Below are 46,609 nucleotides of genomic sequence, written 5' to 3'. Positions count from 1 at the left end.
CGCTGCATGCCCGCGGACTGGCGAGTGGGACGGCGGAGTTCATGCCTTCATCCTCGACACGGTGGTTGCTCAGCAGTACCGGGGGAAAGAGGTCGGCGCCGCGCTGATCGCCACGGCGGCCGAAGAGGCCCGCGCGGCCTATTGCAAATGGCTGCACGTCGACTTCGAGGAGGACTTGAGCCCGTTCTACTTCGACGCCTGCGGCTTCAAGAAGACAACGGCGGGGCTGATCGCCCTGTAACTCGGCAGACCGGTCACCCAGTTCAGCGCAGGGCCTCGATCGCCCCCAAGACCAAGGCCTGCGCTGTGCCGACCCAGAGCTTGAAGCTCGATTAGGGCCTGTGTGATGTCGTGATCAATCGCCTGTTTGTAAGAGATCTTCGAGCCAGATCATTGAGGCACGGAGTTCGAGGCCGGCCAGGTAGCTCTCGGGCGTCTTGTCGAAACGTGTGGCGATGCCGCACCAGTCCTTCAACTGCGCGCGTGCCAACGGCGCACTGGTCGGAGAGTCGGAACTCGGTGTCGGCGGTGATGTCTTCGTGGGTCTTCGAAGTTAAGCGGTGCGCGAGAAGCGGTGGCGCCGGTGCGGTGACTCGCGAGAATGTGACACCCGGCGCTGAAGTGTCACATCCTCGCGAGCGAAGACCACAGAGGCAGGCACCGGCACAGAGCCGTACCGCCTAACTTCGAAGACCCGTCTTCGTGGCCAACGTGTCGGGCGAACCGGTCAATACACGGATGGCGAGTGGTGATACACATCTCTCGGGAGGGAACATGAAAAAATCTCGCTGAAGGGGAACTCTCGGTAGGTGGCCAGCTACTCCTGCTGTTCGGCATGGGAGCCTTCTTCCTGGCGGTTGGTGTCTGGTTCCTGGCCAACGCGACGAAACCCCAGGTGCTGAACGCGATGCGCTCGATGTCGGGGGCCTCTCCTCGCGGGGAAAAAAAGACACGGATCCTGTCGCGCCTCTTGGGCGTGGTATTCACCGCCGCCGGCACAGGCGCAGTCATCGGAGGCTGCGTGCTCGCGATCCGCTCATGAGCATCCCCGCCGTCCAGGGGAAGAGCACCATTCGAGCCGCTCTCGGACGGTGACCGCGCAGACATTGAACGGCTATTCTGAGCGATGGGGCCCGCAGCGCCCCCCTCGGCTTCTCAGGACGGGCCCGGCACATCACGGCTCAAGAGTGCCCTCGTCTCCCTGGGCCCGTTCACAGCGGCACTCGTCGCCTACAAGGGCCTTCACGACTATGCGTTGCCCGAGGCCTGGTTCAGCGCATCCATCCGCAGGTACTTGTTCGCCGGTCTCTGCGCACTGGGTGCGGACCATGCGTTCGTCGAAGCCCTGGTCGGCGTGGCCACCGACAAGACGTTCGGCTGGTGGGAGTCGTACCGCGAGGTGCTGCCGTCAGGACTCCTCGACCTCGCTGAACTGGAGCACCACGCCACCGCCGTACGCACCGCGTACACCTCGCACATGCCGGGGCTGCTCCAGACCGCCGACCACGCGCGCGAGATCTTCCAGCACGTCATCCCCGCTTCCACGCCGCCCGAAGTCGAGCATCGCGTCTCGCATCGGATCAAACGGGGTCTTCGAACTTGAGCGGTGCGCCCCTGTTGGTCGGCGTCCGCCCCCAGGGCCCTCGTAAGCCGGGGATGTGACACTCCCGCGGAAACTGTCACGTCCTCGCGGCTTACCAGTCGGCGCCCGGCGTCCGCGCACCGCTCAACTTCGAAGACCCATCAAACGGCAGGGAGTGCTGTACGGGGCCAACCCGACTCCGTACCGAACCGTCGTGCATGAGGCGGCCCTGCACATGCGCGTCGGCGGCCGCAGCGTGGCTCGCGCTCAGTTGCAGCATCTGCTCGACATGAGCGAACCGGAGCACATCACCATCCGCGTACTCCCGTTCGGCGTCGGCGCGTTCCCCGGGTCCGGCCAGTCCATCAACTACCTGCACGGCCCATGCCGCAGCTCGACACCGCGCAACTGGACCAGTTCCCTCTAAGGGAGCCGAGATGTCCCCGCGCTGATGGCAGAAGTCGTCCTACTGCCAGGAAGGCGACGCCTGCGTCCACATATCCGCCGCCTCCACCACCACCATCCACCTCACCGAAAGCGCCGACCCGACCCAAGCCGTCCTCACCACCAGCCCCACCACCTTCGGCGCCCTGCTCGACACGCTGAATTCACCCGAGAGGCCATGACTCGCCACTCTCAAGGTCGTTCAGCCCGGCCTCAGGAGCTCTGGGCGCACTCACCCCCTACGATCACGACGTGCCGATCACATACGAGTGGCGAAGCGACTTCGACAACGCGGCCCTCAACGCCCTACATGCCCAAGGCTTCGGCCATCCGCCTGACCAGACGAACTGGCGAGCACGACTGGAGCGGCACAGTCTCGGCTGGCATGCCTTCATCCTCGACACGGTGGTGGCTCAGCAGTACCGGGGGAAAGGAGTCGGCGCCGCGCTGATCGCCACGGCGGCCGAAGAGGCCCGCGCGGCCTATTGCGAATGGCTGCACGTCGACTTCGAGGAGGACTTGACCCCGTTCTACTTCGACGCCTGTGGGTTCAAGAAGACGACGGCGGGGCTGATCGCTCTGTAAACGTCCCCCGCGTCAGATCGTCCGGTCCGATACCGAAGGGCTGTCCCGCAAAGATCGGCTGGTGTGCCCGGCATCAAGGGCACGGAGCCTCGGCGGCATGATGTGCTCCGTGATGAACAGTGCAGACCTGCATCCTGCCCGGATACCGGGTTACGACGGTGGTCCCCTCACGCACCAGGCCGGGCTCTTGGACGAGCCCCTGTTCTGGCTGGGGCACCTCTACTCGTGCGCCCAGAGCGAGGAGGCCGAAGAACTGCTGTTCGGCGCGGACCACGACGCGGCCGGCGACTTTCAGCGGCGGCTGTGGGAGCGGGCCGAGTGGCCGGCATTCACTGTTCCGCTCGCCGCTGATCACCGTCTTCACGTGATCTACCGGACCGTCGCGGACGACACCGGCACCGACTACCTCCTCCATCACCCCGACTGGGACCAGGCTGAGCTCCTTGCCCGGGACGACGGGCACTTCATGGGACCGGGCCTTTCATGGCCCGAGCTCGTGACGGCCGCGGACAACGCGCTGCCCGGCGGCAGCACCAACGATCCCCACGCCCGCCTGCTGCTCCTGCTGCCTGCGTTTGGCGACGACGAGGTACCCGACGATGCTGTGGGTCGCCTGACGGTTGCGCTACAAGCCCGAACCGGCGTGGAAGAACCCGAGTCCCTCGCCTCTGCGCTCCTGGAGGATCAAGGGGCTCCAGGCCCCACGCGCTGGACGACTTCTGGGCGCGGTTTCTCTGTCAACGACGGCGAGTACTCCTTCCGTAACCCGGCCAACCGATTCGCACTGTCAGCCGATCGCCTGGCCCGGGTGGCCACCGCGCTGGCACCATGACCCGCGCACGCCAATTTCCACCGGCGAAGGTGTCCGTGCCCACGTCCACGCCCAGCCTGCTCGCCGTCTTCGCCCACCCCGACGACGAGTCCCTGTCAGCCGGTGGTCGGGAACGGGAACGGGGTCACCCCGGCCACACGATCGACTGCACCTCGCCGTACGCGTGCAGGGCATACGAACCGCAGTCCCGGCCCACCCCGCTCCTGCGGAACCCACCGAACGGGGCCTCCATGTTCCGTCCCACGGTGTTGATCCCGACCCCGCCGGCCCGCAGCCGCCGCGCCACCCGGAAGGCGCGGGCGACGTCCGCCGACCAGACGTAGTCGATGAGGCCGTAGTCGGTGTCGTTGGCGAGGGTGATGCCCTCGTCCTCGTCGGAGAAGGGGGTGACCGTCACCACCGGCCCGAAGATCTCCTCCCGGGCCACCCGCATGTCGTTGGTGCAGTCGGCAAGGAGGGTGGGCGCCACATAGAAACCCCGGTCGGACGACGGCCGTTCGCCGCCCGCTACGACCACCGCCCCCTCCTTCCGCCCGAGTTCGACGTACGACTCCACCCGGTCCCGGTGCGCCGCCGAGATCACCGGCCCCACCACCGTGTCCTGCTCCCTCGGGTCCCCCACCTTCAACCGGCCCGCGTACGCGGCCAGTTGCTCCACGATCCGGTCGTAGACCCCCCTCTGCGCCAGCACCCGCGTCGGCGCCGTACAGATCTGCCCGCTGTAGAAGGAGAACGTGCTCCCGATCCCGGCGACCGCCGCCCCGAGGTCCGCGTCGTCGAAGACGACCGCCGCGCCCTTCCCGCCCAGCTCCATCAGCTGCCGTTTCATCCCGCGCCCGCACACCTCGGCGATGCGCTGCCCGACCGCGGTGGAGCCGGTGAAGCTCACCATGTCGACGTCGGGGGACGCCACGGCCGCCTCGCCGACCTCGACCGAGGTGCCGGAGACGACGTTCACGACCCCGGCCGGCGCGCCCGCGGCCTCCAAGGCCTCCGCCATCTGGTAGACGGACAGGGGGTCCTGCGGAGCCGGCTTCACGACCACGGTGTTTCCCATGGCCAGCGCGGGCGCGATCTTGCCGGCCGGGTTGGCCCAGGGGTTGTTGTATGAAGTGATGCAGGTGACGACCCCGGCGGGCTGCCGTACGGCAAGGGCGCCCATGACCCCCGCCCTCCCCATCGGCCCGGCCTCGTTGATCTGCGGCGCGATGGGCCACTCAGCGGGCTCCACGCGCGCGTACCGCCGGAAACGTGCGGCGCCCACGCCGACCTGCATCCCGCGCGCGGTCCCGGTGGTCGCCCCGGTCTCGGCCTGGGCGAGTTCGGCGTACGGCACGAGCCGCTCCCGCACGATGTCCGCTGCCCGCGCCAGCACCGCCGCCCGCTCCTCCGGCGTCGTACGCGACCACCGCCCGAAGGCCTCGCGGGCCGCGGCACAGGCCGCGTGCACCTGATCCCGCGAGGCCTCCGGTGCCCACCCGACGGTCTCCTCGGTCGCCGGATCGACGACGGCGTAGTGCCCGCCGTCCGGCTCGACCCAGGCACCGCCGACGAACAGCCGCTGCCCGCCGTCCGTCACCGTGTGCTCACCGTCCTCGTGTCCCGCCCGGACCGCAGCACCTTCCCCGGTACGGCGCCCGTCACCACGTCGTCCCGGATCGCCTCGACCCCGTTGACCCACACGGCCCGCACCCCGATCGCCCTGGAGTCCAGCCGCGGGCTGTCACCCGGCAGGTCGTGCACCAGGGTGGCGGTACCCGCCTCGATCCGCTCCGGGTCGAAGAGCACCAGGTCGGCACGGAAGCCCTCCTGCACACGCCCCCGCTCCCGCAGCCCGAAGAGCTGAGCGGGATCGTCGGTCAGCATCTTCACGGCCTGCTCGAGACCGACGAGCTTCCGCCCCCGCAGACAGTCACCGATGAACCGGGTCGTGTACGGCGCCCCGCACATGCGGTCCAGATGCGCCCCCGCGTCCGACCCGCCGAGCAGGACGTCCTCGTGCTGCCAGGTCTCGGCGCGCAGCGCCCAGGACGCCGGGTCGTTGTCGGTGGGCATGGGCCACAGCACCGTACGCAGCTCGTCAGCGGCGCAGATCTCGACCAGGCACTGGAAGGGCTCCTGCCCGCGCTCCGCGGCGATGTCCTCCACGACCCGCCCGGTCAGCCCCCGGTTCGCCTCGCTGTACGTGTCGCCGATGACGTACCGCCCGAAGTTCGTCAGCCGCCGGAAGACACCGGCCTCCCTGGACCCGGCGCGCCGCAGCATCTCGGCCCGTACGTCCGCGTCCCGCAGCTCGGCGATCCGCTCCGGCACGGGCAGGCCGAGGATCGGACCCCACCCGGGGATGAGGTTGAGCGCGCAGAACGTGCCGAGCGACATGTTCATGGGCGTGAGGATCGGCATGGTGAGGGCGACGACCCGCCCGCCCGCCTTGCGGGCCTGCTCACTGGCGAACAACTGCCGGGGCACCCGCTCGGGAACGGCCGAGTCGATGGTCAGGACGTTCCAGTTGAGCGGCCGTCCGGCCGCCGCGCTCATCTCCACGAACAGCTCGATCTCGTCATCACTGAACTGATCGAGACACCCCGCGACGATCGCCTCGATCTGCGTCCCCTCGTGCTCCCCGACGGCCTTGGAGAGGGCCAGCAACTCGGCGGGCCCGGCATGCCGGGAGGCAACCGGCTGCCCGTCGCCGTCGGAGTGCGTGGACGACTGGGTGGTGGAGAAACCCCAGGCGCCGGCGTCCATGGCGTCGTGGAACAGGCGAAGCATCTCCCACAACTGCGCGTCGCTCGGCTGCCCGCCGATGGCATCCGCCCCCATCACATACCGCCGCAGCGCACAGTGCCCCACCATGAACCCCGCGTTGACGGCGATCCGCCCCTCAAGGGCGTCCAGATACTCCCCGAAGCCGTGCCAGCTCCAGGGCGCCCCCTCCTCCAACGCGACCAGCGACATGCCCTCGACCTTGGACATCATGCGGCGGGTGTAGTCGGCGTCGTCGGGCCGGGCCGGGTTCAGCGGTGCGAGGGTGAACCCACAGTTGCCGGCGGCGACGGTGGTCACGCCGTGGTTGAGGGAGGGGGTGGCGTACGGGTCCCAGAAGAGCTGGGCGTCGTAGTGGGTGTGCGGATCGACGAACCCGGGGGCGAGGACGAGCCCGGTCGCATCCTCGCTGGTCCGGGCTTCTTCAGTGATGATCCCGATAGCGGCGATACGTCCGTCCCGGATTCCGACGTCGGCGACGTACCCGGGCGCGCCCGTCCCGTCAACGACGGTCGCGCCTTTGATGACGTGATCAAGCATGCCGTTGCCTCCTCAAGTCCCGGTTGCGTGGTGTTCTTGGGGGCGCGGGGCTGTGCCGATATGCGGCTCCGCCGCGTGGGCGCGACCAGCCACACACAACCCCCACCCGCCAACACCCCTCAGCCAGCCCTCCGGAACCGCGTAGTCCGATGCACAGGATCCGTATCGATCTTCGGAATCACGTGCTCCCCGATCAACCGAATCGTCTGCAGCGTCTCCTCCTTCGGCACTCCCACCGGCAACCCGAAGCTCAACTGATCCGCCCCGGCCTGCTCCCACCGCTTGCACTGCTGGAACACTTCGTCCGGATCCCCGCAGATCAACAGCTCCTCCTCGATGAGGAGCTCGACGAACTCGGCGGTGTACTCCGGCAGCGTCTCCGGCCACACCGGAAACCCCTCGGGCCGCGGGAACGTGTCGTGGTACCGGAAGACAAGCGAGGGCAGATAGTGCAGCCCCCCGCTGACAGCGATCCGGATCGCCTCGTCGTGTGTCGGCGCACAGATCGCCGTCGTCGTCACCATGACGTTGTCGTTGACGAAGTCCCCGATGGGCTCGGCCTCGACGACAGCGGTCTTGTACTGCTCGAGCACCCACTCCATGTCGGCGACCTTCTGCACACTGAACCCGAGCACGCCCAGTCCCTTGCGCGCGGCCATGGCGTACGACGGCGGCGACCCGGCGGCGTACCACATCGCGGGGTGCGACCTGCCGTACGGCTTGGGCAGGATCTTCCGCGGCGGCAGCGACCAGTGCTTGCCCTGGAAGCCGGCGTACTCGTCCTGGAGCCACATCTTGGGGAACTCGGCGATGGTCTCTTCCCAGATCTCCTTGGTGTGGTTCATGTCGGTGATGCCGGGGAGGAAGCCGAGGATCTCGTGCGAGCCCGCCCCCCGCCCGCTCCCGAACTCGAAGCGGTTCTCGGTGAGATGGTCGAGCATGGCGACCTTCTCGGCGACCTTCACGGGGTGGTTGACCTGGGCGAGCGGGTTGAAGATGCCCGATCCCAGGTGGATCCGCTCCGTCGCGTGTGCCAGGTAGCCGAGGAAGACGTCGTTCGCGGAGAGGTGCGAGTACTCCTCCAGGAAGTGGTGCTCGGACGCCCAGGCGTACTTGAAGCCGGACTTGTCCGCCTGGATGACGTACTCGGTCTCCTCCATCAGCGCCTTGTGTTCGGCCAGCGGGTCGGTCTCGGCGCGTTTGCCCACGTATCCCTGTACAAAGAGCCCGAATTCCAAGGAGGTTCACCGTCCCCAGTCGGTTTCCTGACGTACCGTCAGATTCATCTGCCGCCGACTGTGGCACCGGCCGCAGGCACCGTCAATAGCTGACGGGCAGTCAGACCACGGCGACCCCCGCCAGCCACCCCCCGTCGATCACGAACGGCTGCCCGGTGATGTACGAGGAGTCGTCGGAGGTGAGGAAGAGTGCAAGCTTCGCCACCTCCTCCGGTTTCCCGATCCGTCCGAGCGGCACGAGCTTGCGGTACAGCCCGTCGAGAGCCTGCGACATCGCCTCGGCGTCCGCGGCCGGGTCCAGCTGGGCCGGGTTGGACATGGCGGTGTCGATGGCGCCGGGACACATGGCGTTGACGCGGATGTGCCGCTGGGCGAGTTCCAGGGCGGCGACGCGGGTGAGGCCGAGGATGGCGTGCTTGGTGGCGGCGTACGCCCCGACGGCCGCCATGCCGGTCACCGCGGTGTACGAGGCGGTGTTGACGATCGTGCCGCCGTCCGCCATCCGGGGCGCGACCGTCCTGACGCCGAGGAAGCAGCCGACCTGGTTGACCTGGACGACCTGCATGAACTCGTCGAGGGGCGTGTCGACGAGGGAGTTGAAGCGCAGGATGCCGGCGTTGTTGACCAGCCCGTCGATACGGCCGTACGTGTCCATGGCCGCGGACACGGCGGCCTGCCAGTCACTCTCCCGGCCCACGTCGAGGTGGACGTACCGCGCGCCGATCTCCTTCGCGAGGTCCTCGCCCTGGTCGTCGAGGACGTCGGCGACGACGACCTCGGCACCCTCCGCCCTGAACAGCCGGGCCTCCTGCTCGCCCTGACCGCGCGCGGCGCCTGTGACGAGGATGACACGTCCGTCGAGCTTGCCCATGGGGACTCCCTTCGCGGTGTGTTGACCGAGGTCAGCGTACCTCCGTACCTGACGAAGCGTCAGATAAAGGAAGGATGCTTGCGTCTGCAATCTCAAGTGACCGACGAGTAGGGATATTTGACCCTGTCGACGCCCTGTGCGGGACCCCAATACTCCTCAGTCGGAAGGTAAAGGCAATCTCAAGGAGAGAGCAGGGCATGGGCAAGAGGAGCTTCAGGAACAGGAAGGTCCGATACGTCGCGATCGGGGCATCGCTCGCGACCGGCGCGGCCGTCGTCACCGTGCTGCTGCCGTCGGCCAACGCCGCCGAGGAGAAGACGCCGGAGCAGATCATGAGGTTGTGCGAAAGGGCGAAGGTACTCAACGGTAAAGAGCAGGACATCTTCGATTTCGGTGGCCATCCGATTGCCGGCCCCAGTTTCGAGTCCGACAACTGTGATTTCGTCGAGACGAAGTTCGAGACCTTCGACGGCCCCACGGAGAAGGTCACCATCGACTTCCCGAACTGCGAGCCGAACGCCACCGAACCGTCGAAGGTGACCACCGAGTTCTCGAAGGCGGTGGGCCAGGGCCAGGGCAAGTACACCGCGACCCAGCAGGGCGCCCTCGGCGGTCTCTTCGGAGCCCTGAGCGGCGGCTGGGTGAAGCACAAAGGCACGCTGGACATGACCATCAAGACGGCCACCGCCAGCGAGTCCGAACAGCGGGAAGTCCCCGTCGGCAAGGTCCTGCACGTGACGTTCACGCCGAAGATGCAGCGCATGACCGGCGAATGGCGGGTGCGTATCGACGCCAATCCCGGGAGCTTCGCCGTGAACCCCTCCCCCGAGCAGAACTTCGTGGCGCCGGACGTCGTCGAGGGTCCGGTCATCCGGCCGGGAGCCGCGGGCGCGCCCGGGCTCGTGGACGGCACCACCAAGGCCGTACTCGAGGACTGCTGACCCGCTCGAACCGGATGACCTGGCACTTCGCCCCCACAACCCCTGTACAGGAGACACTCCATGACACGCGCCGGCCGCAGCGGAAGCCACCGGAGCAAGAAGAAGCGCATCACCCTCGCCCTGGCGCCGGTCGCCGCCCTCGGACTGGCCGTCCCGCTGATGTACAGCGCGGGCGCCGCAACCCCCGACGAGGTGGCCACCGACTGCCGTACGGACTCGGACACGTTGGAGAACTGCGAGTTCGTCCCCGTCCAGCACAAGGCCAACAGCCTCGGCCCCAACGAACGGGTCACCACGGTGACCGACAACTGCGGAATCAGCTCCGCGGCGACGAAGACCTTCAGCGGCACGGCGTCCGTGACACGCGTCATTCAGCTGGAGGACGGCTTCAACACGGACGGCAGCACGAAGCTGGGGAACTCGGTCTTCGAGATCGGCGTCAAATTCGCCACGCAGGAATTCAACATCAAGCGTGACGACACCACGTCCTCGTTCTCCTTCAGCAGAAGCGACACGGTGAAGGCGGACCACATCGCCTTCTTCATGTGGTCCCACAAGCGCACCGACGTGAGCGGATTCCTGCGCGCCACCTACAAGGAGGCGCAGGACGGCCAGACCGTGTTCTTCTCCCCCAGCGAGGGAGCCGCCACCGTTCACGTCTTCTATCCGCAGATCCTGACGAACGGCACTCCCGACGGCCGCCTCTGGCTGCGCAATGTGAAGTGCGGAACTCCCCAGGCCGCCGGGCTCCAGAACTCCACACGCGCCCTCAGGACGGAACCTGGATTCGGCGAGGGCGGTGAGAACGTCACCGACGTGGAAATCCCGCTGTCGGAGATTCAGGCGCAGTAGACAGAGCAGTCTGTTCTCAGGTGCGAAGCACGGGCGCGGCTCCCAGCCACCTCAGGACCGCGTCCGTGCTCCCCCGGGCATCGAGCTTGGCGTAGATGTTGCTGAGGTTGTTGCGGACGGTCTTCTCGCTCAGCCGTAAGCGCAGGCCGATCTCCTGTGCGCCGAGACCGGTCGACAGCAGCTCCATGATCTGCCGCTCGCGGGGCGAGAGCAGCGCCCGCAGCCGCTCCATGGCCGCCTCCGCCGTGGACAGTTGCCGGGCCCCCTCCCGCAGGGCCGCGCACGCCGCCGGGGACAGATAGGTGTGCCCGACGGTGGCGCCGACGACGGCCGAGGAGAGCATGCAGGTGCAGTAGTCCCCCTCGACCAGATATCCGGCCCCGCCGCGGAACACCTCGACGATGGTCCTGGTGTCCCGGCCAGGGCTGATCACGATCACCGGAATCCCGCCGGTCGCCCCCAACTCACTTAGCCCCTCCGCCGGTTCCTCGCACCGCAGCACGACGACATCCACGTCCTCGGGCACCCGGAAAGGCGGGTCCAGGCGCACGACCCGGCCCACGTACCGGTCGTCCGGGGCCGGCCAGTCGTCGTGCGGCCACTCGCCCTCCGTACAAGCGAGGGCGACGGAGATTCGCTGGGAGGATCGCACAGCACGTGTCCTTCCGCCGGAGCCATGACGTCCGTACGTCCGTACATACGGGAACCGGCGTGGACATGTTCAAAACTTCAAAGAGGGGCAGGAACCTCAGGGAGGGTCAGTCGCACTCGCTCCCGGCGGACCGGTCCTTCTTCCGGAACGTCATTTTCGGCGTTCCGTCCTTCTTGAGTTCATCGGCAACGCCGTCGATGTAGTTGCCGTACGAGTAAATCCGGTCATAACCGCGGCCTCGCCAGGTATTGACGTCCACCACGTCCGCACGCTTTCCGGTCGGGTTCCAGGTATAGGACTCGACCTTGAAGACCGGATTCACACGCACCACGCGTTTCGTGGGGCTTGCCTCGATCCAGGCGGTCTTCCGGGGGCCGATGTCGATCAAATCAGTGTGGGAGACGCCCACCGAATCCGCGATGGCCCAGGAATAGCTGTAGTTCGCCTCGGCCGATACGCCGAACCAGCTGCCGATGGAGGCCGTGGCGCTGGTGGAACCGCCCACGGTGTGGGTGTACGACGTCGAGGTCGAGTAGTCGCGGGCCAGCATCAGCTGGTAGCCGCTGTCGGTGCAGTTGGTGCGGGTCTCACTGATGCGCCGCCAGTCGTCGCGGTAGGTCCAGCTGGCGGCCACGGGGTACTCGCAGCGGCCCTCGAAGCGCTCCCACCCCGGCTGCAGCGTCCACTTGCCGTCGTCCTTGTGCCACACCGGCGCCTTGCGCCAGGACGCGTGGTCACGGAGTTCGCCGGTCGCGATGTTGACGTACCAGTCCTGGTAGCCGGTGTCGCCGTCGGTGCCGCAGACACGCGACATCATCCGGTCGGTGTCCCAGGACTCCTGACCACGGATGTTGACGGCACCGCCGGGGCCGGCCTGGGCGGGCTGCGCCAGCGCGAGGCTCGCGACCGCGCTCACCAGGGCTGCGCCCACCGCCGTCACCCTGCGGGCACGAATCCGCGACCATAATGTGTTCTGCGTCACTCGATCTTTCCCTTTCGCCGCAGCCGAGGCTGCTCTCAAGCGGTGTACTGCCTCATTACCCGCCAGTAAGAAATATCGAGTTCCGCCCCCGAAGTGTCAAACTCCCAGGTCGAATATCACCAATCGAACGGAAACAGACATACGGCCTCCCCGGTTTTTGCCGCACATTCCTGACCCTGACCGGCGTGAATAACGGCCCGTCATCACGGGATCACATGTCCGGGGCCGGAGACGGCAACGGCGCACGGCGGCCCTTCGTTACCGTTCCGAGAGGTGCGGCCCCACCTCCGCGCCGAACGCGGCCATCTGGTCGGTGAGTTCAGCGCGCTCCCGGCTCCGGAACCGCACCTGGATCTGGTGCACGCCCATCGCCCGGTACACCCGCAGCGACTCGGCGAGCATCTCGGGGGCGCCACTGAGCGTGCGGCGCCCGACGTCCCAGCCCGGCTCACCCACGTACAGCGGCTCGGTGATCGCGCCCACCACGAAGGGCCGGTCCACCCCCGCCTCCTCCCGCAGCCGCCGCAGCCGGGCGATCTGCCCCGGCAGCCGGTCCCGCGGGTCCCCCTGCGGCAGCCACCCGTCGCCCTTGAGCGCGGCCCGCCGTACGGCGGCGGGCGAGGAGCCGCCGACCCAGAGGGGCAGGTGCGGCTGTGCGGGCCGGGGGCACTGCCCGAGGCCCTCGAAGTCATAGAGCTTGCCGTGGTGTTCGGGGAACTCGTCGGGCCCGAGGGCGGCGCGCAGGGCGTCGATGCTCTCGTCGAGCACGGACCCCCGCCGCTCGAAGTCCACCTCCAACGCCTCGAACTCCTCCCGCACATGTCCGGCCCCGACCCCGAGGATCAGGCGACCGCCCGACAGGTGATCGAGGGTGGCGTACTGCTTGGCGGTGAGCAGGGGATGCCGTAGCCCGACGACGGCGACATGGCTGAGCAGCCGGACGCGTTCGGTGGCGGCGGCGAGGAAGGCGAGGGTCGCGACGGGGTCGTACCAGACCGTGCTCATCGCGGCCGCGAGCCGGCGCGGGATGCCGACGTGGTCACAGCAGGCGAGGTAGGCGAAGCCGGCGCGGTCGGCGGTACGGGCGATGTCGAGCAGGTCGTCGGCCCCGGCACCGGCTTCCCAGCCCTCGGCGTAGATCGTGCTCTGGGACTGCACGGGGAGTTGGATGCCGTACTCGATCACCTCGGGCCGTCCCAGAGACCGTCAGGCGTGAGGCCCAGCAGCTCGATCGCGTTCCCCCGTACGATCCGCTCCACCACGTCGGCGTCCAGATGCCCCATCTGCGCCTCGCCGACCTCCCGGGACTTCGGCCAGGTGGAGTCGGAGTGCGGGTAGTCGGTCTCGTACAGCACGTTGCCGACCCCGATGGAATCCAGACTCCGCAGCCCGAAGGCGTCGTCGAAGAAGCAGCCGTAGACATGCTCGGCGAAGACCTCGGACGGCGGCCGGTGGACCTTGTCGGCGACACCGCCCCAGCCGCGGTTCTCCTCCCACACCACGTCGGCGCGTTCGAGGATGTAGGGGATCCAGCCGATCTGCCCCTCCGCGTACATGATTCTGAGGTTCGGGAAGCGCTCCAGCTTCCCGCTCATCAGCCAGTCGACCATCGAGAAGCAGCAGTTGGCGAAGGTGATGGTGGAGCCGACGGCGGGCGGGGCGTCGGCGGAGGTGGAGGGCATACGGCTGCTGGAGCCGATGTGCATGGCGATGACGGTGCCGGTCTCGTCGCAGGCGGCGAGGAAGGGGTCCCAGTCGTCGGTGTGGACGGAGGGCAGCCCGAGGTGCGGGGGTATCTCGGAGAAGGCGACGGCACGGACGCCGCGGGCGGCGTTGCGCCGGACCTCGGCTGCGGCGAGCTCGGCGTCCCAGAGGGGGATGAGGGTGAGCGGTATGAGCCGCCCGCGCGCGTCGGGCCCGCACCACTCCTCCACCATCCAGTCGTTGTAGGCCTGGACGCACAGGAGGCCCAGCTCGTGGTCCTCGGCCTCGGTGAAGGTCTGGCCGCAGAAGCGCGGGAAGGTCGGGAAGCAGAGGGCGGACTGGACGTGGTTGACGTCCATGTCGGCGAGGCGCTGCGGGACGTCGTACGACCCCGGCCGCATCTGCTCGTACGTGATGACCTCGAGCTTGATCTCGTCCCTGCTGTAGCCGACGGCGGTGTCGAGCCGGGTGATCGGCCGGTGCAGATCCTCGTAGACCCACCAGTCACCCACAGGCCCGTCATCCCCTTCCCGGCCCATCACGGGCTTGAAGCGGCCGCCGAGGAAGGTCATCTCCTTCAGTGGGGCGCGGACGATGCGCGGCCCGGTGTCGAGGTACTTCTTCGGAAGCCGGTCCTGCCACACATGAGCGGGCTCCACGGTGTGGTCGTCGACCGAGATGATCAGCGGAAACGTCGCTTGGGTGTCCATGTGGGCCACGGTAGCGCCGATCTGACGGTCCGTCAGCTATGTGGGTCGGGGCTTCTGGATGGGGAGAGGGAGTGAGGGCACTGTGATTTCCCGCGCGTCCACCTGTGAGCGGTGTCTCCCACGGCTGACGCATCTGCCGTGAACAAGGCAAACTGGCAGGGTTGTTCAGGGAACCTAGGGGGACGGCGATGAACGGTGGAGCGCAGGTGCCGGAGGCCTCGGCCGACAGCGGCTCCGCCGCCGGGCGTGTGCCGGCGCAGAGGCGTCCCGGCTCGCAGGAGCCGGCGGCGTTGCGCTTCGGCGTGCTCGGTCCGGTGCGTGCCTGGCGGGGTGCGGAGCCGCTCAGCACCGGCTCCCCCCAGCAGCGCGCCCTGCTCGCGGCCCTGCTGCTGCGCGAGGGCCGGACGGCGACCGCGCACGAGCTGATCGACGCCCTGTGGGGCGACGAACCGCCGTCCCAGGCGCTGGCGGCGGTCCGCACGTACGCGTCCCGGCTGCGCAAGATCCTGGACGCCGGCGTCCTGGTCAGCGAGTCCGGCGGGTACGCGGTGCGCGGACTGGCCGACGGTGCGCTGGACGTGGCGGTGGCGCAGGACCTGGCGGCCGAGGCGGAGAAGGCGCGGAACGCCGGGAAACTGTGCCAGGCGCGCGACGCCCTGGCCCGCGCCCTGTCCCTGTGGGACGGGGAGGTGCTGGCCGGCGTACCGGGCCCGTACGCGGAGGCGCAGCGCGTCCGCCTGGAGGAGTGGCGGCTCCAACTCCTGGAATCCCGCCTCCACATGGACCTGGAGCAGGGCTGCCACGCAGAGGCGGTGTCGGAACTGACGGCGCTGACGGCGGCCCACCCCCTGCGTGAACGCCTGCGCGAGCTGCTGATGCTGGCGCTGTACCGCAGCGGACGGCAGGCGGAGGCCCTGGCGGTCTACGCCGACACCCGCCGCCTCCTGGCAGACGAGCTGGGTGTGGACCCGCGTCCGGGACTCCGCGAGCTCCAGCAGCGCATCCTCCAGGCGGATCCCGGCCTGGCCGAACCGTCGTCCCCCAGGTCCGAACCGGCCCCGGCCCCGGTCCGGCCCGCCCAACTCCCGGCGACGGTCCCGGACTTCACCGGCCGCGCATCCTTCGTGGCGGAACTGAGCGCGGTCCTGGCCTCCGCGGAGGGCCGCGTGATGGCGGTCTCGGCGCTGGCGGGCATCGGAGGCGTCGGCAAGACCACCCTCGCGGTCCACATCGCCCACCAGACCCGGACGGCCTTCCCCGACGGCCAGTTGTACGTCGACCTCCAGGGCGCGGGCCCGCGGGCGGCGGAACCGGAGACGGTGCTCGGCTCCTTCCTCCGCGCCCTGGGCACCGCGGACTCGGCGATCCCGGACTCCCTGGAGGAACGCTCGGCGCTGTACCGCTCGGTCCTGGACGGCCGCCGGGTGCTGGTCCTGCTGGACAACGCGAAGGACGCGGCACAGGTACGCCCGCTGCTGCCGGGCATGGAGGGCTGCGCGGCCCTCGTCACCTCGCGGGTGCGCATGGTGGACCTCGCCGGGGCGCATCTGGTCGACCTGGACGTGATGTCACCGGACGAGGCGCTGTCGCTGTTCACGAAGATCGTGGGCCGGGAACGGGTGGCCTCGGAGCGGGAGGCGGCCCTGGACGTGGTCGCGGCGTGCGGCTTCCTGCCCCTCGCGATCCGTATCGCGGCGTCCCGCCTGGCGGCCCGGCGCACCTGGACGGTCTCGGTCCTGGCGGCGAAGCTCGCCGACGAACGCCGCCGCCTGGACGAACTCCAGGCCGGCGACCTGGCGGTGAAGGCGACCTTCGAACTCGGCTACGGCGCCCTGGAGCCGGCCCAGGCACGGGCGTTCCGGCTGCTGGGCCTGGCGGACGGCCCGGACATCTCCCTGGCCGCGGCCGCGGCCGTGCTGGATCTGCCGGTGGAGGACGCGGAGGACCTGCTGGAGTCCCTCGTCGACACGTCCCTCCTGGAGTCGGCGGCGCCCGGCCGCTACCGCTACCACGATCTGGTCCGGCTCTACGCGCGTGCGTGCGCCGAACGGGACGAGCATCCGCCGGGTGAGCGGGAGGCGGCGATGTCGCGGCTGCTGGACTTCTGTCTGGCGACGGCGGCCGGGGTCTACGCGATCGAGCGGCCGGGGGACCGGCTGGTGGATCATCTGACCGCCACGGAACACCCGGGCCTGGTGTTCGCCCACCGCAGCGCCGCGCGGGACTGGCTCTACACCGAGGCGAACTGCCTGCTGGCGCTGGCCCGCCAGTCCGCCGGCCGGCCGGGCACCCTGCGGCGGGCCATCGACCTGCTGTGGGCCGCGCTCGACATCTCGGAGTCGGGCGCCAACTCCAGGGAGTACGAGGCCACGGCGAGGGCCCTGCTGGAGGCCGCACGACAGGTCGACGTACCGCGGGTCGAAGCCCGCGCCCTGATGACGCTGGCCCATGCGCACGTCGACGGCGGGCGCTTCGACATGGCCGACCAGGAGGCCGAACAGGTCATCCGCCTCGCCGAGGAGGCCGACGACCTGCTGCCCGTCTGCTGGGCCCGTAACGCGCGCGGCATCATCGCGCTGTACCAGAGCCGCAACGCGGACGGTGAGGAGCACCTCTCCCAGGCCATCCAGCACTTCCGCACGCTGGGCGACCGCCCGGGCGAGGCCAGCGCGTTGTGCAACCTGTCCCGTATCCATCTGGCCACCGGACGGACCCAGAGCGCGGTCGCCCTGGCCCGGCAGGGCATAGACATCTACGACGCCATGGGGAACTCCATGCGCGGCGCGAACGGACGCTACGCACTGGGCATGGCGCTCACCCAGAGCAACCAGCGCGATTCCGCCGCGGACCGGCTGCACGAAGCGCTGGAGGTCTTCCGCGACAGCCGCCAGCGACTGTGGGAGGGCATGACCCTGTTCCGCCTGGCCGAGGTCGACCTCGCCGCACGGCGCTCCGCCAACGCGGCCACCAACGCCGAGATGGCCCTCACCGTGCTGCGCGGCATCGGAGGCGAGTGGCGACGCGGCAACGTCCTCACGGTCCTGGGGCACGCCCTCACCGGCATCGGGCAGACCGATCGCGCCCAGGTGTGCTGGCACGAGGCGCTCCGCATCTACGAGGAGCTGGGCTCTCCGGAGGCCACGGCCGTACGCGCGTTGCTGAGTCCGGTACAAGCGGCCTGACGGCGGGCGGGGGGGCGAGGGCTCTGCCGAGCCGTTCATCATTCGTTTATCGCCTCACGCCACTCTTATCTCAGTCGATCCGTCGCGTCGGGGGGCAGACGGGTCACTGGAAAAGGCCCTCGCACTGACGAACTAATGTGAGCGGCCCAGGAGGCCCGCCCGGCCATCCTCGGGGGAATGACCGGGCGGGCCTCGCCGATCCACTGACGGACACCAAGGGGAGCAAGGACATGAGCGACGAGACGGTCATCAAGCCGCAGGACATGCACGCCACCGGCACGACGGACACCGAGGCCGCGGCCGCCGACGGCGAGGCGACCACGGAGGACATGCACGCCACGTCGGAGCCCATCACGACGAAGGACATGCACGCCACGTCGGAGCCCTTCAAGCCGACGAAGTAAGCCTTCTCGCACGGGGATCGGCCGCGGCGGCGCGGAGGGGGAGCCGCCGCGGCCGAAGTACGTCGGGCGAGCCGAGGAACAGCTCGGATGCGCACTCCCCGCCGATCTGCGCGAGCCGCTGCTGTCACCGCTCACTCCGCCTCCGCCAGCTCGCACCACACCGTCTTGCCCACCACCGCCTGCTCCACACCCCATCGCAGCGCCACCGCGTCGAGCAGGGCGATACCCCGCCCGGCCTCGTCGTCACCCGTGGCGTGCCGGAGCACGGGCAGGGCTCGCGCATCCGGATCGCCGACCTCGACACGGACCCTGCCGCCGCCCACGCGAGCCACCCGCACACGGACCGGCGTCCCTTCCCCCACATGCCGGATCACGTTGGCGACGAGCTCGGTGACGCACAGCTGGACGTCGGCGCAGGGTGCCCCCAGATGCAGACGTACCGCACGGCGGAGATCGGGGACCGCCTCGGGGACGGCCAGGAGGCCGAGGTCGAGGCCTCCCCGCAGCACCGCCGTGAGCTTGCGCGCCGTCACGGTGTTGCAGTTGCCGAGCGCGACGAGGCCGACCGGGGGTGCGTACGTGCCCGCGAAGCTCGGCAGATCGGCGCGGAGGGAGGGGAGCGTGATGCCGTGGGCGGCGAGGGCCGTGCGGAGGTCGGTCACGCAGTGGTCCACGTCAGCCGCGTGGGAAACGGCGGTGTGAGGCTGGGGGTCGTGCATGAGGCGGCGCCTTCCTGTGCGCTCTGTGACGAATCACTCACACAGTGGCGTGATGTTGCGTACCGTAAAAGGAGATTCGACTGCGCAAGCGCAACTGGCAAACGGCGGTGATGAGTTGTGCCCCCACGTAAGGACCCCGACGCATCGGCGAACGTCCCCTCCTTCTACGGCGCCGAGTTGCGCTACAAGAGGGAGCTGGCGGGTCTGACGCTGGAGCAACTGGCGGACGGCAGCTTCCGTGGCATCCCCTTTCTGAGCCAGATCGAGCGCGGTGAGCGGCGCATGCCGCTGGACCTGGCTCGGCATGTGGACCAGGTGCTGGGGACGGACGGGTTTTTCGAACGGCGCTGTGAAGACGCGCGGAAGGCACGGCAGTCGGGACACGCGGAGTACTTCGCGGACGCGGCGGAGATGGAACAGCACGCGGAGACGATCGAGGACTGGGCACCGATGATCGTGCCCGGCCTGCTGCAGACGGCGCCCTACACGCGGGCGATCGTACGAGCGGCCATGCCCCGAGCCTCGGACAGGGAGGTCGAGGAGAAGGTGGGCGCCCGGATGGGACGGGCCGAGCTCTTCACCTCGGAGAACCCGCCCAAGTTCTGGGCGATCCTCGACGAGTCCCTGATCCGCCGCGCCGCCCTTCCCCCCGAGGAGATGGCGGAACTGCTGGAGCACATCGCGGGGGTGATCCGGACCACGCACTCCCTTCTGCAGATCGTCCCGGAAACCTCCGCCGCTCACCCGTTCATGATGGGGATGACGAGGATCATGACCTTCGCGGACGCTCCTCCCGTGGTGTACACCGAGAGCCTGCACAGCGGCCAACTCATCGACTATCCGGCGCTCGTGAAGCAGTACCGGGAGTCGTACGATCTGCTCAGGGCCGTCGCAATGCCGCCTGAGGCGTCCCTGTCGATGATCGAGGCTGCGGCAGAGGACTATCGAAATGGCAAGCCACGAGATTGACTTCGGCGCCGCCCAGTGGCGCAAGAGCAGCTACAGCAACGGCACCGGCGGCGAGTGCGTCGAGGTCGCCCCCGACCTCCCCGCCACCGTCCCGGTCCGCGACTCGAAGCAGGCCGGCGCAGGCCCCGTACTCCGCTTCCGGCCCTCCACCTGGGCCGCTTTCCTCGCCTCCGTGAAGGCCTGAACCCGCACTCCCCCACCACGAAACCCGCCGACTGGTTATCCACAGGGGCGAGCAGGAAGACAGCTCCTCCGGGACAGTGGTGGCGTGGAGCGAGCGAAGTTGGGGGAGTTGATCGAGGGGGGCGTGTTGCTCACCTCGCGGGCCCTGGGGGCCGGGTGGGCTCGGGTCCTCCTCTTTCGGAGGCTGCGGTCGGAGGGGTGGACGCAGGTCCGGAGCGGCGCCTGGGCCGAACCGGGGCGGAATGTCGACCTGGCCATGCAGCTCAAGGCCACCCAGCTCGTCAATCCGCAGCTCGTCGTGAGTCACCGTTCGGCGGCCAGACTCTGGCGTATCGAGATCCTGAACACGGATACCAGGGCCCAGCAGCTGCCGGAGCTCGAGTTCATCGACCCCGAGCTCAGCTTCCGACAAGCTGTCGCGGGCGTGCGAGTCCGCCGGATCCCCCTCGCCGAAACCGAGGTCGTTCAGCGATCAGGGCTACGAGTCACAGACGTCCCCCGCACCCTCGCCGACCTCCTGCGTGCCGGGCCCCGGGACGACGCACTCGTGGCCGTCGAGTCCGCGCTCGGCTACCGCAACGTCGGTGGCGTACGTCGCGCCCCGCTCACCGCCCCGGCAGCGCTCTCCGTCGCACTCGAAGCCCCGTTCCGGGGAGCCGCCCGTGCCAGGCGCTGGCTGGGACTCGCCGACCGTCACACCGGTTCCCCCGCGGAGACGGTCGCCCGCCTGCACATGCTCGACGCCGGCCTGCGCCCGGAAACCCAGGTCGAACTCCAGGTCCCCGGCGGTGGCCGCCGCTTCCTCGACTTCCTGTTCCGGAAGGAGGGGCTGGCGGTCGAGATCGAGGGGTACGCCTACCACGGCACCCGCGAGGCCCACCGTCGGGACGTCACCCGCTTCAACCAGATCCTGCAGTGCCCGGAGGTACGCACTCTGCTGCGCTACACCGCGGAGGTCGTCTTCCATCACCCTGCTCAAATACTCCAGGAGATCCAAGCCACCCTGGCTGCCTAGCCCCTCCCTCCCTCCCTCCCTCCCTCGTCCCAGCCCCGCAATTGGAGGATCTGTGCCACCTCGAGCCGTAAAAGACCACATGGGACGGCCCGATGGTGGCACAAATCCTCCAATTGCCCCTTGGGATGGGGGGGCGTGGTGCAGCGGGTGGACAGATCAGGGTCGTGGGTGGGGTTCATGCCGTCCGCAGTGCCGTGCCGAGTGCTGCTCAGGTGACCGTGTGCCTGCGTGTCCCGAAGTCCGCCGCCACGCGGAGTTCCCCGTCCAGAGCCCGGACCAGGGAGCGCAGCGTGGCGACCTCCGTGCGGTCGATCTCTCCGTGTTCGACGGCCGAGAGACGGGGCGTGGAGACGCCCATGGAGTCAGCGATGTCACGCTGGGTGAGGTCCTGCTTCCAGCCCTTCACCCTCATGGGTGACTCCCCCCCACCCCCGCAGCGCCCCCTTCACCACCTTCCCGCTCGCGTTCCGCGGCAGCTCCCCCACGAACTCCACCACCCGCGGCACCTTGTAGTTCGCCATCTCCCGCCGAGCCCAGGCGATCAGGTCGTCGCCCGTCACCACGGCCCCCGCCCGCCGCACCACGTACGCCTTCCCGACCTCCCCCAGCCGCGCGTCCGGTACGCCGATCACCGCGACGTCCGCGACATCCGGATGCAGGCCCAGCAGCTGCTCTATCTCCGCCGGGTACGCGTTGAAGCCGCCGACGATGAACATGTCCTTGATGCGGTCGGTGATGCGGAGGTTCCCGGCGGAGTCCAGCACGCCGACGTCCCCCGTCCGCAGCCAGCCGTCCGGTGTCACCGTCTCCGCCGTGGCCGTCTCGTCCTCGTAGTAGCCCCGCATGACGTTGAAGCCACGGACCAGGACCTCGCCCGCGCGGCCGGGGGCAAGCGGCTTCCCCGACGGTGCGGCCACCCTCACCTCCGTGCCGGGTATGGCCCTCCCGGACGTCGACGCGATCACCGTCGGCTCGTCGCCGTGGCGGCACATCGTGACGATGCCGGTGGCCTCCGAGAGGCCGTATGCCGTGAGGACGGTGTCGACGTGCAGTTCCTCCCGCAGGCGTTCCACCAGGCGGAGCGGTACCACCGCCGCGCCGGTCACCATCAGGCGGAGGGCCGAGAGGTCGTGGGCGTCTCTCGCCGGGTGGTCCAGGAGGGACTGGAGGAGGGTCGGCGGGCCGGGGAGGACCGACACCCGCTCCGCCGCCACGTTCGCCAGCACCGTGTCGACGTTGAACACCGGCTGCGGGATCATCGTCGCGCCCCGCGTGAGGCAGGCGATCACGCCGGCCTTGTAGCCGAAGGTGTGGAAGAAGGGGTTCACGATGAGGTAGCGGTCGCCCTGCGTCAGGCCCGCCAGGTCGCTCCAGATCTCGTACGCCCGGAGCGTCTGCGCGTGGGTGATCACCGCACCCTTGGGGCGGCCCGTCGTGCCCGACGTGAAGATGATGTCCGACGGCGACGAGCCGTCGATCAGGGACGACCGCGACCGTACCTCCCGGCCGGACACCCCCTCCCCGCTCGCCAGGAAGTCCTTCCACGTGCGGAAGTCCGCCGGTGCGTCGTCCGACAGCACCACCACCTGCTCCAGCGACGGCAGGCCGGGGAGCGGTCCGGCGCCCGGCCCCTCCCCCGCCGCCCGCCGCAGTGACGCCACGTACGACGTCCCCAGGAACGTTCCCGTCACGAACAGCAGCCGCGCCCCGCTGCGGCGGAGTACGTCGGCCGCCTCACTCCCCTTGAACCTTGTGTTCAGCGGCACCAGCACCGCCCCGGCCGACACCGCCCCGAGCGCCGAGACGATCCAGTCGAGCGAGTTCGGCGCCCAGATCCCGACCCGGTCGCCCACCCGCACGCCGTTCGCCACGCAGGCCGCCGCAGCGCGTTCCACCCGGGCGCCCAGTTCGGCGTACGAGACGCGCGTACGGCCCTCCACGACCGCTTCGGCGTCCGCGTACCGTTCGGCCGCCGACCGGACCAGGCCCGGGATGCTGTCCCACTCCACGTCTCCGCGCACGACCAGCCTCCAAGAGCACACTAGCTGACTACCCGTCAGATTAGCGGTAGCCTGACGCACTGTCAGCAGGCCTCACAGTGTGCGGAGGTGCGTGCAGCGTGACTTTCAAGGACGCCACCGCGATCGTCGGGATCGGGCAGACACCGTTCGCCAAGCACCTCCCGGAGGACGAGCGGACCCTCGCCTGCCGTGCCGTGCTCGCCGCCCTCGACGACGCCGGAATCGCCCCCGGTGAGGTCGACGCCCTCGCCTCGTACACCATGGAGGAGACCGACGAGGTCGAGCTGGCCAAGGCGGTCGGCCTCGGTGACCTCACCTTCTTCAGCAAGGTCGGGTACGGCGGAGGCGGTTCCTGCGCCACCGTCGCCCATCTCGCCGCCGCCATCGCGAGCGGGCAGGCGACGGTCGGGGTCGCCTGGCGGTCGAGGAAGAGAGGCTCAGGACCTCGCCCCTGGAAGAACACCGACGCCCAACTCCCCACCCCCGCCCAGTGGACGCGCCCGTACGGTCTCCTCCGGCCCGTCGACGAGATCGCCATGCTGGCCCGCCGCTACATGCACGAGTACGGCGCCACCCGGGACCACCTGTTCAACGTCGCCCTCGCCTGCCGGAACCGGGCCAACCAGAACCCCTCCGCGATCATGTACGACCGTCCCCTCACCCGCGAGATGTACATGACCTCCCGCTGGATCAGCGAGCCCCTCTGCCTCTTCGACAACTGCCTCGAGACGGACGGGGCGTTGGCCTGCGTGATCGTCAGCAGGGAGCGGGCACGGGACTGCCGGCACACTCCCGCCTACGTCCACTCCGCCGCCCAGGGTCTCCCGGCCCAGCACCACGGCATGGTCAACTACTGGACCGACGACCCCCTCACCGGCCCCGCCTGGACCGCCGCCCGGCACCTCTGGAAACACGCCGACCTCACGCCCCAGGACGTCGACGTCGCCCAGATCTACGACGCGTTCACCCCCCTCATACCGCTCTCCCTCGAGGGCTACGGCTTCTGCGGGCGAGGGGAAGGTGGCGCCTTCACCGAGGGCGGCGCACTGGAGATCGGCGGACGGCTGCCGCTCAACACCGGCGGGGGCGGGCTCTCCGAGGCCTACGTCCATGGCTTCAACCTCATCAACGAGGGCGTCAAGCAGCTGCGGGGGACCAGTACGGCACAGGTCCCGGGTGCCGCCACATGCCTCGTCACCGCCGGCGAGGGAGTCCCGACGTCCGCCCTGCTGCTGAGGAGCTGACCCATGCTGACCCCCGTCACCGACCCCGACGGCGCCCCCTTCTGGCAGTACGCCGCCCAGGGCGAGCTCCGCGTCCAGGCCTGCGCCGACTGCGGTGAGCCGCGCTTTCCGCCGCGCCCGTGCTGTCCCCACTGCCAGTCCTTCGAGACCGAGTGGCGGGCACTGTCCGGACAGGGGCGCATCTGGTCGTACGTCGTGCCGCATCCGCCCCTCCTGCCGGACTACGCGGCGCTGGCGCCGTACAACGTCGTGATCGTCGAGCTCGCCGAGGCGTCCCGCATACGGCTCGTCGGCAATCTGGTCAGCGAGCCCGGCGCGCCGGTCAACTCCCTTGATCCGCACCGCATCCGCATCGGCGCCAAGGTGCGCTTCACGTACGACGAGGCGACCGGGCTCCCCCAATGGGTCCTGGAGCGCCCATGACGACCGCCCCCCTGCGCCTCACCATCGACAAGGACACCGGCGTCGCCGTCGTCACCCTCGACCGGCCCGATCGTCTCAACGCCATCGACCTGGCGATGAGGGACGAACTGGTGGACGTGTGGGGTGTGTTGCGGTTCGACGACTCCGTTCGTGCCGTCGTTCTCGCCGGCGCCGGGGAGCGTGCCTTCTGTACGGGGCTGGACCGGGGCGCCGACGTTCCGCAGCCCAACTCGCCGTATATGACGGACGATCCGCTGCTCCGCGTCGGCCCCAAGGCGAACGACCTCTGGAAGCCCGTCATCGCCGCCGTGTCGGGGATGGCCTGCGGCGGTGCCTTCTACCTGATCGGCGAGTGCGAGTTCGTCGTCGCCGACCCGGCCGCGACCTTCTTCGACCCGCACACCACCTACGGCATGGTCAGCGCGTACGAGTCCATGCACATGGCGCTGCGGATGCCGTACGGGGAGGCCGCGCGGATGGCGCTCATGGGGAGCGCCGAGCGGATGTCCGCGCGGCGGGCCTTCGACATCGGGCTGGTCTCCGAACTCACCGAACCCGGCGGGGCACTGGAGGCCGCCCTCGCCTGTGCCGTCGTCGTCGCCGGGTATCCGGCGGAGGCGGTGCAGGGGACGGTACGCGCCCTGTGGGCGGCGAAGGAGGCCGTCCTTGCCCAGGCGTTCGCGCAGGCGCCGCATCTCATCTCGCTGGGCAACCTCCCCGCCGAGCGGCAGACGGAGCTGTTCGCCGGGCGGCGGGGGAGGTTCCGGTTGCGTTGAGCCTTCGTCAGCCGACCGCTGCGTACAACTCCGGGTCGCAGTGGTCGACTTCGGCCGCCAGGCCCGGGTGGTCCAGGGGCACCTGCACCTCCGTCGTCTCGTTCGCGGCGACGAACTCGTCCACAGTCCGCAGGTCGACCTGGTTGGAATCGGCGTCGAGGAATCGGACGGTGACGGTGAAGGTGCGGCCCGCGGAGTTGGGGTTGGTGACCGCGACCGTGGCGTACGCCTCGGCCTCCGTCACGCAGCTCACCAGCTTGACCTGGGCGTCCTTCACGGCCGTGGAGGCGCTCCCGGAGGAGCTGCCGTAGTCGTCGTCATCGTCGTCGTCGTAGTCGCGGTGCGTACCGCCGCCCGACGTAGACGACGAACTGTCGTGATCCCGGCTGGAGCTGCTGCAGCCGCCCCCGCCGTCGCTTCCACTGCCGCCGCTACTACTACTGCTGCCGTGGCCACGCCCCGTCGAGAACCCCGTCAGTGCGAGGACCACCAATGCCGTGACCACTGTGAACTTGAGCCTGCGCCCCCGAAGATCCATGGCCGTGACTCTACTGATCAGCTGTCACGGCCATGTCACCGCGTGGCGACCGCCGCGTACTGGGCGTAGCGTCTGCGGTGAGAGCGGCGAACGCACGCATCCGCACCCCGCTCCCCGCATCGACGGCCGCCGTCCGGAACCCCTTCCGTGCCGGTACGACGGCCGTCACGGGCCTGCTAGGACGTCCTGGCGGTCCCGGTCCCCTTCTCCGCGTCCAGCGCGTACACGCAGCGGTCCTTGCTGCACGCGTACACGACGCCGTCCTTGACCACCGGGGACCCGGTGATCTCGCCGCCGGTGGCCAGCTTCCAGCGCAGGCGCCCGTCGTCGGCCTTGAGGGTGTACAGGAGGTGGTCGGTGGAGCCGAAGTGGATGCGGCCCTCGGCCACCGCGGGCGCGCCCACGATGTCGCCGCCGGCCTGGAAGCGCCACTTGGGAGTGCCGGTGACGGCGTCCAGGGTGTAGAGGCCCTTGCCGCTGCCCACGTGGACGTGGCCCGCGGCGACCAGTACCGGTTCGATCGACGCACGGGACTCGGTGGCGATCCGCCAGCGGTCGCGGCCGTCGGTGGCGTCCAGGGCGTAGACGGTGCCGAGGTAGTCGGCGAGGTACACGCCGCCGCCCGTGACCGCGGGGCCCGGCACGAAGGTCGGCGGGCAGAGGAAGGCGGCGGGGGCTTCGAAGTGCCAGCGGACCAGGCCGGTCACGACGTCCAGGGCCAGGACGCGCGTCCCGGCCGAGACGTACACGTAGCCGTCGTGGGCCTGGGCGACCCGCACCGGGACTCCGCCGCAGGAGGCCGCGTCGCCGATGGGGTACGACCAGCGCTCGTCGCCGGTCCGGGCGTCCAGGGCGCGCAGGCGGGCGTCCTGCCAGACGTAGACCGTGCCGTCGTGCAGGGCGGGTCCGGCCTCCGGGGACTCGAAGTCGGTCTGGGCGCCGGTGATCTCCCAGAGCTTCTGGCCGTTCGAGGCCTCCCAGGCCTGGACGCCGCCGCCGCGGGTGCCGGTGACGACAGTGCCCCGGTCGGCCTTGAGGGAGTACACCCAGGCCTCCGTGGACAGGCGCCACAGGTCGGCGCCCTCGCGGGCGTCCAGGGCGAAGAGGGTCGGGCCGTCGGAGGCGTGGATACGGCCGTCCGCGACCGCCATCGACCAGGCGACGTCCCGGGTCTTGAAGCGGCGGCGGCCGGTGGCCACGTCCAGGGAGTGCACCTCGAAGGAGGTGACGTAGACGAGGTCGTCGGAGACGGCGGGGGTGCCCCAGACGTCGTTCGACATGCGGAAGCGCCAGGGGCGCCAGCCGGCCGCGGTCTCCGGGGGCGGCGGTGCCGGTACGGCAGGGCCCACGGCGGGGTCTGCGCCGTTGACGCCGGGGCGGGGCTTGGACCAGCTGGCGACCAGGCCGGCCTCCGGCGGGGGCGCCTTGACGGCGGCGGCACGGGCGTCGGCGACCCGAGGGCCGGGGCCGATGGGCACCTGGGCGCCCGCGAGGCGTAGGGGGCCGGTGTCGGGGGCGCCCACGGGTACCGGGACGACGGGGTCGTGGGCCGGCGGGGGCGGGACGGGCGCCGGGGCGTTGCGTCCGGCGCTGCGGCCCGGGGAGGCGCCGGGCGCGGTCGGCGGGCGGCCGTTGCGGCGCCCCTCGATCAGGCTCACCGCCCGCTCGGGCAGCCACGCCGACGCCGTACCGGAGTCGTCGGAGCCGGAGCCGAAGAGGTGGGGTGCCAGCTGGGCCTGGAGGTCGGCCGGGTTGGGGCGGGCCGTCGCCTCCATCTGCATACAGGACTCGATCAGCGGGCGCAGCTCGTCCGGGAGACCCTCGAGGTCCGGGCCCTCCCGGAGCAGCATGAAGACGGTCTCGACCGGGTTGGCGCCGTGGAAGGGCGGGTGTCCGGTGGCGGCGAAGACGAGCATCGAGCCGAGCGAGAAGACATCGCTCGCGCCGGTCACGCTCCTGGAGTCCTTCGCCTGCTCCGGCGACATGTAGGCGGGCGTACCGACCGCGACGTTCGTCATCGTCAAACGGGTGTTCGATACGCCGGACGCGATACCGAAGTCGATGACTCTGGGGCCGTCCTCCACCACGAGGACGTTGGACGGCTTGAGGTCGCGGTGCACGAGACCGGCACCGTGAATGGACTGCAGCGCCTCCGCCACACCCGCCGCCAGCCAGCGCACCGCCTGGGCCGGCATCGGCCCGCACTCGTTCACTATCTCCTCGAGCGAGGGCGCCGGCACGTACGCGGTGGCCAGCCAGGGCACGGCGGCGCGCGGGTCGGCGTCGACGACGGCGGCCGTGTAGAAGCCGGAGACCGCCCGGGCCGCCTCCACCTCGCGCGTGAAGCGCACGCGGAAGAGCTGGTCCTCGGCGAGCTCCGTACGGACCGTCTTGATCGCCACGCGCCGGCCGGACGCCGAGCGCGCGAGATAGACCAGCCCCATGCCGCCGGCACCCAGCCGTCCCAGCACCTCGAACGGCCCGATCCGCCGCGGATCGTGCTGCGTCAGCTGATCCACCACTTGCCTGCCACCTCCCCGTACGAGCCACGCCATCCACATATGTACGCGACCCCGTGCAGCGTCTCACCACCGCACCGCCATGGCGGCACGCACCCCGATTCTTCCTGTACGGACGCGCGGTTGCGAACCCGGGGGCGAGTGGGGTGTCTCACTGTTTACCAGGACAAACAGGGCAGATCACCGCTCCAGCACCGCGAACGAAGCCCCTTGATTGTCCGTGACGACGGCCACAGTGCCGTACGAAGCGCCGAAGGGGCCCGCCTGGACCCGGCCCCCGAGCCGGTTCACCGTCCCGAGCGCGGCCGCGCAGTCCTCCACCCCGAAGTGGACGAGGAAGTGCGGCGGCATCTCCGCCGGGAACACGTCGGAGACGGACGCGCGACCGAAGTCCGGCCGGGCGTCCGGCCCGAACAGGGCGTCGCGGAAGAGCTCGCCGTAGAAGGCGTCGGCGGCGTCGGTGTCCCGGGCGTACAGCTCGGCCCAGGCGAAGGCGCCCGGCTCGTGCCGCCGCCCGAACCCGACGTGCCGGCCCGCCTGCCACAGCCCGAAGACCGCACCCTCGGCATCGGTCACCAGCGCGGCAGCCCCGTGACCTGCGCCGACCCGCACGGGCGCGGTCACCACCTGCCCGCCCGCGGAGCGGATCCGGCGCCCGAGCGCCTCGATGTCATGGGTCGCGAAGTACAACGTCCACACGGTGGGCATACGCCCGTCCGTCTTGTTCGTGAGCTCGGCGACGGGCTCCCCGTCCTTCAGCGCCCACGAGGACGAGCCGTACGGCGCCGCCTCGAAGGTCCACCCGAAGAGCTCACCGTAGAACCGCCTGCCCGCCGCTACGTCGGGAAGCTGCGCGTCCACCCAGCACGGGACGCCCTCTCCGTACGCGGATGCCCTGTTTTCGGCCATGCGGCAAACGTAACGGGCACACACGCACCCCGCAGACCAGGCACACCAGCCTCCCGGCACCCGTGCACCCCATTTGCAGTCGGCCGAATCGCGCTCCGATCACCCCTCGGTAAGCTGACGGCATGACAGGACAAGTGCGTACCGTCGACGGCCGCGTGGCCGGCCGGCGTGGGCAGGCGACCCGGCAGAAGCTGCTCGACTGCCTCAGCGAGATGCTCAGCTCCTCCCCTTACCGGGACGTCAAAGTCATCGATGTCGCCCGGAAAGCGGGTACTTCGCCCGCCACCTTCTACCAGTACTTCCCGGACGTCGAAGGCGCCGTCCTGGAGATCGCCGAGCAAATGGCCGCCGAGGGCGCGGGGTTGACGGAACTCGTCGCCGGCCGCTCCTGGGTCGGCAAGGCCGGCTGGCAGACTGCGCAGGAACTCGTGGACGGTTTCCTGGAGTTCTGGCGCCGGAACGACGCCATCCTGCGCGTCGTCGACCTCGGTGCCGCCGAGGGCGACAAACGCTTTTACAAGATCCGCATGAAGATCCTCAACTCCGTGAACAACTCCCTCTCGGACGCCGTCGCGGAGTTGCAGTCCAAGGGCCGGGTCGACAAGGACGTGAACCCGGCGGCGGTCGCCGGTTCGCTCGTCGCGATGCTCGCGGCGGTCGCCTCGCACCAGAAGGGCTTCCAGACGTGGGGCGTCAAACAGGCTGAACTGAAGCCGAACCTGGCGCTGCTGGTACACCTGGGCGTGACGGGCAAGAAGCCCACCAAATAGCGCCCCAGCAGCACATTTTCAGTTTTCCAGGCCCCAAGTCCTGTCTAGCGGGCGGTGGTTCACACGCGTGGACCACCGCCTGTCGCATTGAGGGAAAGAAATTCGGGCAGTCGTCCATTCGAAGGGAAATCCTCCTCGTCGATCGCCGATTTCAGGCAAACATCGACAACACTTTGCGGGCATTCCCGCCTAATGTCCCCTGCATGGACTCCGGACTGCTGCTCTCCTTCCTCGCCATCGACCTGCTGCTGGTCTGCGTGCCGGGCGCCGACTGGGCGTACGCGATCTCGGCCGGGCTGCGCGACCGCTCGCCGGTGGCGGCCGTGGCGGGCCTGGTCTCCGGGTACGCGCTGCACACGGTGCTGGCGACGGCCGGGCTCGCGGTCCTGGTGGCGAGCGAGCCGGGCCTGCTGACCGTGCTGACGGTGCTCGGAGCCGGGTATCTGGCGTGGCTGGGGTGGGGGGTGCTGCGCCGGCCGGGCACACCGGGGGCGGCTGACGAGACGGTGACCACCGGTACCGCCCGTGTCTTCGTCCGGGGCGCCACGATCAGCGGCCTCAACCCCAAGGGCCTGCTGCTCTACCTCTCCGTACTGCCGCAGTTCCTGGTGACCGGGGGCGGGCAACTGCCGGTGCCCGTCCAGACCGGCGTCCTCGGTCTGCTCCATATGGTGTGCTGCGCCGCCGTGTACCTGACGGTCGGGGTGGCGGCCCGTACGGTGCTGGGCGCCCGCCCGGCGGCGGCCCGGGCGGTCACCCGGACGTCGGGGGCTGCGATGCTGGGGATCGGCGCGTTTCTGCTGGTCCAGCGGCTGGCGACGCTGTAGGGGTCATCTCCTTACGATCCGGAAGAGCCGGATCTCCCGCTCCACCCGGGCCTGATACGTGGCGTACGGCGGCCAGAAGGCCAGCGCCGTCTTCCAGACGGCCGCCCTTTCCTCGCCCTCCAGCAGCCGGGCCGTGACGGGGATGTCCCGTCCCTTCCAGCTGACCTCGGCGTCGGGATGGGCGAGCAGGTTGTGGGTCCAGGCGGGGTGGCCGGTGCGCCCGAAGTTGGAGCCGATCAGGATCCAGCTGCGGCCGTCGTCCTCAGGCATACAGGCGAGTGGCGTACGCCGGGGCTCTCCGCTGCGGGCCCCGGTGGAGGTCAGGATGACGCCGGGCAGCATCTGCGCGCTGAGCAGCACTTTGCCCCGCGTGAGCCGGTGTACGGCACGGTCGAGCGCGGGGATGACATGCGGGGCGACCTTGGCGAAGCCCCGCGTCGACGACACCTTCTGGACCACTCGCACGCCGATCACACCGTCACCTCCGGCGTCTCGAAGAGGTGCGCCGCGTCGGCGGCGTGCGCCCGCAGCCGGTGCACCGGCCCGAAGAGCAGCTCGTCGCCGGCGGCGCGCTTGAAGTACAGATGGGCCTCGTGCTCCCAGGTGAACCCGATGCCGCCGTGCAGCTGGATGCCCTCGGCGGCCGCGGTACGCAGGGCTTCCAGGGCCTGTGCGAGGGCGAGACCGCCGACGTTCTCGCCGTGCGTGACGGCCCAGGCGGCGTAGTAGGCGGCGGACCGGGCCGCCTGGACCTGAACGTACACGTCCGCGAGCCGGTGCTTCACCGCCTGGAACGACCCGATCGCCCGACCGAACTGCTCCCGCTGCCGGACGTACTCGACAGTCCGCTCCAGCGCCCGGTCGGCGGCCCCCACGGCCTCGCAGGCGAGGACGGCGGCGGCGGTGTCACCGACGGAGGCGAGGGCACGCAGGACGTCGCCCTGCTCATCGCCCAGCAACTCGGCGTCGACGTCCCGGAGCTGGAGGCCGGCCTGCGACCGGGTGGCGTCGAGGGCGGTCTGCCGTACGCGCACCAGCCCGGCCGCCTCCCCGAGCACCAGGAAGAGCAACGTCCGCGACCGAGCGAACCCACCCGCATGCGCGGCCACCACGAGCAGCCCCGCACTGTGCCCGCCCAGCACCTGATCGACCTGCCCGTACAACCGCCACCCCGCACCCCCGGCCCCCCGCCGGGCCTGCACGCCCCCCGCCCGCCCGCCGCCCGCCCAGTCACCGCCGTTGTCACCGGTGAGCGCGAGGGCCGTGGTGAGGGCGGTACCCGGGACGGCGAGGGCGGCGGTGAGGTCGCCGGAGGCCATGCGGGGCAGCAGTTCGGCACGCTGGGCGTCGGTCCCGAGGGCGGCGATGAGCGGCCCGGCGAGGACTGCGGTGGCGAAGAGCGGCGAGGGGGCCAGAAGCCTCCCCAACTCCTCGCAGGCAAGGGCGAGTTCGGTAGCCGAGCAGCCGACACCCCCGTACTCCTCGGGGAGGGCGAGTCCGGGGAGGCCGAGCTGTTCGGCGAGGGTGGCCCAGAGGGCGGGGTCGTGGCCGGCGGGGGTGCCGAGGGCGGTGCGCAGGTCCGCCGGGCCGCAGCGCTTGTGGAGCAGTTCGCGGAGGGTACGGCGGATCTCGTCCTGCTCAGGGGTGAAGCTCGCGTCCATGACGATGGCCCCTCTCGGGATCTGACGGCGCGTCATATTAGAGCGGGAGGGGTGGGATGCCCAGGGCTACGACACCTGCCATGCGGACTGGATCTGATATACCGTCAGATTCATGGGATCAGGGAGAGCAGGGAGATCAGGGACCCGCAAGGTGGCCGTCGTCGGCGTCGCCCTCTCCGACTGCGGACGCGTGGACGACGCGACCCCCTACGCACTGCACGCCCAGGCCGCCCGCCGGGCCCTCGCGGACGCGGGACTCGGCCGGGAGGTCGTCGACGGCTTCGCGTCGGCGGGGACGGGCACCCTCGCCCCCGTGGAGGTGGCCGAGTACCTGGGCCTGCGCCCCACCTGGGTCGACTCCACCTCGGTCGGCGGCTCGACCTGGGAGGTCATGGCGGCGCACGCGGCGGACGCGATAGCGGCGGGCCACGCGAACGCGGTCCTGCTGGCCTACGGTTCGACAGCCCGCGCGGACATCAGGGCGGGCCGGCGGACCGGAAACCTCTCCTTCGGATCCCGCGGCCCTCTCCAGTTCGAGGTCCCGTACGGCCACACGCTGATCGCCAAGTACGCGATGGCCGCCCGCCGCCACATGCTCGAACACGGCACGACGATCGAGCAGTTGGCGGAGGTGGCGGTCCAGGCAAGGGCGAACGCCTCCCTGAACCCCGAGGCGATGTTCCGCGACCCGATCACTGTGGACGACGTCCTGTCGGGCCCGGTGATCGCGGACCCTTTCACCAAGCTGCACTGCTGTCTGAGGTCGGACGGTGGCGCGGCGGTACTGCTGGCGGCCGAGGAGTACGTACGGGACTGCCGTACGGCACCGGTGTGGATCCACGGCACCGGGGAGCACGTCTCGCACGCGGCGATGTCGGAGTGGCCCGACTTCACGGTGTCCCCGGCGGCGGTGAGCGGGCGCCTGGCCTTCGAACGGGCGGGAGTCGGGCCCGAGGAGATGGACTTCGCCGAGATCTACGACGCCTTCACCTACATGACCCTGGTGACGCTGGAGGACCTGGGGTTCTGCGGGAAGGGGGAGGGCGGGGCGTTCGTGGAGAAGGGGCGGTTGCGGGTGGGGGGTGGGGAGCTGCCGGTGAACACGGACGGGGGTGGGTTGTCGGGCCAGCATCCCGGGATGCGGGGGCTGTTTCTGCTGGTGGAGGCGGTGCGGCAGTTGCGGGGGGAGGGAGCGGGCCGTCAAGTCCTGGTGCGGGGAGGGGAGTTGCCTCGGCTGGCGGTCGCCTCCGGCACGGGCGGGTGGTTCTGCTCGTCGGGGACGGTGGTGCTGGGGCGGGGGTGAGCGACCGCCCGGCGGGAACACGGACTCCCCGAGCCGGCGTTGTACTGGATCGGATGTTCCCGATGCCGAGCCGCTGAAGGAGAACAGGCATGGCGCTGAGCCGCGAAGAGCGTGAACAGTTTCTGGCCGAGCCGCATGTCGCCGCGCTGGCGGTGGACGCGGGAGCGGGGCGGGCGCCGCTCACCGTGCCGATCTGGTACCAGTACGAGTCCGACGGCACCGTGTGGATCATGACCGGGCTCGACTCCCGCAAGAACCGGCTGATCGGCGCTGCGGGGCGGTTCTCCCTGATGGTGGACCGGCTCGAACCCACCATCAGGTACGTGTCGGTCGAGGGGCCGGTCATCGACACCACCAGGGCCACCATCGAGCAGCTCCGGGAGATCTCGGCCCGCTATCTGCCGGCCGGGAAGGTCGACGAGTACGTCGACTTCGCCTGGAAGAACCACGGCGAGCAGGTCGTCGTCCGGATGCGGCCCGAGCGCTGGGTGTCGTCCGACCTCGGGTCGGTGTGATCCCGGGTCGGCCGCGCGTGACAATCGAGGGATGGGAACGGATCTTCATGAGCTGCTGAGGTCGCTGCGGGTGTGGGACGTCGCGCTGCCCTCCTTCGACCCGACGACGGCACCCGCCGACCCGCTGCCCCTCTTCACGGCGTGGTTCGCGGAGGCGGTGGCGGCGGGCCAGACCGAGCCGCACACCATGTCGCTGGCGACGTCGGACGAGGAGGGCCGGCCGGACGTCCGTACGGTGATGCTGCACGGCGCCGACGCGGACGGCTGGGCCTTCGCCACGCACGCGACGAGCCGCAAGGGCCGCCAGCTCGCCGCCCGCCCGTACGCCGCCCTCGGCTTCTACTGGCCGGCCCAGGGCCGTCAGGTACGCGTCCGCGGCCCGGTCACCCTCGCCCCGTCCGAGGAGTCCGCGGCCGACCTGCACGCCCGCTCGACCGGGGCTTTGGCAGCCGCGCTGACCGGCCGCCAGAGCCAGGTGCTGGGCTCCCTGGAGGAGTTGGCGCGGGAATCCGAAGCGGCATGGCAGCGGGCCGGGCGGGAGCCGGACGCCCCGGTCCCGACCTGGACGCTCTACCGGATCCGGCCGGACGAGGTGGAGTTCTTCCAGGGGGACGCCCGACGGCAGCACGTGCGGCTGAACTATCGGCGTACGGAGGAGGGTTGGGCCAAGGAGCTGCTCTGGCCCTGACCGGCCAAGCGGCTTTCCCACCGCCAACGGCAGTGCGACCACGGCCGGCCGTCACGTCGAGAGGTCGTACACCGCGAAGTCCGCCACAGCCCGGTACCCGATCCGCCGGTACAGGCCGTTGCTCGTCGGGTTGGACAGGTCCGTGAAGATGAGGACCTCGCGGATGCCGGAGGTCAGGACGGAGCGGCTGACCTCCGCCGTGACCGCGCCCGCGTATCCGCGTCCGCGCAGGTGGGCCGGGGTGTAGACGGGGGCGACACGGACCTGGCCGGCGACGGCCGGGGTGACGCCGGCCATGGAGACGGGGGTGCCGTCGGGGGTCTCCCAGAAGGTGAGGCCTCCGTAGGAGATGCGCGCGTCGGCCCAGGTCGCGGCGTCGGCGGCGGCGTGGTCGCCGATGGCGCCGAGAAACTCGCCGTACCAGCGGATCAGTTGCTCCCGGTCGCCCGTGTCCGCGACCCTCGGCCGGCCCTCCGGAGCCGGGCTCGGGGCCGTCAGCATGCCCAGCCGGTACAGCCGTTGCCGCTGGCGGAGGGTGGCCTTGGCGCCGGTGTGGCGGTGCCAGGCGGCGATGAAGGCGTCGGCGGTGTCGCGGGTGCCGATGATGCCGGGCTGGGGGTGGCCGAGGGCGGCCAGGTGGGCGGCGAGTGAGTCGGCCTCGGCGGGGGTGAGCGGGGTGACGTTCAGGCGGTAGGGCGGGGTGCGGAAGTAGGTCGCGCGCACCTCGCCGTCCTGCTCCAGGACCCCGAAGAGGGGCGGCTCGTCGCCATAGGTCCGCGGTCCGCGCGTGCGCAGCATCTCGGTCACCGACAGGTGGACGGTGTGCAGATCGGGCCGCGAGCGCAGGAAACCGCCCGCGCGGGAGAGGAACCCGTCGAGGTGTTCGGTGACGTACCAGTCGTCGGGACGCATGCCTCATGATCCCGCGCGCGGAGGGGCGCTTGGTGCGTCTTTTCCGCCGTGGACACCAACCCGTCACAAGAACGCCGTCGGACAGTGTCCTTGCCGGCGTTCCTACCGGCCCGACGGCTCCCACGACGGCTCCGGATCCGTCGCCAGCCGTGCGTGCAGATGCATGTCCCGGTACGCGTCGTGCCGCCCCGCCTGCCACATCGCGTCCCGCAGCGTCCCCTCGTAGCGGAAGCCGCACCGCTCGGCGATATGGCACGAGGAGTCGTGGCCGACGGCGTGGTCGAGTTCGAGGCGGTGCAGGCCGAGGTCAGTGAGGGCCCAGCGGGCGGCGACGGCGAGGGCGCGGGTGGCGACGCCCTGGCCACGGGCCTCGGGCAGAACCCAGTAGCCGACGCGGCCGGTGCGCATGACGCGGTTGATGAGGTTGACGCCGATGTGGCCGAGGGGCGTACCGGTCGCCGCGTCCATGACGCAGTACGGCACCGAGGTGCCCTCCGCCATGCCGTCCGCCTTGGAGCGCAGCGACTCCCGCGCGCTGTCGAGGTCGGTCACGAACCGCAGCGGCGTGTTCCAGCGCCGGAACTCCGGGTCGGACAGCCCGCGCAGCCAGATCTCCGCGTCCGCCTCCGACCCGGCGTCCCAGGGACGCAGCCGCAGACCGTGACCGTGCAGGTCGGGGAAGGGGTGGGCGAAGGAGCGCTCGTCGACGTGGGCCATGAGGCCATTGAACCGGCCTCGGTCAGTCCGGCGGCCGGAACACCGGTATCCCGTCCCGGAAGCCGACCTCCAGCTCCATCCCGGCCCGCAGGCCCCCGGCCCCGCACTCCACGATCTCCGTCATCATGCGCGGCCCCTCCGCGAGATCGACGACGGCGGCGACGTACGGCGTCCGCTCCCCGAAGGGCGGCAGGTCGTTGCGGTGGACCACGGACCAGGTGTAGAGGGTGGCCCGGCCGCTCGCGGGCTCCCAGGTGACGTCCTCGCTCCAGCAGTGCGGGCAGAACTCCCGGGGGTAGTGGTGGGCCCGCCCGCACGCCCCGCAGCGGCGTACGAGCAGCCGGCCCTCGGCCGCCGCGTCCCAGTACGTGCGCGTGAAGGCGTCCGCCTCCGGAACGTCGTACCGCGCACCGCCCATCAGAACCACCCGAGCGCCGCGTCGACCGACCACGACTGCCAGGACATCCCGAACAGCGCGACCAACGAGATCAGCGCCATCATCGAGTTCTGCCCCTGCTCGGCCCAGTCGTGGATCATGAGGACGAAGTAGAGGACGTTGAGCAGCAGCCCGCCGACCAGGGCGACCGGCGTGAGGAACCCGGCGATCAGCCCGAGCCCGAGGGCCAGCTCCGCGTAGGCCACGACGTACGCCATCGTGCGGGGGCGGGGGGCCACGACCACCTCGAAGCCGGAACGTACGGCGTTCCAGCGGTGCTTGGCCGCGATGTCCGCCGCCCACGCGATGCCGCTGCCCCGCTCGAACCAGGCCTTCTTGTCCTTGTGCCGCCAGCTCTCCAGCCACCACAACCCGAGGCCGATACGCAGGACGGCCAGCCATTGCGCACCGGTGAGCCAGATCGAGTCCATGAATCTGACGGTACGTCAGATCAGCGGGGCCTGACAATCGTCTGTGCGCTCATGATGAACGCGCGCATGGCGAACCTCCGGGGCTCGGCGTCGTGCTGTGTGCACACGGCACCCACACAACCAGGTGACCTACGTCACCAGTCCCACCCACACCTCCTACAGCCGTGATCAATCCGAAACCAATTCCGGTCTTGACCGAGACCCATCAACCGCAGGCGTGATTACGCTCGCGGCCATGACCGACTCCACAGCGTCCGCGCCCCCCGCGGATCCGACGCACTCCGCAGACCGCCCCGTGTACGTCATCGGCGGCGGGCCGGGCGGGCTCTCCGCCGCGTACGCGCTGCGCGCCCGGGGCATACGTGCCGTCGTCCTGGAGAGGTCCGACCGCGTCGGCGCGTCCTGGCGGCGCCACTACGACCGGCTGCACCTGCACACGACCCGGCGTCTGTCGGGGCTGCCCGGGCTGCCGATGCCGCGCCGGTTCGGGCGCTGGGTGTCCCGGGACGACGTGGTGCGCTATCTGGAGAAGTATGCCGAGGTCCACGAGCTGGAGATCGTCACCGGCGTCGAGGTCTCCCGTGTCGAGCGCGCGCCCGACGGCACCGGCTGGCTGCTGCACGCCACCGGCGGCCGCGAACTGACCGGCGCCGCGGTGGTCGTCGCCACCGGCTACAACCACACCCCGCACCTCCCGGAGTGGCCCGGCCGCGACACCTACACCGGCGAGCTCCTGCACGCCGGCGACTACCGCAACGCCGCGCCCTACGCCGGCCGCGACGTCCTGGTCGTCGGCGTCGGCAACACGGGCGCCGAGATCGCCGTGGACCTGATGGAGGGCGGCGCCTCGCGCGTACGTCTGTCGGTGCGCACCGCCCCGCACATCGTCCGCCGGTCGACCGCGGGCTGGGCGGCCCAGTACTCCGGCGTGCTGGTACGCCGCCTGCCCGTCCGCCTCGTCGACCGCATCGCCCGGCCGATGGCCAAGCTGAGCGTGCCCGACCTGTCGGCGCATGGCCTGCCCCGCCCCGACACCGGCCTCTACTCCCGGGTGACCGAAGGCGCCGTCCCGGTGCAGGACGTCGGCCTGATCGACGCCGTGCGCAAGGGGCAGGTCGAGATCGTGGCCGCCGTGGAGGCCTTCGAGGACGGCAAGGTCGTCCTGGCCGACGGCACCCGAGTCGAGCCGGACGCCGTCATCGCCGCCACCGGCTACGCCCGCGCCCTGGAGGGCATGGTCGGCCACCTCGACGTACTCGACGCACGCGGCAAGCCGGTCGTCCACGGCGCCCGCACCCCGCGCAACGCCCCCGGCCTCTATTTCACCGGCTACACCAACCCCATCAGCGGCATGCTCCGCGAACTGGCCATCGACGCCCTGAAGATCGCGAAGGCCATCGCCGGGGACAGCGACCGGGAGGCGTCCCGGCTGCCGCTGACTTAGCCACAGCCATCGCCCGCCCGACTTCTCCTGCTCAACTTTGCCTGCACAGCCGTTCCTGACGTCGCATCAGTTCAGTAATCTGACAGTGCGTCAGTTAATCGCTGTCACACAGGAGCGGGCGGACCGATGCTTGGATCAACCCACGGCACCCTCACCACCGACTCCCGCCGGGCCCGGGTCATCGCCTGTGGCGAGCAGCCCGGACCCGCCGTCCACGGCCGCCCGGCCGAGGCCGACGATCTCGACGTCAGCGGCCGGCCGTTGTATACGGACGTCCCCGATCTGGACCGCTTCTTCCGGCCCGAGTCGGTCGCCGTGATCGGCGCCTCGGACGCCGAGGGCCGGCCGAACACCGGTGTCACCCGCCAGCTGATGGCGTGGTCCGAGCGGGTCGGCGCACGCCTGCACCCGGTGCACCCGACCCGCCCGTCCGTCTTCGGCATCCCCTGCGCCCCTTCCGTCGCCGACCTGCCCGAACAGGTCGACCTCGCCGTACTGCTGGTCGCAGACCCACTCCCGGTGATCGAGGAACTCGCCGAGGCCAAGGTGAAGTTCGCGGTCGTCTTCGCCTCCGGGTTCGCGGAGACCGGCGAGGAGGGCGCCGCCGCGCAGGCCCGCCTGGCCGCCGCCGTTGCACGCTCCGGGATGCGGCTGCTGGGCCCCAACACCAACCTCAACGCGTTCGAGGAGTTCCGCACCGACCTCGACGGCCCGGCCATCGCCCTCGTCACCCAGTCCGGCCACCAGGGCCGCCCCGTCTTCGCCCTCCAGGAACTCGGCACCCGCCTCTCCCACTGGGCGCCCACCGGCAACGAGGCCGACCTGGAGACCGCCGACTTCCTCTCCTACTTCGCCGAGCGCCCCGAGGTCGGCGCCATCGCCTGCTACGTCGAGGGCCTCAAGGACGGCCGCTCCTTCCTCCTCGCCGCCGACCGCGCCGCCCGCCGCCAGGTCCCGGTCGTCGCCGTCAAGGTCGGCCGCACCGAGACCGGCGCCCGCACGGCCGCCTCCCACACCGGCAAACTGACCGGCGCGGACACGGTGGTGGACGCGGCGATGCGGCAGTACGGCGTGATCCGCGTCGACGGCCTGGACGAACTCCAGGACACCGCAACCCTGTTGGCCCGAGCCCGCCCGCCCCGAGCGGACGGCGTCGCCGTCTACTCGATATCGGGCGGCACGGGCGCACACGTCGCCGACCTGGCGACGGAGGCGGGACTACGACTGCCGGCACTGTCGGCGGCCAAGCAGGCAGAGCTGCACCAGTGGATACCCGACTACCTGAGCGTGGCCAACCCCATCGACAACGGCGGCCACCCGGTCGGCGACTGGCGCGGCCGCAAAATCATCGACGCGATCCTCGACGACCCGGAGGTAGGGGTCCTCATCTGCCCGATCACCGGCCCCTTCCCACCCCTCAGCGACCGGCTCGTCCAGGACCTGGTGGACGCGGCCGAGCACACGGACAAGCTGATCTGCGTCGTCTGGGGCTCCCCGGTCGGCACGGAGCCGGCGTACCGCGAAGTCCTGCTCGGCTCCTCCCGGGTGGCCACCTTCCGCACGGTCGCCAACTGCATCACGGCCGTCCGCGCCCACCTCGACCACCACCGCTTCGTCACCGGCTACCGCTCCCCCTTCGACTCCGCACCCCGCACCCCGTCCCCGTCCTTCCGCAAGGCCCAGGCGCTGATGCGCCCCGGCCAGCAGCTGAGCGAACACGCGGCGAAACAGCTTCTACGGGCGTACGGCATCCGGGTCCCGCGCGAGCAGTTGGTGACCAGCGCGGCGGCGGCCGTACGGGCGGCAGCGCAGGTGGGCTACCCGGTGGTGATGAAGGCGTCCGGCGCGCGGATCGCCCACAAGACCGAGCTGGGGTTGGTGAAGATCGAGCTGACTTCGGCCAGCCAGGTCCGCGATGCCTACCGCGAGTTGACCGACATCGCCCGCTACGAAGGCGTCTCCCTGGACGGCGTGCTGGTGTGCCAGATGGTCGAGCGGGGCGTGGAGATGGTCGTCGGTGTCACGCACGACGACCTCTTCGGGCCGACGGTGACCGTCGGGCTCGGCGGGGTCCTGGTGGAGGTGCTGCACGACACCGCCGTACGCGTGCCGCCCTTCGGTGAGGAGCAGGCGCGGGACATGCTCGGCGACCTGCGCGGGCGTGCGCTGCTCGACGGGGTCCGGGGGCGGCCCCCTGCGGATCTGGACGCGCTCGTCGAGGTCGTCCTGCGGGTGCAGCGGATGGCCCTGGAACTCGGGGACGAGCTCGCCGAGCTGGACATCAATCCGCTGGTGGTGCTGCCCAGGGGGCAGGGGGCCGTGGCGTTGGACGCGTTGGTGGTGTGCCGCTGAGATGGACGAGATCCTGCACACCACCGACGCCCAGGTCTGCCGTATCACCCTCAACCGGCCGGAGACCCTCAACGCCCTCACCCCCGACCACCGCGAACACCTCATACGCCTACTGTCGGCCGCCTCCGCGGACCCGGACGTACGGGCCGTCGTCCTGACCGGCACCGGCCGCGGCTTCTGCGCGGGAGCCGACCTGCGCGGAGCTGCCGTGGCCGGCGACCGCATCGCCGGTGACGTCGCCCGCACCCTCCGCCTCGGCGCCCAGCGCCTGATCGCCGCCGTCCTGGACTGCGAGAAGCCGGTGATCGCCGCGGTGAACGGCACGGCGGCGGGTCTGGGCGCGCATCTCGCGTTCGCCTGCGACCTCGTACTGGCCGCGGAGTCGGCACGATTCATCGAGGTGTTCGTGCGACGCGGCCTCGTGCCGGACGCGGGCGGCGCCTATCTCCTCCCCCGCCTGATCGGCCCGCAGCGGGCGAAGGAGCTGATGTTCTTCGGCGACGCGCTGACGGCGCCTGACGCGGAGCGGCTCGGCGTCGTCAACCGGGTCGTCCCGGACGGGGAGTTGGACAAGACGGCCAGGGAGTGGGCGGCACGCCTCGCCCACGGCCCCACCCGCGCCCTCGCCCTCACCAAGCAGCTCGTCAACGCCTCCCTCGACACCGACCGCGCCACCGCGTTCGCGGCGGAGGCGGCGGCACAGGAGATCAACATGACGACGGAGGACGCGAAGGAGGGCGTGGCGAGCTTCGTGGAGCGCAGGAGCCCCGAGTACAAGGGGCGGTGACCCAGCCCTTCCGATCTGACGCACCGTCAGCTTCAATGGATACCGTGATGGGACACGCAGGAATGGCCGCAGCAGCCGTCCGCTACCTCAGGTCCGCCGGGGCCCCGGCCCCCGTCGAAGCACTGCCCCGCCCCGAACTCCGCTGCGTCGGCGAGGACGAGCGGGCGCCGGTCGGACAGGCCGAGTTCCGGCGCGTCCTGGGCAACTTCGCGACCGGCGTCACCGTGATCACGGCGCCCGCCACCGCCGGCGAGAGCACCCCCGCCGGCTTCGCCTGCCAGTCCTTCTCCGCCCTCTCCCTCGACCCGCCCCTCGTCGCCTTCATGGTCGGCCGTACGTCGACGACGTGGCCGCGCATCGCCCGCGCGGGCGCCTTCTGTGTGAACGTCCTGGGCGCCCACCAGGGCGATCTGTGCCGCGGGTTCGCGGTGAGCGGCGCGGACAAGTTCGCGGGCGTGCCCTACGACGCGGCCCCTGCCTCCGGCGCCCCGCGCCTCGCGGGCACACTCGCGTGGATCGACTGCACGATCCACGCGGTGCACACGGGCGGCGATCACCTGATCGTGGTGGGGCGGGTGGAGGCACTCGACACAGGCGGCAGCGACATCGCTCCGCTGCTGTTCCATCGGGGGCGGTTCGGTCGGTTCAAGGCCTGACGCCGAGGCGCGCCCGTCACACCATCGAGTGCACATCGGGTGATCTTCGAGTGCGCAGGATACGCTGTTCATAACGTCCCTGTTATGTCATGGGGTGAGGTAGAGCTCGAGCCGGAGGTGGAGCAATGGTTCCTCGGGCTGACGAACAGCCATCGCGGTACGGTCGCGTTCTATGTCGACCTGCTGGCCGCGCGCGGGCCGCTGCTCGGCGAGCCGTATTCGCGGCAATTGGACGGCAAGCTTCGAGAGCTGCGATTCCACCTGGACACGGACTCGGTCCGGATCACCTACTGGATCGCGTCAGGACGCCGGATCGCCCTGCTGACAGTGTTCCGCAAACAGCGGATGCGGGAGACCGGCGAGGTGAGTCGCGCCCGGCGGGCCCTCGCCCGCTGCATCGGCGAGCAGCACACGGCGGATGAGGAGTGAGGCCATGAGCGAGCGCAGCAACTGGAACGCCCTGCGGGACGAAACCCTTGCCTCGCCGGAGGCCCGGGCGGCCTACGACGCCGCACGGATCCGCTTCGAGCTGGGTGCGGCCGTGCGGGAGCGCCGCGAGGCCATGGGGATGACGCAGGCGCAGCTGGGGCAGGCGGCCGGGCTGCTGCAGCCCGCGGTTGCCAGGTTCGAGGCGGGGGGCACCATGCCGACGCTTCCTCTGCTTGAACGCCTCGCCGTGGCACTCGGCATGCGCCTGCATGTCGGCTTCGAACCGCTCGACCGCGCGAGCTGAGCAGACGCCGGGACCGTAAGACCGCCACCGGCCGCCGCCGGATCACCCGCGCCATCAGCGCCGCTCCCGCGCACAGCGCGCCCGAGGCATACCAGACCATGCCGTACATACCGAAGGCGTCACGGGCGACGCCCCCGAGGAAGCCGACGACCGCGGCGCCGGCCTGGTGGGAGGCGAGGACCCAGCCGAAACAGCCAAGCCCAGGAATTGACGTCCGCGCAGAGGGTGTGGCCGGCCCAGGCAAGTCGCTTTGCAGTCGAGAGCGCTGATCGGAGTAAGCATGCTGCGTCTACTACAGTGCGGTGTGGGCCGTGACTGGCGCTGAGGTGGAGCACCACCGGGGAGCGGTCTGACGAGACGTCGTTGCCGTGCGCCTGGGCGAGTGGTCAGCAACGCCTGGAGGACGACATGTCCGCGACTCAGACGGCCCAGCTCATGGACGGCACCGGCCTTGCCAAGCGCATCCTCGAAGAGGCTGCTGCCAAGGCGGCCGAGATCTCACAACGCACGGGTACGGTCCCCTGTCTGGCGACGGTGCTGGTGGGAGATGATCCTGCTTCGGTCACGTACGTCCGCATGAAGCGGGCGCGGTGCGCAAAGGCCGGTATCCAGTCTCGGCACATCGCTCTGCCTGCCACCACCACGACCGCTGAGCTGATCGACACCCTCGCTGGCCTGTCCGGCGATCCGGAGGTGCACGGCATCCTGCTCCAGCATCCTTGCGGCCCGCACATCGACGAGCGCGCGGCGTTCGAGGCCATTGCCCCGGAGAAGGATGTCGACGGGGTCACGATGTATTCCTTCGCCGCAATGAGCTTTGGCCTGCCGGGATTCGTATCCTGCACTCCGGGCGGAATCCAGCGGCTGCTGGAGGCGTACGGCGTCGACCTCGTCGGCAAGCACGCAGTCGTGGTGGGGCGCAGCGCGATTCTCGGCAAACCGGTGGGGATGCTCCTGCTCGCCAAGGACGCAACGGTGACCTACTGCCACTCCCGCACGGCAGACCTACCGGCGATCGTCCGGGAAGCGGACGTCGTGGTAGCGGCCGTGGGACGGCCCCGGCTGATCCACGGTGAGGACATCAAGCCCGGAGCGGTGGTGATCGACGCCGGATACAACCCGGGCAACGTCGGCGACGTGGACTTCGACACCGCCCTCACCCGCGCCCGTCTGATCACTCCGGTACCCGGCGGCGTCGGGCCGATGACCATCGCCGTCCTGCTCGCACAGACCGTGGACGCCGCCGTGAACCAGCTCGGACCCCAGCATTGAATCCTCCCCTCCCTGAAGGGGAGGGGATTCCTGGCTCAGGCCGCCTCCTGGAGCAGCGCTCCAGGAGGTCTTCCGCCATCAGCACCAGCCGGGTTGAGACCAGCCCGGACGAGCATGACGCGTGCGGAGTTCTTGTCTCTGGGGGAGACGGCTTCGCACGCGGTGCAGGTATAGGTGCGCTCACCCAGCGGCAGTGCGTGCTTGGCTCTCGCTCCGCAGTGCGCGCAGTCCATCGTGGTGTGCGCGGGGTGTACGAGGCGGATGTCCCGCCCGTGCTTGCGGCCCATCTCGATCAGAGCGGCCTTGGTGGCGCCGATGGCGGCGTCAGCGGCCTTGCGGGCCATGGTGGTCTTGGCGAGAAACTTCGGACGGAAGTCCTCGACAGCGATGGCGTCGTGGTCGCGGACAACCTTCTTGGCCCACTTGCGACCGGTGTCCTCACGCTGCCTTGCGACCTTTTTATGCGCCTTCGCCCGTAGCTTCTTCGCCTCGCGGTAGCCCTTCGATCCAGGCTGGCCCTTCTTCGGCTTGCGGCGGGCCATCATCCGGTCGTACCGGGTCAGCTTCGTCTGGGCCTTCTTGCCGTGCTCGGCGTGCGGCAGGTCGTGCGCGTCGGACGTGGTGGTCGCGGTCTCCCGCACGCCCCAGTCCATGCCGATCACCGCGCCGGTCCCGGGGAGCGGCTGTGCCTCGACGGGGACGACGAACGAGCAGTACCAGTGCCCGACGCTGTCTTGGTAAACGCGCACGCTCGTCGGTGCGGCGGGCAGTTCCCGCGACCACACCACGGTCAAGACGATGCCGCCCGCCAGGTGCAGACGGCCGTCCGTCAACCGGAACCCGCGCCGGGTGTAGTTGAGGGTCGGCAGTGCCTCACGCTTGGTCTTCCACTTCGGCATCCCGGCCCGCTGCCGCATCGGCAGGCGGTCCTGGATGTCCTTGTGCGCCTTGGCGCGGGAGCGGCCGAAGTCGCGGATGATCTGCTGCTGGGGAACCGACGAGCCCTCACGCAGCCACGGCGTGCGGGTGCGGGCTTCGGTCAGCATCTTGTCGAGCTGCGCCGGGCCGCACGTCCGCTTGTCCTGCGGATGGGCCTTGTTGTGCTGGTGGGTGGCCTGGGACTTGGCCACGCACTCGTTCCACACCCACCGGCACCGGTCCCACTCCGCCAGCAAGGCCGTTCGGGCGATGGACGACACACGCAGCCGGAACGTGTACCGGGCATGCCCCACGCCGCCGGTCCCCGCCGCTGCCGCCATGCCAACACCCCCCACCCACGTTCCGGTCACCCGCCCCTGCCACCACACGACCATACGAGCGAGATCCGTACACTCGCGCCCCTCTCCCGCCGCGATCACCCCAATCGGCGAACACGGGCACACACGTTCGCCTTCACCCGCCTCCACCGGACAGGCGCAGTGGCGCTCCGCGCCCGGGAAGCCGGATACGGCGACGCTCCGCGTCGCTGTCACGGGATGCGATTCCTCCCCGGCGTGAACGACGA

At 70.3% G+C, this 46,609-nt stretch carries 47 protein-coding genes, 4 pseudogenes and 1 riboswitch; of the genes and pseudogenes, 29 read left to right on the top strand and 22 right to left on the bottom strand.

The genetic code is table 11. The features are described 5' to 3' along the window. The 7 genes and pseudogenes from AQJ91_RS44765 to AQJ91_RS44745 all read left to right on the top strand — a co-directional run. The coding region (locus tag AQJ91_RS44765) for a GNAT family N-acetyltransferase (protein WP_159054805.1) at positions 1-241 on the top strand (241 nt) is incomplete at its 5' end. A 594-nt stretch (positions 242-835) separates the two neighbouring features. Then, positions 836-1,042, top strand: coding sequence for a hypothetical protein (locus tag AQJ91_RS54170; protein ID WP_159054804.1), 207 nt, complete (start codon positions 836-838; stop codon positions 1,040-1,042). Between the two features lie 273 nt (positions 1,043-1,315). Continuing rightward, positions 1,316-1,588: pseudogene (locus tag AQJ91_RS51340) on the top strand (Scr1 family TA system antitoxin-like transcriptional regulator); the annotation flags it as partial. Between the two features lie 154 nt (positions 1,589-1,742). Next, positions 1,743-1,999: pseudogene (locus AQJ91_RS44755) on the top strand (Scr1 family TA system antitoxin-like transcriptional regulator); the annotation flags it as partial. Positions 2,000-2,046: 47 nt separating this feature from the next. After that, positions 2,047-2,208: pseudogene (locus AQJ91_RS51335) on the top strand (DUF397 domain-containing protein); the annotation flags it as partial. Positions 2,209-2,278: 70 nt separating this feature from the next. Next, positions 2,279-2,611, top strand: a complete 333-nt coding sequence (locus tag AQJ91_RS44750) for a GNAT family N-acetyltransferase (protein ID WP_067034872.1) — start codon at positions 2,279-2,281, stop codon at positions 2,609-2,611. Positions 2,612-2,798: 187 nt separating this feature from the next. Continuing rightward, positions 2,799-3,443, top strand: a complete 645-nt coding sequence (locus tag AQJ91_RS44745; RefSeq protein ID WP_234383412.1) for a hypothetical protein — start codon at positions 2,799-2,801, stop codon at positions 3,441-3,443. Between the two features lie 124 nt (positions 3,444-3,567). Here the strand turns inward: AQJ91_RS44745 and AQJ91_RS44740 are convergent, their stop codons facing one another. The 4 genes from AQJ91_RS44740 to AQJ91_RS44725 form a co-directional block, all read right to left on the bottom strand. Next, positions 3,568-5,022: an aldehyde dehydrogenase family protein gene (locus AQJ91_RS44740; RefSeq protein WP_067034866.1), complete on the bottom strand. Its 1,455-nt coding sequence runs from the start codon at positions 5,020-5,022 to the stop codon at positions 3,568-3,570. After that, the gene (locus AQJ91_RS44735; RefSeq protein WP_067034864.1) at positions 5,019-6,749 is read right to left on the bottom strand and encodes an N-acyl-D-amino-acid deacylase family protein; all 1,731 of its coding nucleotides are present in this window, start codon (positions 6,747-6,749) and stop codon (positions 5,019-5,021) included. Before AQJ91_RS44735 ends, AQJ91_RS44740 begins: the two co-directional genes overlap by 4 nt. A gap of 119 nt (positions 6,750-6,868) precedes the next feature. After that, entirely contained in the window at positions 6,869-7,987 is a 1,119-nt protein-coding gene (locus AQJ91_RS44730) for an LLM class flavin-dependent oxidoreductase (RefSeq protein ID WP_079085677.1), read from the bottom strand. A 100-nt stretch (positions 7,988-8,087) separates the two neighbouring features. Continuing rightward, positions 8,088-8,858, bottom strand: a complete 771-nt coding sequence (locus AQJ91_RS44725) for an SDR family NAD(P)-dependent oxidoreductase (protein ID WP_067034861.1) — start codon at positions 8,856-8,858, stop codon at positions 8,088-8,090. Between the two features lie 197 nt (positions 8,859-9,055). Between AQJ91_RS44725 and AQJ91_RS44720 the strand changes: the two genes are divergently transcribed. After that, entirely contained in the window at positions 9,056-9,799 is a 744-nt protein-coding gene (locus tag AQJ91_RS44720) for a hypothetical protein (RefSeq protein ID WP_067034858.1), read from the top strand. A 60-nt stretch (positions 9,800-9,859) separates the two neighbouring features. Next, positions 9,860-10,651, top strand: a complete 792-nt coding sequence (locus tag AQJ91_RS44715; protein WP_067034855.1) for a hypothetical protein — start codon at positions 9,860-9,862, stop codon at positions 10,649-10,651. Between the two features lie 16 nt (positions 10,652-10,667). Here the strand turns inward: AQJ91_RS44715 and AQJ91_RS44710 are convergent, their stop codons facing one another. The 4 genes from AQJ91_RS44710 to AQJ91_RS44695 form a co-directional block, all read right to left on the bottom strand. Then, positions 10,668-11,303 (bottom strand): response regulator transcription factor, encoded by a 636-nt coding sequence (locus AQJ91_RS44710; protein WP_067034853.1) that lies wholly within the window; start codon positions 11,301-11,303, stop codon positions 10,668-10,670. Between the two features lie 106 nt (positions 11,304-11,409). Then, positions 11,410-12,234 carry a hypothetical protein gene (locus AQJ91_RS44705; RefSeq protein WP_067034850.1) on the bottom strand — a complete coding sequence of 275 codons (825 nt, stop codon included), beginning with the start codon at positions 12,232-12,234 and terminating at the stop codon, positions 11,410-11,412. 309 nt (positions 12,235-12,543) lie between these two features. Next, positions 12,544-13,470 carry a TIGR03619 family F420-dependent LLM class oxidoreductase gene (locus AQJ91_RS44700; protein WP_079085676.1) on the bottom strand — a complete coding sequence of 309 codons (927 nt, stop codon included), beginning with the start codon at positions 13,468-13,470 and terminating at the stop codon, positions 12,544-12,546. Beyond that, entirely contained in the window at positions 13,467-14,699 is a 1,233-nt protein-coding gene (locus AQJ91_RS44695) for an amidohydrolase family protein (RefSeq protein WP_199848193.1), read from the bottom strand. The genes AQJ91_RS44700 and AQJ91_RS44695 overlap by 4 nt, the downstream gene beginning before the upstream one ends. 188 nt (positions 14,700-14,887) lie before the next feature. Here AQJ91_RS44695 and AQJ91_RS44690 point away from each other — a divergent pair, with 188 nt between their 5' ends. Next, entirely contained in the window at positions 14,888-17,881 is a 2,994-nt protein-coding gene (locus AQJ91_RS44690; RefSeq protein ID WP_079085675.1) for an SARP-family global regulator AfsR, read from the top strand. 230 nt (positions 17,882-18,111) lie between these two features. After that, positions 18,112-18,285: a hypothetical protein gene (locus AQJ91_RS54955; protein WP_199848192.1), complete on the top strand. Its 174-nt coding sequence runs from the start codon at positions 18,112-18,114 to the stop codon at positions 18,283-18,285. A gap of 131 nt (positions 18,286-18,416) precedes the next feature. On the opposite strand, the gene AQJ91_RS54950 is transcribed toward AQJ91_RS54955, so the two are convergent. Beyond that, on the bottom strand, positions 18,417-18,947 hold the full coding sequence (locus tag AQJ91_RS54950; protein WP_324618058.1) for an ATP-binding protein: 531 nt from the start codon (positions 18,945-18,947) through the stop codon (positions 18,417-18,419). 174 nt (positions 18,948-19,121) lie between these two features. On the opposite strand from AQJ91_RS54950, the gene AQJ91_RS44680 reads away from it, so the two are divergent. The 3 genes from AQJ91_RS44680 (at position 19,122) to AQJ91_RS44670 (ending at position 21,171) form a co-directional block, all read left to right on the top strand. Beyond that, complete coding sequence (locus tag AQJ91_RS44680; protein WP_067034837.1) at positions 19,122-19,973, top strand: helix-turn-helix domain-containing protein; 852 nt, start codon at positions 19,122-19,124, stop codon at positions 19,971-19,973. Continuing rightward, on the top strand, positions 19,954-20,157 hold the full coding sequence (locus AQJ91_RS44675) for a DUF397 domain-containing protein (protein ID WP_067034835.1): 204 nt from the start codon (positions 19,954-19,956) through the stop codon (positions 20,155-20,157). Before AQJ91_RS44680 ends, AQJ91_RS44675 begins: the two co-directional genes overlap by 20 nt. 84 nt (positions 20,158-20,241) lie before the next feature. Continuing rightward, a complete protein-coding gene (locus AQJ91_RS44670; protein WP_067034832.1) occupies positions 20,242-21,171 on the top strand; it encodes a hypothetical protein in 930 nt (309 codons plus the stop codon). A gap of 208 nt (positions 21,172-21,379) precedes the next feature. Here AQJ91_RS44670 and AQJ91_RS44665 read toward each other — a convergent pair whose 3' ends face one another. Together AQJ91_RS44665 and AQJ91_RS44660 are read right to left on the bottom strand one after the other, a co-directional pair. Beyond that, positions 21,380-21,583 carry an XRE family transcriptional regulator gene (locus AQJ91_RS44665; RefSeq protein ID WP_067034828.1) on the bottom strand — a complete coding sequence of 68 codons (204 nt, stop codon included), beginning with the start codon at positions 21,581-21,583 and terminating at the stop codon, positions 21,380-21,382. Further along, positions 21,543-23,192, bottom strand: coding sequence for a FadD3 family acyl-CoA ligase (locus AQJ91_RS44660; protein ID WP_067034825.1), 1,650 nt, complete (start codon positions 23,190-23,192; stop codon positions 21,543-21,545). Before AQJ91_RS44660 ends, AQJ91_RS44665 begins: the two co-directional genes overlap by 41 nt. Before the next feature lie 98 nt (positions 23,193-23,290). Between AQJ91_RS44660 and AQJ91_RS44655 the strand changes: the two genes are divergently transcribed. Genes AQJ91_RS44655 through AQJ91_RS44645 form a run of 3 tightly spaced genes read left to right on the top strand, consistent with a single transcriptional unit; the run spans position 23,291 to position 25,635 of the window. Further along, entirely contained in the window at positions 23,291-24,436 is a 1,146-nt protein-coding gene (locus AQJ91_RS44655; RefSeq protein WP_067034823.1) for a lipid-transfer protein, read from the top strand. A gap of 3 nt (positions 24,437-24,439) precedes the next feature. Next, entirely contained in the window at positions 24,440-24,859 is a 420-nt protein-coding gene (locus tag AQJ91_RS44650; protein WP_067034819.1) for a Zn-ribbon domain-containing OB-fold protein, read from the top strand. Then, a complete protein-coding gene (locus AQJ91_RS44645; protein ID WP_067034816.1) occupies positions 24,838-25,635 on the top strand; it encodes an enoyl-CoA hydratase/isomerase family protein in 798 nt (265 codons plus the stop codon). The genes AQJ91_RS44650 and AQJ91_RS44645 overlap by 22 nt, the downstream gene beginning before the upstream one ends. Before the next feature lie 7 nt (positions 25,636-25,642). Here AQJ91_RS44645 and AQJ91_RS44640 read toward each other — a convergent pair whose 3' ends face one another. From AQJ91_RS44640 to AQJ91_RS44630, 3 genes are all read right to left on the bottom strand, one after another. Next, positions 25,643-26,173 carry a hypothetical protein gene (locus AQJ91_RS44640; RefSeq protein ID WP_067034814.1) on the bottom strand — a complete coding sequence of 177 codons (531 nt, stop codon included), beginning with the start codon at positions 26,171-26,173 and terminating at the stop codon, positions 25,643-25,645. A 176-nt stretch (positions 26,174-26,349) separates the two neighbouring features. Next, positions 26,350-28,695: a protein serine/threonine kinase AfsK gene (locus AQJ91_RS44635; protein WP_067034811.1), complete on the bottom strand. Its 2,346-nt coding sequence runs from the start codon at positions 28,693-28,695 to the stop codon at positions 26,350-26,352. Positions 28,696-28,872: 177 nt separating this feature from the next. Beyond that, a complete protein-coding gene (locus AQJ91_RS44630; protein WP_067034808.1) occupies positions 28,873-29,601 on the bottom strand; it encodes an AfsK-binding protein KbpA in 729 nt (242 codons plus the stop codon). 134 nt (positions 29,602-29,735) lie between these two features. Here AQJ91_RS44630 and AQJ91_RS44625 point away from each other — a divergent pair, with 134 nt between their 5' ends. Together AQJ91_RS44625 and AQJ91_RS44620 are read left to right on the top strand one after the other, a co-directional pair. Beyond that, positions 29,736-30,371, top strand: coding sequence for a TetR family transcriptional regulator (locus AQJ91_RS44625; RefSeq protein WP_067034805.1), 636 nt, complete (start codon positions 29,736-29,738; stop codon positions 30,369-30,371). 203 nt (positions 30,372-30,574) lie between these two features. Then, the gene (locus tag AQJ91_RS44620) at positions 30,575-31,198 is read left to right on the top strand and encodes a LysE family translocator (RefSeq protein ID WP_067034802.1); all 624 of its coding nucleotides are present in this window, start codon (positions 30,575-30,577) and stop codon (positions 31,196-31,198) included. Positions 31,199-31,201: 3 nt separating this feature from the next. Here the strand turns inward: AQJ91_RS44620 and AQJ91_RS44615 are convergent, their stop codons facing one another. Continuing rightward, positions 31,202-31,672, bottom strand: a complete 471-nt coding sequence (locus AQJ91_RS44615; protein ID WP_067034799.1) for a nitroreductase/quinone reductase family protein — start codon at positions 31,670-31,672, stop codon at positions 31,202-31,204. After that, a complete protein-coding gene (locus AQJ91_RS44610) occupies positions 31,669-32,859 on the bottom strand; it encodes an acyl-CoA dehydrogenase family protein (protein WP_067034796.1) in 1,191 nt (396 codons plus the stop codon). Before AQJ91_RS44610 ends, AQJ91_RS44615 begins: the two co-directional genes overlap by 4 nt. A 112-nt stretch (positions 32,860-32,971) precedes the next feature. On the opposite strand from AQJ91_RS44610, the gene AQJ91_RS44605 reads away from it, so the two are divergent. The 3 genes from AQJ91_RS44605 (at position 32,972) to AQJ91_RS44595 (ending at position 35,365) form a co-directional block, all read left to right on the top strand. Further along, on the top strand, positions 32,972-34,162 hold the full coding sequence (locus tag AQJ91_RS44605) for a thiolase C-terminal domain-containing protein (protein ID WP_067034793.1): 1,191 nt from the start codon (positions 32,972-32,974) through the stop codon (positions 34,160-34,162). An 89-nt stretch (positions 34,163-34,251) separates the two neighbouring features. Beyond that, complete coding sequence (locus AQJ91_RS44600) at positions 34,252-34,677, top strand: pyridoxamine 5'-phosphate oxidase family protein (protein ID WP_067034791.1); 426 nt, start codon at positions 34,252-34,254, stop codon at positions 34,675-34,677. Between the two features lie 31 nt (positions 34,678-34,708). Then, positions 34,709-35,365, top strand: coding sequence for a pyridoxine/pyridoxamine 5'-phosphate oxidase (locus AQJ91_RS44595; RefSeq protein WP_067034788.1), 657 nt, complete (start codon positions 34,709-34,711; stop codon positions 35,363-35,365). Positions 35,366-35,416: 51 nt separating this feature from the next. Here AQJ91_RS44595 and AQJ91_RS44590 read toward each other — a convergent pair whose 3' ends face one another. The 4 genes from AQJ91_RS44590 to AQJ91_RS44575 all read right to left on the bottom strand — a co-directional run bounded on the left by AQJ91_RS44590 (position 35,417) and on the right by AQJ91_RS44575 (position 37,861). Beyond that, a complete protein-coding gene (locus tag AQJ91_RS44590) occupies positions 35,417-36,277 on the bottom strand; it encodes a GNAT family N-acetyltransferase (protein ID WP_067034786.1) in 861 nt (286 codons plus the stop codon). A 102-nt stretch (positions 36,278-36,379) separates the two neighbouring features. Next, positions 36,380-36,994 carry a GNAT family N-acetyltransferase gene (locus AQJ91_RS44585; protein ID WP_067034783.1) on the bottom strand — a complete coding sequence of 205 codons (615 nt, stop codon included), beginning with the start codon at positions 36,992-36,994 and terminating at the stop codon, positions 36,380-36,382. A gap of 22 nt (positions 36,995-37,016) precedes the next feature. Beyond that, complete coding sequence (locus tag AQJ91_RS44580) at positions 37,017-37,412, bottom strand: Zn-ribbon domain-containing OB-fold protein (protein ID WP_067034780.1); 396 nt, start codon at positions 37,410-37,412, stop codon at positions 37,017-37,019. Further along, positions 37,412-37,861 (bottom strand): DoxX family protein, encoded by a 450-nt coding sequence (locus tag AQJ91_RS44575; protein WP_067034777.1) that lies wholly within the window; start codon positions 37,859-37,861, stop codon positions 37,412-37,414. Before AQJ91_RS44575 ends, AQJ91_RS44580 begins: the two co-directional genes overlap by 1 nt. Positions 37,862-38,096: 235 nt before the next feature. Between AQJ91_RS44575 and AQJ91_RS44570 the strand changes: the two genes are divergently transcribed. From AQJ91_RS44570 to AQJ91_RS44545, 6 genes are all read left to right on the top strand, one after another. Next, entirely contained in the window at positions 38,097-39,305 is a 1,209-nt protein-coding gene (locus AQJ91_RS44570) for a flavin-containing monooxygenase (protein ID WP_067034774.1), read from the top strand. Positions 39,306-39,431: 126 nt separating this feature from the next. Further along, positions 39,432-41,657, top strand: a complete 2,226-nt coding sequence (locus AQJ91_RS44565; RefSeq protein ID WP_067034771.1) for an acetate--CoA ligase family protein — start codon at positions 39,432-39,434, stop codon at positions 41,655-41,657. A gap of 1 nt (position 41,658) precedes the next feature. Beyond that, positions 41,659-42,444: an enoyl-CoA hydratase/isomerase family protein gene (locus tag AQJ91_RS44560; RefSeq protein ID WP_067034768.1), complete on the top strand. Its 786-nt coding sequence runs from the start codon at positions 41,659-41,661 to the stop codon at positions 42,442-42,444. Positions 42,445-42,491: 47 nt separating this feature from the next. Beyond that, entirely contained in the window at positions 42,492-43,100 is a 609-nt protein-coding gene (locus AQJ91_RS44555) for a flavin reductase family protein (RefSeq protein ID WP_199848191.1), read from the top strand. An 84-nt stretch (positions 43,101-43,184) separates the two neighbouring features. Next, positions 43,185-43,529 carry a type II toxin-antitoxin system RelE/ParE family toxin gene (locus AQJ91_RS44550; protein WP_067034761.1) on the top strand — a complete coding sequence of 115 codons (345 nt, stop codon included), beginning with the start codon at positions 43,185-43,187 and terminating at the stop codon, positions 43,527-43,529. Between the two features lie 4 nt (positions 43,530-43,533). Further along, complete coding sequence (locus AQJ91_RS44545) at positions 43,534-43,833, top strand: helix-turn-helix domain-containing protein (protein ID WP_067034758.1); 300 nt, start codon at positions 43,534-43,536, stop codon at positions 43,831-43,833. Between the two features lie 22 nt (positions 43,834-43,855). On the opposite strand, the pseudogene AQJ91_RS56945 reads toward AQJ91_RS44545, so the two are convergent. Continuing rightward, positions 43,856-44,023 (bottom strand): annotated as a pseudogene (locus AQJ91_RS56945) (MFS transporter); the annotation flags it as partial. 111 nt (positions 44,024-44,134) lie between these two features. Next, a riboswitch (ZMP/ZTP riboswitch) is annotated at positions 44,135-44,220 on the top strand. Between the two features lie 21 nt (positions 44,221-44,241). Here AQJ91_RS56945 and AQJ91_RS44540 point away from each other — a divergent pair. Next, on the top strand, positions 44,242-45,105 hold the full coding sequence (locus AQJ91_RS44540; RefSeq protein WP_067034756.1) for a bifunctional 5,10-methylenetetrahydrofolate dehydrogenase/5,10-methenyltetrahydrofolate cyclohydrolase: 864 nt from the start codon (positions 44,242-44,244) through the stop codon (positions 45,103-45,105). 35 nt (positions 45,106-45,140) lie between these two features. On the opposite strand, the gene AQJ91_RS44535 is transcribed toward AQJ91_RS44540, so the two are convergent. Further along, complete coding sequence (locus tag AQJ91_RS44535; RefSeq protein WP_067034752.1) at positions 45,141-46,364, bottom strand: RNA-guided endonuclease InsQ/TnpB family protein; 1,224 nt, start codon at positions 46,362-46,364, stop codon at positions 45,141-45,143. Between the last annotated feature and the right edge of the window lie 245 nt (positions 46,365-46,609).

The sequence above is a fragment of the Streptomyces dysideae genome (assembly GCF_001514305.1).
In the GTDB taxonomy this organism is placed as follows: domain Bacteria; phylum Actinomycetota; class Actinomycetes; order Streptomycetales; family Streptomycetaceae; genus Streptomyces; species Streptomyces dysideae.
The sequence above is the reverse complement of the archived record's forward strand: the minus strand, read 5'-3'. Positions and strand labels throughout refer to the sequence as shown.

What these genes read in the sequence shown, in the direction of transcription:
- AQJ91_RS44645 (WP_067034816.1), top strand. Translation starts at nt 24,838, where the DNA reads ATGGGTCCTGGAGCGCCCATGACGACCGCCCCCCTGCGCCTCACCATC.
- AQJ91_RS44570 (WP_067034774.1), top strand. Translation starts at nt 38,097, where the DNA reads ATGACCGACTCCACAGCGTCCGCGCCCCCCGCGGATCCGACGCACTCC.
- AQJ91_RS44585 (WP_067034783.1), bottom strand. Translation starts at nt 36,994, where the DNA reads ATGGCCCACGTCGACGAGCGCTCCTTCGCCCACCCCTTCCCCGACCTG.
- AQJ91_RS44665 (WP_067034828.1), bottom strand. Translation starts at nt 21,583, where the DNA reads ATGAGGGTGAAGGGCTGGAAGCAGGACCTCACCCAGCGTGACATCGCT.
- AQJ91_RS44610 (WP_067034796.1), bottom strand. Translation starts at nt 32,859, where the DNA reads ATGGACGCGAGCTTCACCCCTGAGCAGGACGAGATCCGCCGTACCCTC.
- AQJ91_RS44555 (WP_199848191.1), top strand. Translation starts at nt 42,492, where the DNA reads ATGGGACACGCAGGAATGGCCGCAGCAGCCGTCCGCTACCTCAGGTCC.
- AQJ91_RS44605 (WP_067034793.1), top strand. Translation starts at nt 32,972, where the DNA reads ATGGGATCAGGGAGAGCAGGGAGATCAGGGACCCGCAAGGTGGCCGTC.
- AQJ91_RS44580 (WP_067034780.1), bottom strand. Translation starts at nt 37,412, where the DNA reads ATGGGCGGTGCGCGGTACGACGTTCCGGAGGCGGACGCCTTCACGCGC.
- AQJ91_RS44550 (WP_067034761.1), top strand. Translation starts at nt 43,185, where the DNA reads ATGTCATGGGGTGAGGTAGAGCTCGAGCCGGAGGTGGAGCAATGGTTC.
- AQJ91_RS44650 (WP_067034819.1), top strand. Translation starts at nt 24,440, where the DNA reads ATGCTGACCCCCGTCACCGACCCCGACGGCGCCCCCTTCTGGCAGTAC.
- AQJ91_RS54170 (WP_159054804.1), top strand. Translation starts at nt 836, where the DNA reads ATGGGAGCCTTCTTCCTGGCGGTTGGTGTCTGGTTCCTGGCCAACGCG.
- AQJ91_RS44690 (WP_079085675.1), top strand. Translation starts at nt 14,888, where the DNA reads ATGAACGGTGGAGCGCAGGTGCCGGAGGCCTCGGCCGACAGCGGCTCC.
- AQJ91_RS44545 (WP_067034758.1), top strand. Translation starts at nt 43,534, where the DNA reads ATGAGCGAGCGCAGCAACTGGAACGCCCTGCGGGACGAAACCCTTGCC.
- AQJ91_RS44540 (WP_067034756.1), top strand. Translation starts at nt 44,242, where the DNA reads ATGTCCGCGACTCAGACGGCCCAGCTCATGGACGGCACCGGCCTTGCC.
- AQJ91_RS44720 (WP_067034858.1), top strand. Translation starts at nt 9,056, where the DNA reads ATGGGCAAGAGGAGCTTCAGGAACAGGAAGGTCCGATACGTCGCGATC.
- AQJ91_RS44735 (WP_067034864.1), bottom strand. Translation starts at nt 6,749, where the DNA reads ATGCTTGATCACGTCATCAAAGGCGCGACCGTCGTTGACGGGACGGGC.
- AQJ91_RS54955 (WP_199848192.1), top strand. Translation starts at nt 18,112, where the DNA reads ATGAGCGACGAGACGGTCATCAAGCCGCAGGACATGCACGCCACCGGC.
- AQJ91_RS44575 (WP_067034777.1), bottom strand. Translation starts at nt 37,861, where the DNA reads ATGGACTCGATCTGGCTCACCGGTGCGCAATGGCTGGCCGTCCTGCGT.
- AQJ91_RS44565 (WP_067034771.1), top strand. Translation starts at nt 39,432, where the DNA reads ATGCTTGGATCAACCCACGGCACCCTCACCACCGACTCCCGCCGGGCC.
- AQJ91_RS44590 (WP_067034786.1), bottom strand. Translation starts at nt 36,277, where the DNA reads ATGCGTCCCGACGACTGGTACGTCACCGAACACCTCGACGGGTTCCTC.
- AQJ91_RS44725 (WP_067034861.1), bottom strand. Translation starts at nt 8,858, where the DNA reads ATGGGCAAGCTCGACGGACGTGTCATCCTCGTCACAGGCGCCGCGCGC.
- AQJ91_RS44630 (WP_067034808.1), bottom strand. Translation starts at nt 29,601, where the DNA reads ATGGCCGAAAACAGGGCATCCGCGTACGGAGAGGGCGTCCCGTGCTGG.
- AQJ91_RS44595 (WP_067034788.1), top strand. Translation starts at nt 34,709, where the DNA reads ATGGGAACGGATCTTCATGAGCTGCTGAGGTCGCTGCGGGTGTGGGAC.
- AQJ91_RS44560 (WP_067034768.1), top strand. Translation starts at nt 41,659, where the DNA reads ATGGACGAGATCCTGCACACCACCGACGCCCAGGTCTGCCGTATCACC.
- AQJ91_RS44695 (WP_199848193.1), bottom strand. Translation starts at nt 14,699, where the DNA reads ATGGACACCCAAGCGACGTTTCCGCTGATCATCTCGGTCGACGACCAC.
- AQJ91_RS44715 (WP_067034855.1), top strand. Translation starts at nt 9,860, where the DNA reads ATGACACGCGCCGGCCGCAGCGGAAGCCACCGGAGCAAGAAGAAGCGC.
- AQJ91_RS44640 (WP_067034814.1), bottom strand. Translation starts at nt 26,173, where the DNA reads ATGGATCTTCGGGGGCGCAGGCTCAAGTTCACAGTGGTCACGGCATTG.
- AQJ91_RS44535 (WP_067034752.1), bottom strand. Translation starts at nt 46,364, where the DNA reads ATGGCGGCAGCGGCGGGGACCGGCGGCGTGGGGCATGCCCGGTACACG.
- AQJ91_RS44675 (WP_067034835.1), top strand. Translation starts at nt 19,954, where the DNA reads ATGGCAAGCCACGAGATTGACTTCGGCGCCGCCCAGTGGCGCAAGAGC.
- AQJ91_RS44600 (WP_067034791.1), top strand. Translation starts at nt 34,252, where the DNA reads ATGGCGCTGAGCCGCGAAGAGCGTGAACAGTTTCTGGCCGAGCCGCAT.
- AQJ91_RS44620 (WP_067034802.1), top strand. Translation starts at nt 30,575, where the DNA reads ATGGACTCCGGACTGCTGCTCTCCTTCCTCGCCATCGACCTGCTGCTG.